Origin of the sequence: Limnohabitans sp. Rim28, from assembly GCF_000293865.2 — a bacterium.
Taxonomy (GTDB): Bacteria; Pseudomonadota; Gammaproteobacteria; order Burkholderiales; family Burkholderiaceae_C; genus Limnohabitans_A.
Genome location: NZ_ALKN02000009.1, coordinates 113,836 through 162,465, shown reverse-complemented (window position 1 = coordinate 162,465; position 48,630 = coordinate 113,836). Strand labels below are relative to the sequence as shown.

The following is a 48,630-nucleotide window of genomic DNA, read 5'->3' as shown; positions in this document are numbered from 1 at the left end:
GCTGGGCGGGTCGTTGGCGTTATTTCTATTGGTGATGTCGTCAAAGACAACATTCGACAAATGGGTCAGCAGATTGGGTTTTTAGAGACCTATATCAAGGGGCACAGCGCCGCGCTTTGATGACGGATTCTTAGCACATGGGCTGTTGTCGCCCCCGATCCCATCGTGATCGGCGCCAACAGATGTTCATCCGCATGATCAGGTCTTCTCAACCTTGGGTTGAGGCTGCGTTTGAATCTGCGATCTTGCCGTCGCCGGTAAGCTCAAGGCCATCAGCGCACCCAGCAGGTTCACGCCGGCGGCAATGCGCATGGCTTGGTCATAGCCCTGGGTCTGGTCATAAAGCCAACCCGCCAGCACCGGCAGACTGATGGCTGCGATGCACCAGGCAATGTACAACTGACTGGCCACCCGGCCAAAAGCGTTGGGATGCCAGTAGCGCGCAATGGCACCAGCCGTCAGACCCGAAATGAAGCCGTAGCCGCAGCCGATCAGCGTCATGGACAGCACCGCCATGCCCGGTCCCGGCCAGATCAAAAGCAGGGTCGAACCACTGAGTGCGATCAGGTGGGCAGCGCAGGCCACGCGGGGCACCGCGATGCGATCAATGAGCCAGCCCCCACCTATGCGTGCAGCAGCAATCGCACCGGTGATGAAAGTGGTGCCTCCCAACGCAAACAGGCTTTTGGCGCCATAGGCCTGCAAAATGCCTGCGGCCTGGCTCATCACCATCAGGCCCGCCGAGGCTGCGAGAAAGAAAACAGCAAACAGCCGGGCAAACAAGCCCCAGTGGCGGGCCTCGCTGTCGGCTGCACTCGCACCAGGATCTTGCATGCGAACCTGGGCACGCAGCCAGAGCATGGCGGCGATGGCGCAGCAAGTCAGCACCGTGAGCGCAAGACCGGCCAAGGTGGCGCGCAGGCCGAACGCCTCGATGGCCCAGCCAAAGACCGGTGCGCCCAGCATGGCCCCCATGGGATACAGGCTCACCACATAACCGTTGGCCAACCCGCTCATCGGGCTGATGGTCTGATTCAGACCCTGCTGCATCATGATGAAAGCCACCCCGCCGCCCAGTCCGAACAGAACGCCGTAGCCCAGCAGCAAATGCGCGAGGCCTTGTGCAGTGGCGCAGATCAGCAGGCCAGAGGCGCTCACTGCACCACAGACCAGCAGCAGGGGCACAGGTGCGAAGCGACGGTAAAGGGCGGGGCCGATGAGCATGCCGATCGTGAGAAAGATCGACGCCATGGAAAACACGATCGCCATCTCGGCCCGACCAATACCGAGCAGCGCCTCCATCGGTTTGAGGAAGACCGAAAACGCATAGACGGTACCAAAGGGCAGATTGACCACGGTGGCCGCAGCCAGGACGAGTGCCCCTCGGCTGATGCCGCGTGAGGTGGGTGAGTCGCTCATCGTAGGATGGGGTGGCGGATCAAGTTGACGTCGATTTCGACGGTTTTTTCTGCGTCAACGGTGATGTGCTTTGGCGGCTTTTGCGCAAAGTGGGCAAGCCCACACCCGCGGCGTCAAATCCACCATCTACCGCGATGGTTTGGCCATTGATGTAGCTGGCCTCACGGCTGCACAGAAAAGCCACAGCGTTGGCTATTTCTTCTGTGCTGCCATAGCGGTTCATGGGGATGGTGTCGTGGTAGTCCTTGATGATGGCCTTGCTGTGCACCAACTTGGCCATTTCCGTGGCCACAGGCCCAGGTGCAACACAGTTCACGCGAATGCCAACATCCCCCAATTCTGCGGCTTGCTGTTTGGTCAGGTGGATGATGGCCGCTTTGCTGGTGCCGTAGGCCACGCGCAGGGTGCTGGCTCGCAGGCCCGAGATCGAAGCGATGTTGACGACACTGCCCCCCCCGTTTTTGAGCATGACCTTGGCACAAGCTTGCGTGCACCAAAAGGCGCCGTCCAAATTGGTGTCCATGATGTAGCGCCAGTCTTGCCAAGTCACTTCCAGTATCGGTTTGAAAATCGCAACGCCCGCGTTGTTGACAAGCGCGTCGATGCGGCCGAACTTTTTCTCGATGCGATCGATGGACCGCGACACCTGGTTGGGCTTGGACACATCACAGTGAATCGCCAGGAAATCGGTGCTGCTGAAATGGGCTTGCGTTTTGCCTAGCGTTTCTTTGTCACTGTCCAGAGCCGCGACTCGGTAACCGCGCTTCAGGAAAGTGTTGCAAATCTCCAGGCCAATACCGCGAGCGCCTCCGGTGACGACCACAACAGGGTTTGAATTTTCGGGTGTTTTCATGGTCATGCGCGTTGGAATGTTTCAGAAGAAAAGCTTGCAGAACAAGCCACCTTGCCCACCGTGCGCCAGCTGGCAAGCAGGCCCTGGTGCCCAGCAGGGCCTGCACCTTGACCCCACAGCCCAGTGCGTCGATGTTCAGGGTCCTTGGGGGGCTTGATCATGGTGATGGGCTTGTACCGGTTCAGATGATGTTACTTTGAAGGATCTTCAATGGGTGTCAATTGAGTGTCTAGACCGCCAACGATGGTGGGTGGTTTAAAGGCGAGATGACCACGCCAGTTCAGAGTAAGTACTCTGCAACCCGCCTGGCCTCTGCTGAAGACTTTCGCCAGACCATCGAAACCGGCAAGGGTTCATGGCTGATGACCACTGGCAATATGGCTGTTTCATGGTGACTCCTGAGGGCTGCCGACTGCGCACAACAGGTCAAGAGCTCGGTTTGTGCCACCACCGACAAACTGTAGAAAAACGAGGGCGATTCGACCGCCGGAACTGGCGGATGGATGCCCCTTCTTAAAAAGGCTTCCATCAAACCAACTCGGGTGGTTGATTGCATGTTGGGGAGAATCCACTGCCAATGGGCCAATTCTGAAAAATCAATTTTTTTCTTTTGGGCCAAAGGGTGCTTGCTGGAAGAAACCACCGACAGAGAGGCCTGGTAAAGCAATCGCTGCGACAGGTCCTCAAAATAAGGCGCCTCCACCACATGGCTGGGTAAACGGCCCAGCAAGAGGTCAATCTCACCTTGCAACAACATTTGCAACAAGTGGTCTGCCCGACCATCCACAATGCGCGGGCGCCAAATGGTGGGACCACTGATCAATTTTTTGATGATGTCTGGCAGCACGGTGGCTGCCGTGTGCGGAAAGGCGCCGATTCGAACGATGGGTTGTACAGCGCCTTGAAGGGTCGACCCCATCGCACCAACTTCACCCAGCACAGTCTGCCACCTTGGCATCAGCGCGACACCTTCGGCGGTGAGCGCCATGCCGCGGCCTTGCCTTCTAAAGAGTTTGACATCAAACAAGGACTCGATTTCTTTGAGCATCATGCTGGCGGCCGATTGGGTCATGGACAGTTGCTCCGCCGTGTCCGACAAAGAACCCTGAGTTGCCAGCAGGCTCAAAAACCGCAGTTGTTTAACCCGCAATTGATCTAAACGAGGATGAAGCATTCGAGGCCCTGTAAGTTCAGTATTTATTGATGTTGTAGCATTGATTTTTGATATTTCCCTGATGAGCGCAATCTAAAATTACCGCGTCACCAATGAATCGGAAGACCCATGCCAATACGCAATAGACGAAATTTCAGCAACGGTCTGATGGCCATGGCACTGGGGGTTGCACTGGCGCACCCCTGCGCATTTGCCCAAGATTGGCCCAGTAAACCCATCAGCTTGGTGGTGCCATTTCCTGCTGGCGGCTCCAATGATGTGGTGGCCAGACTGGTCGGAGAAAGTGTCAGAAAGCGACTGGGACAAGCGGTTTTGGTGGACAACAAACCCGGAGCCAACGGCTCATTAGGCGTCGAAACCACTTTGCGCACGGCAAAAGACCAACACACTTTTTTGGTGGCCTCAGATTCGGTGTCGCTGTTGCCGTTGTTCAGACCCATGCCATGGGACCTGACCAAAACATTTACACCGGTGTCTGTTCTGACGTTTCAACCCATCGTGGTGGTCACGGCACCTTCAGCTGGCTTGAAAACCATTCAAGACCTGCAAGCCCGCGCCAAAGGTAAGCCAGATCAAGTGTCTTATGCCAGTTCGGGGCAGGGCTCGATTCAGCATTTGGTGGGTGAACTGTTTGCGCAAAATTTGGGCATCAATTTGCTTCACATTCCCTACAAAGGGGGTGGCCAGGCTGTGAACGATGTCATTTCCGGCCAAGTCAATGTGGCCGTTTTGGGGGCAGCAGCGGTGTTGCCACACATCAAATCGGGTAAGTTGATTGCTTTGGCAGTCAGCACCAAGCGCCGTTCTGCCATCTTGCCCGACACCCCCACACTCAGTGAGAGTGGGGCGGGCGATATCGATGTACCGCAATGGTCAGCACTGTTTGCACCGGAAGGCACACCGGCGCCGGTGATCTCACAGCTGCGCCGAGTTGTCGATGAGTCTTTGAATGAGCCTGCGCTCAAGCAACAGCTGTTGGGCCTTGCCATGGAAACGGTGGCCATGACGCCAGAAGTGTTTCAACAGCGCATGACACAAGACCGAGAGCGGTGGGCCAAACTGATCAAAGATCGCAAGATCGCCATGGAATGAAGATGTCATCCAAAGAAAAACAACCGCACATTGTGCTCGTTTTGGCCGATAACTTGGGCTGGGGCGAGCTAGGCTGCTACGGTGGCGGTGCGCTGCGTGGCGCACCCACACCGCGCATCGACGCACTGGCTGAAGAAGGCCTGAAGTGCCTGAACTTCAACGTCGAAAGCGACTGCGTTCCGACGCGGTCAGCACTGATGACAGGTCGCCACCCCATTCGCACGGGTGCGCTGCAGTCTGTACCCGCAGGCTTGCCGCAAGGTATCCACCCTTGGGAAAAAACACTGCCCCAAGTTCTGAAGCAAGCAGGTTATGAAACTGCCATGTTTGGCAAATGGCATTTGGGCGATCGCGATGGCCGATACCCCAATGATCGTGGCTTTGATGAGTGGTACGGCATTCCGCGCACCAGCAACGAAACGCTCTTTACGCAATCACCAGGTTTCGATGAAACGGTGGTTGACATACCGCAAGTGATGGAGGGCTTTGCAGGCCAGCCCGCGAAAAACGTTGCCGAATACGACCTGGTGAAACGGCGTTTGATCGACAGTGAGCTGACCGAAAAATCGATTGACTTCATGCGCCGAAAAGCAAAAGGCAGCCATCCCTTCTTTCTGTATGTTCCCCTTACCCATTTGCATTTCCCAACCTTGGCACACCCTGACTTTTCGGGGAAAAGTGGCGTGGGCGAGTTTGCAGATTCCATGATGGAAATGGACCATCGCGTCGGGCAGTTGATCGATGCCGTGAAGGACCTAGGACTAGAGAACGACACCTTGTTCATTTTTGCCAGTGACAATGGCCCCGAGTTTCGACGCCCATGGCGCGGTACCGCTGGCCCGTGGTCGGGCACTTATCACACCGCCATGGAAGGCGGACTGCGCGTACCACTGATCGTCAAATGGCCCGGACAGATTGACAAAGCGCGCGTCAGCGACGACATCATGCATGTCACCGATTTGTTCACCACCTTGATCGATGTTGCCGGTGCCGAAGTGCCCACCGACAGGCCGATTGATGGCCTCAGCCAATTGAATTGGTGGAAAGGTACCGTTGAAAAATCTGCACGTGATGGTTTTCTTTTTTACATCAAAACCGAGTTGCGCGCTGTGAAGTGGCGTCACTGGAAGCTGCACTTTGTCTTTGAAAGCGAACCGAATTCAGGCACCAAGCATCTGGAAACCCCGTGGCTGTTCAATATCAAGCGAGATCCCAAAGAAGAGACCGATGCGGCCATGGAAGATGGCTGGGTGCGCGGTCCCATGAGAAAAATGATCATGGCCTTTGAGAAAACACTGAAGGAGCATCCGCCTGTGCCCCCCGGAGCTCCTGATCATGTGAACCCTGGGTCCCCTTTAGCCAAACCCTGACTGCGAATGTGCAGTGGGTGTGGCGGAAAAATCAAAGCAAGCAACTGGGCGTATTGGAATCTCGCATGTTTTTAATGCATCCACAGCAGGTCTGTTGGCTTGAAAACGCCGTGCGTGGGTTCATGCCACACCATGGATGAGCATCAGATTTTTCATTCGCTGAACAGCCATCTCGGGGTGCTCCAGCAGATGGGCCTGATCGGCCAATCGGAACAACTCTGCTAAATGTTGAACGGAGCGGGTGCTTTGCTGACCGCCAATCATGCTGAAATGGTTTTGGTGACCGTTGAGCCAAGCCATGAAGACAACGCCCGTTTTGTAGTAACGGGTAGGCGCCTTGAAAATATGGCGTGACAGAGGGACCGTCGGCGCCAAGATGGCATGGAAGGTGTCTCGTTGGCCTTCAGCCAAGGCCGCCAGTGCCAAACTGGCGGCGGGTGCAATCGCGTCAAAAATGCCGAGCAGCGCGTCGCTGTGCCCATGGACGGCATCTTCTCCATGACCATCGCCAGCAATCAGCTCTGCATAGTTGAAGTCATCTCCTGTGTACATGCGCACGCCGGGTGGCAGGCGACGACGCATGCTGATTTCCTTGTCTTTGTCGAGCAAGGAAATCTTGATGCCATCCACCTTCTTTGAGTGCGCCTTGAGGATGCCTAAGGCGGTGTTCATGGCTTGGTCCAGATCATGACTGCCCCAGTAACCCTTCAGTGCAGGGTCAAACATGTCGCCCAGCCAATGCAGCACCACGGGTTGCCGGACCTGACTCAGGATGCGGTCGTAAACGCGCTCATAGTCTGCGGGACTTTGGGCCACGCGCGCCAAGGCCCGACTGGCCATGATGATGAGTTGGCCACCCAGGTTCTCAATCGCCTCCAACTGTTCTTCGTAGGCAGCAATGACTTCGTCCACCGTCGTGACATCGTCCAGCACCAAGTGATCTGTGCCACAGCCTGAAGCAATGCGTGCGCCTGGCACATCTTGGGCCGCATCCAGCGTTCGGCGGATCAGTTCCAAGGATGTTGGCCAGTCCAGACCCATGCCGCGCTGCGCGGTGTCCATGGCTTCGGCTACGCCCAGGCCCAACGACCACAAATGCCGTCTGTAGGCGATCGTGGCATCCCAATCCACAGCGCATTGCAGCCAAGGGTCCACATCAGCCAGTGGATCGGCCACCACATGCGCTGCCGAGTAGGCCACGCGGTTGAATGGCTGAAGCGACTTGGGTTTCAAAGGGACGCTGCCGCACAGCCTGTAGTTTTCCAGGCGCCCCGCAGCGGTTGGCAGGCTCAAGTTCAAGGGCACAGCTTGGGCTTTCAGGGTGCTGGTGAGAGCCCTGCAGCTTTGACCAGCACCGCGTTGCTTTTGATTTCGTCGCGGATGTAGGCGTCAAACTGTTCAGGCCGCATGGTCCAGGCGTCAGCGCCCAGGGTGACAAAACGCTCTTTGACTTCGGCCGTCGCCAAGGCCTTCACGACCTCTTCATTCAACCGATTGACAATGTCTTTGGGCGTTTTCCCCGGCACCATCATGCCAATCCAGAAATTGAATTCAGAGCCAGGGACACCGGCTTCTGCCGTGGTCGGCACTTGTGGCAAAGCACTGGCACGCTTGGAGGAGCCGACAGCCAAGGGGACCAACTGACCGCTTCGAATTTGACCAATGACGGGCGCTATGGGTGAAAAATAGTAATCAACACGACCTGAGATGACCTCGGTCACGGCTTCGCTGGAACCTTTGAAGGGGATGTTGGTGGCTTCGATCTTGGCGGCCAATTTGAATTTCTCAGCGTTTAAATGCGTGGCACTGCCTTGACCCGCGGACGCAAAATTCATACCTCCTGGCTTGGAACGTGCAGCAGTCAGCAACTCTTGCAGCGTCTTGATGTTCTTTGTGGGCGACATGACCAGCACGTTGGGTGTGCTGGAAATCGGTGTCACACCTGCAAAATCGTTGAGCGTATCGAACGGCAACTTGGCAAATGTCGAAGGACTTACCGTGTGCGACGACGAGTGAATCATGATGGTGTAGCCATCAGGTGCTGCAGTGGCGACGGCTTGCTGCCCGATGGTGCCACTGGCGCCGCCACGGTTATCAATCACCAGAGCTTGCCCCATGCTCTGGCTCATCTTGTCTGAGATGGCGCGGGCAATGATGTCGGTCGTGCTGCCCGCTGCGAACGGAACGATCACACGAATCGGTTTGTTGGGATAGGCCCCTTGGGCCGAGGCGCTCCACGGTGCAATCAGAGCAAGGCACGTGACAGGTATCAACGCTAAACGGTGAAATGTTTTCATGTTGTCTCCAGTGGTGGATAGCCCTGCGGGTATCGGTGCTCAGGGCGGGTTTTAAAACAAGGTGATCAGGACAGCTTGGCCGCTTTTTTGATTTGCGTCAGAACAGCCATTTGGGGCGACTTTTTGTAATGCGTGTCCAGCGGGTAGCAGCCCGAAACCAGGCCATTGCGCGGCGCGGTGGTGCAGTCGCTGAATGTGCGGCAAAGGCGTTTACGCTGCATGGCACGACCCGCGAGTACGTCGGCGGGCAAATCGGGGTAAGCCAGCACCATGCGCCCTAGGCCCACGAAGTCGGTCCAGCCTTGTTTGACTGCGGCTTGAGCCACATGCGGCAAGAACTCCTGCAGGTAGGTGTAGCCACTGCCAACAAAAGCCATGGAGGGGAACATTTTTTTGAGGTCGCGCACAATTTCCAGGTGACGCATCACGCCAACCAAGGGGTCTTCTGGGGGCTGGTAACCGTCTGACGGCGGATACAGGGCAGGTCGTGTGACATGGGGCGTGTAATACGGGCTGCCTACCGTCACGTTCACCAATGAAATGTCCAACGATTCCAGAACCTGAAGAAATTGCGCAGTCTCGTCCAAGGCGTATTGCAGGGGGTTGGATTCATTCACGCCGAAACCGTAGCGGTAAGGCATGGCATGGGTGTAATCCACCGGAATACCGGGGCCCAGGGACTCGTCATCTGAAAGGTTCGGATCGGCTTTGTAGGGCAAAAAATCAACCGCCGAAAGCCGCACGCCCAATGCCATGCCTGGCACCTCGGCACGGATGCCTTGCGCCAGTTCTCGGATAAAGCGGGTGCGGTTGTGTATGGAGCCACCAAACTCGCCTTCTCGCGTTTTGGCGGAGAGGAATTCGTGGCCCAAATAACCGTGGCAGTGTTTGAGGTCGACGAATTGAAAACCACAGTCCCAAGCACGCTTGGCGGCCACCACAAAGTCATCGATCAACTGGCGAATCTCGCCGTCAGACATGACGATGATGTTTTCCTTCGGGCCAAAACGTCCATCGAGCAGCGGGTGCTTGTACAGCACCCGGGGCTCCATGCGGCTTTCCAAGTTGGGCTTGCAAAAACGCCCAGAGTGGGTCAATTGCAAACCAATCACCAGGTCTTTGTCGCTGCCCATGCTTTCGCGGTGGGCCTGTACCAAGCCCTCTCGCAGTTGCGCGATGCCCGATTGTGTTTGCGCGCTCATGACCAATTGCTTGGGGTTGGCGCGACCATCGTGACGCACCGCGACCGCTTCGCCACCCCAGATCATCTTGGCGCCAGAACGGCCAAACAGCGACCAGCGGCGGCGCGTGTTGTCTGACGGGCTGCCATCGGCCAGTCCGTCCCACCCTTCCATGGGGTGAATGGCGTAGCGGTTGCCGAATTTGAGTCCCGAAACCGTCATGGGCTGGGCCATGGCGGCTGTGTCGCCCGATTCCAGATCTTCATCGCAAGGCATGTGCAAACCCAAGCGATCCAGGTTCTCCTTGAAGCCTTGCGGGCTGGACAAGGATTTGACCTTGACGAAATCTCCAAATTTCATGTGCGTGATTCCAGGGGTTTTGCCAAAATCATCATAACCATTTGGGTTCATGTGGCAAGGGCAGGATTACCCGTGCACCTGCACGGGCACACACCTCATGGCAGTGCCGGGGTCAGCCGCCTGTTGCATCCTTGATGCATTTCTTGGTGAAGCTGTTTTTGGCTGCGCCTGCCAGCTTCTTATCAGCGGCCTGTGCCTCACACGTGGCGGTGGCGGTGGCCAAGGCTGCTGCAGCGTCTTTTTCGCATTTCTGGACGAAGCTGTTTTTGGCCGCGCCCGCCAGTTTTTTCTCGGCAGCTTGCGCATCGCAGGTGGCTGCAAAAGACGGGGCGCTCAAAGTCAGGAGGGCAACAGACAAGAAAGCAGTTAAATTTTTCATGGGAATTCCGTGGATGAAAGCCAAATCAAAAAGTAACAAAATTAACAATGTCTGGCAAGTGGGATGACTTTGATATTTTTTAAAATGTTCTAGAGATTTTTGGCGTGAGCCTCTGGCATTTATCACTTTAGACTCTCAAGGTGTGCACCAATTTCACGCCAACCCAACGCGCCCAATGGGTCAAAGACGCCCTTGGCGTCGATCTGCCTTCAGACTTCCCTGACGAAACCTTTCCCGGCTACCTTGCGCCCTTGGTCGTCAAGAGTCGGCAGTCCGAACGCGTGGCCTGTGGTTTGGCTCGGTTTGGTTTGATACCGGCATGGGCCAAGGACGACAAGATCAGCCGTCATACCTACAACGCGCGCAGCGAGACCGCAGCAGAAAAACCCAGTTACCGTTCTGCATGGCGGCAGCGACAGTTTGGCTTGGTGCTGGTCGACAACTTCTATGAGCCCAGTTACGCATCGGGCAAGGCTGTCCGATGGAAAATTGAACGCGCGTCTGGCGAGCCATTCGGCATGGCCTGCCTTTGGGACCGTTGGACAGACCCCGCGTCAGGGGAACGGGTGGTGAGCTTTTCCATGCTGACGGTCAATGCAGATGGGCATCCGGTGATGAAGCAGTTTCACAAGCCCGGAGACGAAAAACGCACCCCTGTGATCATTGCGCCCGCGTTGCACGACGCATGGCTTTCGGCCGATACGGCCCAAGCTGCTGAGCTGATGACGTGGGCGCACATGCCGGATTTGTCGGCGATGCCCGCGCCAAGGTGAACCCCCACAAACAGATCTGAGGGTTCAGGTGCCGATCACGCCGCCATCTTTTTTGCGAATGGCCACCGTGGATGAGCGAGGCCGCCCACCGGGGGTGTAGTCGGGCCAGTTGGAGTATCTGGCGGGGTCGGCCGGGTCGCTGCGGTCGCTGGGGGTTTCGCCCGGGTGCTGGATGCTGATGAACATCGTGGTGCCGTCCGGAGTCAGGTCAACGCCGGTGACTTCGCAGTGGGTGGGACCGGTCAAAAAGCGGCGGGTTTCGCCCGTGACCGGATCGCAGGCCAGCATCTGGTTGTTGCCCACGCGGGCCAGCTCGCCTTTGTACATCTGGGTGGCATGGGTGTCGGTTTGAATCCACAGCACGCCGCGCTGGTCAAACGCGATGCCGTCGGGGCAAGCGTAAATGTCGCCCCGAATATTGCCCTTGGCCTCAGGGCGTTCGTTGGCAGGGTCGCCCGCCAGTACCAAGTGGTTCCATTCGAAGCGGCGGCCGTCAAAGTCGCCATCTTCTTTCCAGCGGATGATCTGGCCCATGACGTTATTGGCCCGCGGGTTGGCCGCATCGACCCCGGGTCTGCCTGGCTCGCCACGCTGGCTGTTGTTGGTCAAGGTGCAATAGACCCAGCCGCTGTCGGGGTCGATGGTCAGCCATTCGGGGCGGTCCATCTTGGTGCCGCCCAGCAGATCGCTGGCCTGGCGTGACTTGATGACGACTTCGCCGGCGTCGGCAAAGCCGTTGGCCGCCGTCAGAGGCCCTTGGCCCTGTACCAGTGGCAACCACTCGCCCCGACCATCGGCGTCAAAGCGGGCCACGTACAAGGTGCCGTGGTCCAACAATTCTTTGTTGGCCTGAGCTTGGGTGAGGCCCTTGCCTGCGGGTGCAATTTTGTCGCGGCTGACGAATTTGTAGATGTACTCAAAGCGGGCGTCTTCGCCCGAATAGACCACGGCGCGGCCATCTTTGGTCACGCCCACCCAGGCGCCTTCGTGCGCAGCGCGACCCAGGGCCGTGCGCTTGATGGGGGTGCTGGTGGGGTCCATCGGGTCGAGCTCGACCACCCAGCCAAAGCGGTGAAATTCGTTGGGGTTTTGCTTCAGGTCAAAGCGCGCATCGTGTTTTTCCCAGGCGTACAAGCCGTCTTTGCGTGCGCCCCAGCGGCGCTGGTCGGGCGTTGGGGTGTCGGCACCGCCAAAATAAAAAGCGAAGTTTTCTTCGCCCGACAAGTAGGTGCCCCAAGGCGTTTTGCTGCTGGCGCAGTTGTTCAAGGTGCCCAGCACGGTGCGCCCTTGCGGGTCGGCGGCCGTGCGCATCAGGGCATGGCCCGCAGCAGGGCCACTGACGCTGAAAGGCGCGCTCATGGTCAGGCGACGGGCGAAGCGCGAGGGCCGCACCATCTGCCATTGTTGGTTCTTCAGTTCGACCTCGAAGACCGACAGGCCATGCGCGTTTTGCGATTTGCGCACTTTCTCGGGGTTCATGGCGTTGAAGCCGCCCACATGCAGCAAGCCGTCGTCGGTGTATTCGTGGTTGATGGCGATCAGCCCTCGGCGCGAGCCGGCGAGCGGGAAATAGACCAGGCCATCGTGGTGCATGCCCATTTGCGCGGCTTGCTCATCCGCGGTGTTGGAGCCGTCCATTTTGAAAGCGGGCATGTTGCCCGGGATGCCGACGGGCTCGCCCCACGGTGCCAAAGGCGTGGCCACATAGCCTTCGGGCACCACCAGCTGGTCACCCATGCCCACCGGAATGCCTTTGAAGCCGAGTTTGGGCTGCGCGGGTCCCCAGCTGGCACAGCCCGCCAAAGGGGCCAGCGCCGAGGCCAGCGACAAGGTCACGCCACCTTTGAGAAAGCTGCGGCGGGACTCTGCCAGCACCTGGTGAATGCTGGGGTTGGACGAGCGGTTGCTGTCTTCCATGGTGCTGAAGTCTTTGGCCATGATGGTTTCACTCCTGGGTTTGAAAAGCTTGGATGGGTTGAGACCGTGGTGCGGGCATCAGGATGGATCTGGGCTTGCGAAACGATGGTGATTTATTTTGGGCCTGGTTGTGGTGTGTGGTGGCGCCGCAGGTGACACCTGACCGCACAAGGGCTGCCGATAATCCACGATCCAACCCCGTAGGAGAACCGCATGGCTGGTGCGTTGAATGGATTGCGTGTACTGGATTTGACCAGTGTCTTGATGGGCCCTTTTGCCACGCAGCTGATGGCGGACATGGGTGCGGACGTGGTCAAGATCGAGTCGCCCGCCGGGGACACGGTGCGCGGTATTGGTCCGATGCGCCATGCGGGCATGGGGTCGATTTTTTTGCACGTCAACCGCAACAAGCGCAGTGTGGTGTTGGACCTGAAAAAGCCTGAAGGCCTGGCTGCTTTTTTCAAGCTGGTGGAGACGGCCGATGTGGTGGTCTACAACATCCGGCCCCAGGCCATGCAACGTCTGGGCATCGATTACCAACGGCTCAAAGCCATCAATCCGCGCATCATTTATGCAGGCCTGTATGGCTACAGCGAGAAGGGGCCTTACGCGGGCAAGCCCGCTTACGACGACTTGATTCAAGGCGCTGCGGCTGTGCCCAGCCTGATGAGCCTGGCCAGTGGCGGCGAGCCACGCTATGTGCCCCTGACCCTGGCTGACCGCACGGTGGGCCTGATGGCTTCCAATGCCATCTTGGCGGCAGTGATTGCGCGCCACCAGACGGGCTTGGGTCAGGCGGTGGAAGTCCCCATGTTCGAGACCATGGCGCAATACGTCTTGGGCGAGCACATGGCCGGTGCCACCTTCGAGCCGCCTGAGGGCGAGACCGGTTACCCGCGCTTGCTGGTGCAAGAGCGCAGGCCCTATCCCACCAGCGATGGCCATTTGTGTGTGTTGATTTACACCGACCGGCATTGGCAGAAATTTTTGGAATTGATGGGTCAGGCGCAACTGTTTGAACAAGACCCGCGTTTTGCCAGCATTGGCGCGCGGACCCGGCACATCAACGACTTGTACCGCATGGTGGCGCAGGCCATGAGCACGCAGAGCACCGCGGTCTGGATGGCGCGGCTGAACGAGGCCGATATTCCCTGCATGCCGATGCACGACATCGACAGTTTGTTGCAGGACCCGCATTTGCAGGCGGTGGGCATGCTGCAAGCAGTGGATCACCCCACAGAGGGTCGGTTGCAAGAAATTGGTGTGCCCGTGAGCTTTTCTGGCACACCGGGTTTGACCGTGCAAAAACCTGCGCCGCGTTTGGGCCAGCACAGCGCCGAGGTCTTGCGCGAAGCGGGCCTGAGCGAAGAGGCAGTGCAAGCGCTGCTGGCGATGGTGCCCACAGTTTTGTAGGCGCCCAGCCTGTGGGCGATGGCCTGCAGGGGTGCAGAGCTTGGAATCGCCCACGGGGGTGGGCTCCTACAGGGGAATTTCCTGAATTTGGGTGGCCCCGAGGGTCATTCGGCTTTGGCGCCCGAGTCTTTCACGGCCTTGGCCCAGCGCGGCATTTCGGTGCGCAAGTGGGCCGCGTACTCGGCGGGTGTGCCGCCCAAAATTTCAGCGCCTTGTGCCGCCAGACGGGCGCGCAGATCGGGGTGGGCCAGCGCCTTGTTCACTTCGGTGTTGAGCTTTTGAATGATGTCGGCTGGGGTGCCGGTCGGCACCACGATGCCTTGCCATGCGGCAGCGTCAAAACCAGGCATACCCGATTCGGCCAGCGTGGGCAGGTCCGGCAAGAGGCTGGAGCGCTTGATGCTGGTCACGGCCAAACCGCGCAGGCGGTTGTCACGCACATAAGGCAAGACCGTGTTGATGGTGTCGATCATGAACTGGGTTTGGCCTGCCGCCAGATCCACCAGGCCCGGTGCACTGCCTTTGTAAGGAATGTGCTGCGTTTGTACGCCGGTTTGCGTGGACATCATGGCGCTGGCCAGGTGCGTGATGGTGCCGGTGCCTGAGGAGCTGTAGTTCAGTGCGCCTGGGCGCGACTTGGCCAAGTCCAGAAACTCTTTGACGCTGCGTGCGGGCAGCTGCGGGTTGACCACCAACACCATGGGCACGCTGGCCGTCAGCGCCACGGGGGCGAAGTCTTTCAGGGTGTCGTAGTTCACTTTGCCGTAGAGCGCTGGGCCAATCACGATGGCCGATGTGTTGTAAAAAATCGTGTAGCCATCGGGCGTGGCCCTGGCCGCAAGTTCAGCAGCCAGGTTGCCACCCGCGCCGGGTTTGTTGTCGACAATGACCTGTTGACCCAACTGCTCTGACAGCCTTTGCGCCAGGACCCGAGACACCAAGTCGGTGGGGCCGCCGGGCGGGAAAGCGATGATCATGCGCACCGGCTTGTTGGGCCAGCTTTGGGCCCAGATGCTGCTGGCCATGAGGGCCAAAAAAAGACCCGTCAAAAATCGAAGGCAAGTGGTCATGCAAATACTCCTCAGGAATTGAATTGGTCCAACACTTGGCCAGGCCCGTGGGGGTGTTCCACATAGTCCTGACCGTCATGTACTTTCACGCCATTGACCCAAACGCCATGCACGCCCGTCGCCTCGCGCACCATGCGTGTACCGCCGCCGGGCAAGTCTTGGCGTGGCAAGGGTTTGGAGATGCCCACGGTGGCTGGGTCGAACAGCAGCAGATCGGCGGGCAGGCCCACCTGCAAACGGCCACGGTCTGGGATGCGAAAGCGGTCGGCGGGCTCGCTGGTCAGGCGGCGCACACCTTCGGCCAAACTGAAGTGGCCGGTGTCCCGCACCCAGTGCGATAAAAAGTACAAGCCAAAGCCAGCGTCGCACATGTAGGTGAGGTGAGCCCCGGCGTCAGACAGCGTGATGACACTGGCTGGGTGCTTGAGCGAGGGGGCCACACCGTCGTCGTTGTTGTTGAAAAACTTGCCCACAAAATGCGTGCCCAGGTTTTCGGACAGGGCCAAATCAAAGAACACATCCACCGGGTCCAGGCCGCGTTGGTCGGCCAGCGCTTGGATGCTCACGCCTTCGAGCGCCTGGTTTTCTGGGTGCACGGTTGGTCCGACTTCGATGTGCCGCCAGTTGCCCAAAAACAAAATACCCGCCTTGGGCTGGCGCAGGTTCTGGCGAAAGGTTTCGCGGAATTCGGCCGAGCGGTACAAGCCGGGCAGGGCGTCCACCGTGGCGGTTTTGACCGCATCAAAGGCCGCATGGCTCAGCAGCACGTAGGGGTCGGTCAAGGTGAAGTCAAACGACAGCGGCTGGCAGCTGGTCAGCACATACAGCTCGTGGCCGCGTGCCAGGGCTTGGGCGCAGCGTTCGTAATAGGTGGCCCCCAGGTCCGGGTTGCCTTCGTTGTACATGGTCAGAACGGTGGAGATGTAGCCGGGCCGGCCCGTGTCTTGAACGATGGACTCCATCACATCGGGGCTGGCGCGGGTGCCGGTGGCCATCATGAAGACGCCCTTGTTTTTCTCGCCCAACACCCCGGCCAAAGCCCGCAACTCGCTTTCGGAGGCAATGGTCGAGGGCATGGGAATCCCGCCGAAACCGCTGTGGTTGGGTGAGAACGAAGACGCAAAGCCAATGGCACCGTGTGCCATGGCGTCGCGCACCAGGGCTTGCATGGTCTGCAGTTGCTCGGGCGTGGGATCGACTTTTGCGGAGCCGTCCGCACCCATCACGGCGGTGCGGATGACCGAGTGGCCAGCGAAAACGGCGGTATTCACGTACGGGCCAATTCGGCGCAATTGGTCCATGTATTGGCCAAAAGATTCAAATTGCCAGTCCACACCGGTGAGCAAGGATTGCAGGTCCATGCCTTCGACCACCGACAGGTTTTTCAGCATGGTCTCGCGCAGTGGCGCAGGGCAGGGTGCGATGCCAAAACCACAATTGCCAATGACTGCCGTGGTCACGCCCAAAGCGGGTGAGGGTGACATGGTGCGGTCCCAAGTGACTTGCGCGTCGTAGTGCGTGTGCAGGTCCACGATGCCGGGCATCAAGGCCAGGCCTTGGGCGTCGATGTTCTCGCGGGAGGGGCCATCGACCTGGCCGATGTGGGTGATGACGCCTTGCGAAACGGCCACGTCGGCCGTCTGGCCTGGGCCGCCCAAACCGTCGTAAACCTGCGCATTGCGGATGATCAAGTCATGCATCTGTCAAATACCTTGCTGCAGTGAAAGTTGCACGCGGGGAATATGCCCAACATTTTTTTGAACTATAGGCAGTTGCCTGCTGAAACCTGTCGCGCGTTTGATACGAGGGTTTTCCAGACTTATCAAGTGACCTGGTCCCTTACCGTGCATGACCCACAAGTGGCCCATGGTCGGTGGCCTTTGTTCCCCGATCGCTGTCACGCAAAGCAATGCCAACAATGGACGGAAACGCCAAGCACCGAAATAATGTGCTGCACAAGCTGTGCCGTTTGTGCGGCAGGCCAAAGAGGGGCCTCAACGGGTGAATACATGAAGACTTTGTTTGAAAAAGGGGCGTTGGCATGAGTCAGCTCGATTCGCTGAACCCGTCGGCCATTCCTGCGCAAGACGAGGCGCTGCGCCTGGAGGTGCGGGCATTTTTGTCCGAAGCCATGCGCGGAGTACCTGCCCATGTGCGCGCACGTTCTTGGATGGGTTACGACCCCGAATTCAGCCGAGCCTTGGCCCGCCGGGGTTGGCTGGGCATCACGTTCCCGCCCGCTTATGGTGGCGCAGGGCGAAGCGCGTTTGCGCGTTATGTGCTGGTGGAAGAGTTTTTGAACTTTGGCGCGCCTGTCGGCTCGCATTGGATCGCCGACCGCCAAAGCGGCCCCTTGCTGCTCAAGTACGGCACCGAAGCGCAAAAACAGCGCTACCTGCCGGCCATTTGCCGGGGCGAGGCTTTTTACTGCATTGGCATGAGCGAACCCGGCGCGGGTTCGGACTTGGCGAGTGTGCGAACCCGTGCGGTGCAAGGCGATGCGGGCTGGTTGTTGAACGGCCAGAAAATCTGGACCACGAACGCCCACAACTGCCACTTCATGATCGCGCTGGTGCGCACCAGTGGCGAGACGACCGATCGCCACAAGGGCTTGTCGCAGGTGATCGTGGACTTGTCTTTGCCGGGTGTGACGGTGCGGCCCATCGTGGACCAATCGGGCGACAGCCATTTTTGTGAAGTCTTTTTTGAAAATGTGCGCTTGGGGCATGACGCATTGGTGGGCGAAGAAGGCGGAGGCTGGGAGCAGGTCACGGCCGAGCTGGCGTTTGAGCGCAGTGGGCCCGAGCGGCTGTACTCCAGCATTGCATTGTTCGATGAATGGCTGGCTTATGTGCGCACGCCGCAGGGCCGAACACCGCAGGCGCAGCGCTTGGCGGGCAAGATCCTGAGCCAGCTGGCACCGCTGCGCGCCATGTCGGTCGCCATCACCGAAAAGCTCACCCGGGGTGAAAGTCCTGTGGTTGAGGCGGCGCTGGTCAAAGACCTGGGCACAGGCGTTGAGCAGTTGATTCCGGCCGCGATTGCCGACGACTTGTTTTCGCGCGACGCGGCCGATGTGCCTGCCGAGCTGCTCAACACGCTCAACTACATCACGCAGGTGGCGCCCAGCTACTCGCTGCGCGGCGGCACGCGCGATATTCTGCGCGGCATGATCGCCCGTGGCCTGGGTTTGCGCTGAAAGGAAACAACATGGACGCTCTTTTGACCGACGCCGTCAAGGCGCTGCTGACGGACCAATGCACACCTGCCGTGGTGCGCGCCATTGAAGCGGGTCAATCGCGCGCAGCCCTTTGGAAAGCGCTGGAGGCTTCGGGTTTTGCCGATGCGCTGGTGCCCGAATCTGAAGGGGGTGCGGGTCTGGCTTTGGCCGACGTTTACCCGGTGCTGGAGTTGTGTGGCAGCTTTGCTGTGCCCCTGCCTTTGGGCGAGACCCTGTTGGCGCGCGGCTTACTGGCCCATGCGGGCGTGTCCGCACCCAAGGGCTCGGTGGTGTTCGGCACGGGCCAACTGAGCAGCGATGGCCGTCTGAAATGCGCGCAAGTGCGTTGTGGCACGCAAGCCGATTGGGTGCTGGTGTCGTGTGGTGGCCTTTGCCGTCTCTTGTCTGCGGCCGAAGCCCATTTGGAAATGGCCGGTTTTTGTTTGGATGCACAGATGAGCTGGCCCCAAACGGTTTGGGACGTTGCACAAGCTGTGCCCGGCGCGCACGATTTGGTCAGCTTGCAAGCGGCCCTTTATGCAGCCCAGTTGGCCGGGGCCTTGATGACCGTGTTCAGCCGCACGCTGCAGTACGCCAACGACCGCCAGCAGTTCGGCAAGCCGATTGGCAAGTTCCAGGCGATCCAGCACCAGCTGAGTGTCATGTCCGAGCACGCCTTTGCCGCCCGCATGGCCGCACAGTTGGGGCTGTCGGCCGCGGGCCAAGTGCCCGACCGTTTGCGCGTGGCCATGGCCAAGGCCCGCACCAGCGAGGCAGCGCTCGAAGTGGCCGGGCTGAGCCACGCCATCCACGGGGCGATCGGCTTCACACGCGAGTTTGACCTGCAGTTGTTCACCCGCAGGCTGCATGCGTGGCGCCAGGCGGCTGGCTCAGAGTCTTACTGGCACGATGTTTTAGGCCAGGCCTTGCTGGACAGCACTGACCCCCTGAGCCTGGACCAGATTCGCACACTCACCGATACGGTGGTTTGTTTTTTAATCAAGAAACCCCATGAGCGCTTTTCTCCAGATCACCCGTGAGGGCAGCATCGCCATCCTCACCATGAGCCAGCCCGAGACCCGCAACGCCCTGACGGGTAACACCGCGGTCGAAGAGTTTGTGCAGGCCTGTGCCGACATCGGCAAGGACACCAGCATTCGGGTGGTCATTCTCACCGCCGAAGGCCCGGTCTTCAGTTCCGGCGGCAATGTGAAGGACATGCTGCGCTACCAAACCCAACAGCTCATGCCCGATGTGATCCGGGAGGAATACCGCAACGGCATCCAGCGCCTGCCCAAGGCGCTGTACAACCTGGATGTGCCCGTGATCGCCGCCATCAATGGCCCTGCGATTGGCGCGGGGCTGGACTTGACCTGCATGTGCGACATACGCATCGCGTCGGACAAGGCCACCTTTGCCGAGAGTTTTGTGAAAGTGGGCATCGTGCCGGGCGACGGTGGGGCCTGGCTTTTGCCGCGCGCGGTGGGCGCATCCAAGGCGGCTGAGATGGCCTTCACGGGCGAGGCCCTGAGTGCCCCGCAGGCGCTGGAATGCGGACTGGTCTCTCGGGTGGTGGCGCCGGATCAATTGATGCCCGAGGCGTTGGCGCTGGCCCGCAAGATCGCGGCCAATCCTGGGGGGGTGTTGCGCATGACCAAGCGTTTACTGCGTGAGGGCGAGCGCAGCTCACTGGAATCCTTGCTCGAGCTCTCTGCGGGCTACCAAGCCATAGCCCACATGACCACCGACCACCATGAAGCGGTCAACGCCTTCATTGAGAAACGCCCACCCCAATTCAAAGATTGAGATCGGCCATGTTTTGGAATCCGCCCGATCAGTCCACGCCAGTGATGGATGAACAGGGCAGCCATGTGTTGTCCTGCGTCAGGATGGCTCAATGGCGCTCATGGGTATTTTGTGCTTCTTCGACTTTCACCCAGATGTCTTGACGCTTTGACTTTGACCGGGACACTGCGCACCAGCTTCTCTGCCGAGTCGGTCAGTGCAAGCAACGCCGCATCAAAAATTCTTAATTGATCGGGGCTTAAAACATTCACGACGGATTGATTCAACGCAGCGATTTGCGGAAAAATCTCCCTGTAAAGCTGCAAACCTTGTTCGGTCAAATCAATTTGGGCGCGCCGAGCATCGTTGGGGGCAGTTTTTCTGACCAGTAATCCCTTGGCGACCAATTCCGTGATGGCTTTTGAGACATGCGCACGTTCGAGGTGTGCGATTTGAGCCAGTTTTGACGGGGACATTTTGCCGTTTTCAGCGATCAGACCCACGAGGCTCCATTCACGGCGAGATACCCCATAGCCGCCTTCAAATAGACGAATACCTGGCGCGCTGCTGAGCGCTAACAGGCGTGACAACCGGTAGTTCAAAAGATCTTCTAGCCGTTGAGGATTGTCGAGAGACATAAACCGTCTTGATGGGTTTCAGAAGTCGAATTGGGGTAAACACCAGCGATTGTTATTTTCAACAATCAGTCTAACTCAACATAGACTGAAATCGATTCTTTACATCAGCTGAGGCTAACCCTTGGAGCCCTAGAACATGATTGAACGAGATTGGCGCAGTGAAGTGTCTCAACCAGAGTTCGGTATGGTGGTGCGACGAGGCATTTTCATCACCAGCCGTGATGGCACAAAGCTGGCCTGCGACGTCTATTTGCCAGATCGTCCAGGAAAATACCCAGCTTTGCTCAGCTATTCCCATTACGGTAAGGACCTGCAACGTGTGACAGCCACACGAGCACCCTTGAGTCCCTTGATCGGCAATGGGGGTTTGGAAGCAGGTGACTCTGAGTATTTTGTCAGCCGTGGCTATGTTCATGTGATCGCTGATGCACGCGGTTCTGGCGATTCAGAGGGTGAATATTGCTACCAAGGACCCAAGGAGCAACAAGACGGTTACGACATCATTGAGTGGATGGCCGAACAAGATTGGTGCGATGGGCAGTGCGGCATGCTGGGTATGTCTTACTTTGCAGTGATGCAGTACATGGTGGCAGCTCAGCAACCCCCCCATTTGAAAGCCATTGTTCCGTATGAAGCGTTGACGGATCGGTACCGCCAGAGTGTTTATCACGGTGGCTTGCTCAATGAAGGTTTTTGGCATCAGTGGTGGGGCCATGTGAGCGTGGATGGCATGAGGCCGCTGAGTTATGACCGCCTTCCTGTTGAAGAGATCGATCGCAGAGTGGCCAGCTTGATGGAAAGTCCTGAAGTTTTGCGATCTCCCTATTTGCACATTCAGTTGAAATATCCCCGCAAAAACCCTTTGCTTTTTGACTGGATGTTGGAGCCCTTTGACGGCCCTTTTTACTGGGAACGATCACCGTACAAGATGTTCGACAAGATCAAGATTCCGACATTCTTGGTCACCCGATGGACAAGTTGGGCGGTGCATCTGGCGGGTGCATTTGAGGCTTACCAAGGCATTGACGCACCCAAGAAGCTGCTGGTGATGGAAACGCCTTCGCGCCTAGGACCGCTGAGACCTTGGTCTGATCATCATGATTTGATTCTGCGCTGGTATGACCATTGGCTGAAAGGCAAGGACACCGGCTTTATGGATGAGCCGCCCATCGAGTTGCTGATCAAAGGGCGGGACGCCTACCGTTTTGAACATGAATGGCCTCTTGCCAGGACGACATGGACACCATTTTTTCTTGGCCCCGACGGTTCGCTGAGAACTGCATCAAGTTCCAGCGGTGGAGAGGCTGTATTTTTCAATGAACCCAACTTGCCACCAGGTCAGTTGCCACCAGCAGTCAGTTTTCAGAGTCAACCGTTTGAAGTCGACACGGAAGTGACGGGTCCGGTAGCTTTCTACTTCAACGCCACGCTGGACCAGCCAGATGCCACGTGGATCGCTACGCTTCGAGATGTGGCACCCGATGGCAGCTCACGCGTGCTGACCAAAGGTTGGCTGCGCGCATCACAGCGGGCGCTGGACACTGAAAAATCAACCCACTACCGGCCTCGTCAGTTGCACTTGAATCAAGAAAAATTGGAGCCCGGTCAAAGTTATTTTTATGCCATGGAAATCCGAGAGGTGTCCAATTTGTTCAAGGCGGGTCATTGTTTGGTCCTGGACGTCCGGGGCCAGGACTCGACGGCCGAAGACCCCATTTGGGTGCACACCTGCAACGCCGTTCCAACCAAGCATGTTGTCCAATTTGGCGGCACTCATCCATCTCACCTTTTGCTTCCCATCATTCCTTCATCCGGAGACTGAGTATGTTCAAAATATTGCGCAAGACCCTTCTGTTTGGACTGTTGATCAGCGCGGCCTTGGCCCAAGCGCAAAACTATCCGACCAAGCCCATTCGATTTGTCGTGCCATTTCCCCCAGGTGGATCAGCTGATGCATTGGCTCGACTCATCGGGGTGCGCCTGTCGGCGTCCCTTGGGCAACCCGTGATTGTCGACAACAAACCAGGTGCTGGTGGCATTTTGGGGGCGGATTCTGTTGCCAAAGCCACGGCCGATGGCCATACACTGCTCTTTGCAAACACCAATATCGCCATCAACCCAAGCTTGTACAAGACATTGCCTTATGACACGGCAACAGCATTTGCGCCAGTGATACACATGGTCAATGTGCCCAACCTGTTATTGGTCGCCGAGGATGTCAAGGCGAGCAAGGTGAGCGAACTGATTGCGCTGGCCAAAGCCGATCCAAAAGGCCTGAACTATGCTTCGGCTGGCAGTGGCACCTTTCCGCATTTGGCCGTGGAGTTGTTTAAATTGCATGCGGGCGTTTCCATCACGCATATTCCTTATAAAGGCGCAGCGCCAGCCCTCAACGCGCTCTTATCCAAAGAGGTTCAGGTCTTGTCCAATGATCTTGTTAGCGCAACTCAACACGTCAAGTCTGGAAAAATAAAAGTTCTTGCAATTACCTCTGCGACCCGTTCGAATGTTTTTCCCGAAGTCCCAACCATGGCTGAAGCCGGGCTGAAAGACTTTGTGGCTGTGGGGTGGCAAGGTGTCATGGTGCCGGCAGGCACCCCGGCAGGAACAATCAGCCGACTCAACACCGAAATCAACAAGGTATTGAACGACCCTGAGGTCCGCAATGGATTGACGGGGCAGGGACTGGATGTGGTGGGTGGGTCAGTGCAGCAGTTTGCAGACTTCGTGCGCCGTGATACAGAACGTTGGCGACCTGCGGTCGAAGCATCTGGTGCCAAAGTGGATTGACTTCATGGACGGGTCTCTGCGCGCCGCAGTGTAGAGACTGCAAATCAATTTAATTTGCGCAAGATGACCTTGTGATGTTTTTGCCCACCTGCTCATCAGGCGCACTCGTGAATCAACTGGAGACCATTGAATGAACAAGAATTTTGCAAGACGGTCCATACAGGCCGTCTTGGCGCTGGCATCGGCCTTCTCGCCGGTGTTTTTGGCGGCTCAGTCTTTGGAGGCTTGGCCCGACAAGCCTGTCAAGTTGATCGTACCCTTTCCACCAGGCGGGCCAACCGATACCGTAGCGCGCATCATTTCAACGGGATTGCAGTCGTTGTGGAAGCAGCCCGTCGTGGTCGACTACAAACCGGGTGCTGGAACCACGCTGGGCACCAGCATCGTCGCCAAGTCGCCAGCAGATGGTTATACATTGGGTATGGCCATTACAGCGCTGACGATCAATCCCAGCCTGCAGCCAAGCTTGCCGTACGACACCAAAAAAGATCTGGTGGGTGTGTCTCAAGTGGCGCAAGCACATTTTGGATTGTTTGCGCACCCTTCGCAGCCCTTCAACACCATGCCTGAACTGATCGCCTATGCCAAGAAAAATCCTGGCAGCTTGAGCTTTGCAACGCCTGGTGCCGGCACCGGGACGCATCTGGCCGGTGAGATGTTGAGCCATATGGCCGGTATTTCCTTGTTGCATGTCCCTTACAAAGGCAGCGCACCGGCTCAGCAAGACATGATTGGTGGGCGAGTGCCCTTGCTGTTTGATGTGCTGTTCTCCTCGATGCCTTATGTCAAAGACAACCGCATGAAGGTCATCGCACTGTCCAGTCCTAAACGTGCTGTCTCCAACCCGGAAATACCATTGATCGCTGAGACCGTCCCCGGTTTCAGTGCAGTCAGTGCTATCGGCATCATCGGACCTGCAGGCATGTCACCGACATTGTTGAAGAAAATCAGCGCGGATATTGGTCAGGTTGTTCGCAGTACCGATGTCGTCGCTCGCATGCAGCAATTGGGCATGGAGCCTGTGGGGTCTACAGCGGATCAATATACGGCGCAGATTCGACAAGACATCGACAAATGGGCTGCCATCGTCAAGACAGCAGGCATTAAATTGGAATGATGGAGCGCGCTATGAGTACCCTTCAGCTTAAACCGCTTCAACCCTTCGCAGCTGAGGCCACAGGCATCGACTTGCGCGAGCCACTGACGCTGCATCAGCGCAAGGCGGTTGAAGATGCCATGGACCAACATGCTGTTTTAATCTTCCGCAATCAACCGTTAACGCAAAGTCAGCAAATTGCATTTGCCAAGTCGCTTGGACCTCTGGACATGGGTTTGCGAAAACTCAAAGGCGGCCCGCACAGGTTAGAGTTCGCTGAGTTGGCTGACATCTCGAACGTCAAAGTTGACGGAGAGGTGGCGGATCGTCAGCACGCCAAAATTGTGGGAAATGTGGCCAATCAACTTTGGCACAGTGACAGTTCTTTTCAAAAGCCGCGAGCGAAGTACTCCATGTTGTCAGCGGTCACTGTGCCGGACTTTGGCGGCGAGACCGAATTCGCAGATTTACGAATGGCTTGGGATGAACTGCCCCACTGGCGTCAACTGCAAGTTCAAGATTTGAACGCCATTCACTATGCACTGCACTCGCGCTTTCTATTGGGTGATACCCAGTACACAGAAGAGCAGCGCAACGCTATTCCTCCGGCAATATGGCCATTGGTGCAAACGGATCCTCGCTCTGGCCGCAAGATTCTTTTCGTTGGGATTCACGCTTGCGAGATCGAGGGTATGACGCTCGCTGAGGGCCGTATGCTGCTACTCGACTTGATGGAGCACGCGACCCAGCGTGAATTTGTCTATCAGCATCGCTGGCAAGAAGGCGATCTTGTCATGTGGGACAACACCGCGACGCTTCACCGCGGGCGTTGGTTTGATTTTGGGGTTCGCCGTGAGTTGCGGCGCGCCACCACGGAGGAGGTTGTGGTCTGAAGGTCATACAAGCGTTGTACCTGAGGTGCTATCGACACGAATTTGACCTGATGCACCGAAGCAAGATGATGCGCCAAGTGGCCGAATGCTCAAGTTTTCGAGCAAATTCAGGGTCATCCATGACCAGCCCAAGTCGGTGCTCGGAGTCAATGGGGCTTCGACGGCAGCATCCAACGTGAATCCCGGAGCCATTTTTGCCACTGAATAAAAACCATTGAATGAGGCCGCCAGATGAAACTCACACACACCGAACAGAAAACCCTGTCCCACAAACTTTACACCGCATTGGTGCTTCCACTGAAGGATGATGAAATTGATGAACAAGGTTTACGTCAAATCGTCAGGTACTACGCAGAACATCGTTTTTCTCGAGTCGGTGGTCTCATCGCCAATCCAGAAGCGGGTGAGGTGGCCTACCTGAGCCGGGCAGAGAAGCGTCGTGTTTTAAAAATCGTGATGGAAGAGGCTGGAGGCCGTATGCCTGTTTTGGCTGGCACCTTTGGGTGGACCACCAAGGATGCGGTGGAAGCGGCTCAAGACGCCAAAGAATTTGGCGTCGATGGCCTGTTCGTCATCCCACCCGCAGGCTCTATGGATGTATCGGTTGCCTGGGATGCGGCCAAATATCCAGAGGTTTGGATCGACCAAATCTTATTGCAACAAGCAGCGGCTGATCTGCCGATGTTTGCACACCCGATTTCGAATTCCACGCCGCAGTGGGGGCTGGGATTGCCACTGGAGGCCACGCTTGCGGTGTGCCGTGCGGTACCCAACATGATCGGTTGGAAAATGACGTATTCACCACAAGGTGCGCGCTTGATCGCCAGGGCTTTGCGTGAACATTGTCCCAACGTGGCCGTCATGCCATCAAGCGCGCACCTTTTTCACGACTACCTGGCCTCAGGTTGGCAATTCGACGGTGCCATCAGCGGTTCGTTTAACTATGCCATGGAGCCAATGCTGGAACACATAGAAGCCTTTGATCGACTGGATCTGGAAGGGGCCAGAAAAATTTGGAATGGGGGAATGGCTCGGTTACACGAATACGTCTATGCTGAGCCAGGACGATTGCATGTCCGGTACAAGATTGCGACGTGGCTTCGCGGTTTGATCGACTCGCCCTTGATGCGAGCACCAATGCCTCGTCCCCGGGCTGAAGAAATCCTTGTCATTTCTAAGCTGATGACTGCAGCTGGCCTGAATGTCACCAGAAGTCAGTCTGAACAAGTCTTTTAAGAGGAGCTGTACATGATGAATCCAAGCCGTCGTCTTGTGTTGGGTGCTGCTGCTGGTTTTTTAACCACATCATCAATTCCGTCTTTTGCGCAATCGACATTTCCCACCCGATCAATTCGCCTTGTTGTGCCATTTCCACCTGGCGGGTCCACGGATGTTGCTGCCCGAACAATGGCCGAACGGCTTTCGAATGAATTTGGACAGCCTGTCATTGTCGAGAATCGTCCGGGTGCCGGCACCACCATCGCTGCAGCCAACGTCGCCGCATCCGCTGCAGATGGTCATACACTTTTAATCACAGGCACCATCAGCCATGCCTCCGCTGCAGCTTTGTATGCCAACTTGCAATATGACCCCATCAAGTCGTTCGAGGCCGTAGGCTTTGTCACTGAGTCGCCTTTTCTTTTGGTTGTGAACAGCACTTCGCCCTATCGTTCTGTTCAAGATTTGATTCAAGCGGCCAGAGCACAGCAAGGTGCCATCACCTATTCATCGAGTGGTAACGGGGCGGCCCCTCACTTGATTACTGAGCTGATGGGACGTTCGGCAGGCGTACGGTTTCTTCATATTCCTTACAAGGGTGTCGGTCCAGCATTGAATGCATTGTTGGCCAATGAAGTGCAGTTCACCGTGGCCGATACGGGCGCAGTCCCGCACATTGCCGGCGGTCGGTTGCGGGCCTTGTCAGTGCTGAGTGCAAATCCGTCATCGATGGTTGCCAACGTCGCCGGGCTTTCGGCATCGGGCATACGAGATGTGGACATTTCAAGCAATCTCGGAATTCTTGCGCCAGCGGGGACGCCTGCCGCCATCCTTGATCGGCTCAATTCAAGTCTGAATCGAGCACTGGCCCAAGATGAGATCAAAGCCAAATTGTCTGGCCTGGGTCAAATGGCGGTTCCTCGCCCAAGGGCTGACTTTCAGAACACGCTGACGAATGATGTTCGACGCTACGCAGCTGTGGTGAAAGAGGCTGGCATCCGAATAGACTAATTGAGGGGCGAACCTATCTTTTGATAAAAGTGACTGATCTGTAAGTTGAAAATGTCTTCTTGCTCAATGTTGCTGATGTGACCGGCATTCGGAATGATGAATAATTCGGATCCCTTGATTTGTTGATGCATTTGGAGTGACATCTCGGGAGGGGTTCCGTGATCGTGCTCTCCGACGAGGATCAAAGTTGGACAATGGATTTCATGGAGTCTGTCTAGCAAATCAATTTTTGAAATGGCCTCACAACAACCAATAAAGCCGTCGGTTGAGGTATTCAAAATCCCTTGTCCAATTTTCGATATGACTTTTGGATAATTATTCCTAAACTCTTCGGTGAACCAACGTTTGAGCGTGCTTTCCAAAAGCCCTTGCATCCCCAGTGAACGAGCGACCTTCATCCGCTCTCCCCACATGCTGATGGCATCAGGGGGTCTTCTGCTGGTCGAGTCTGCCAGTATCAATGAAAGAAAAACACCAGGATTTTTAAGCGCATAAGTTTGGCCAATCATGCCGCCCATTGAAATGCCCACCCAATGCGCTTTCTCTATTTTTAAATGAAGAAAAAGCCCTTCTACATCATTGGCCATATCGTCCAGTGTGTAGGGCCCAGGCGGCGCACTGGATTGCCCATGCCCACGTGTGTCGAATCTGAGCACACGAAAATTCTTTTTCAAAAGATCCGCTTGAGAATCCCAAGCACTCAAATCACAAGCCAGGGAGTGCGACAAACAAATCCAAGGACCTTGTGTCCCATCAATCGTGTAGTGAAGATCGATGCCATTGACGTGAACGAATGCCATGGTTCAATCTGCCTTGATGCCCGCATCGCTTGCTAATTTCTTGAACAATTGGATTTCATCTCTCACCAGTTGATCAAAAGCTTCGGGTGAATTGGTGATGGGCTCAATCCCTAAGCTGCTAAAGCGCTGAGTTACCAACGGTTGTTTCAGTGCAGAGACAACTTCCGCTTGGACTTTTTGAATGATATCTTTGGGTGTGTTGGCAGGGGCCATCAGTCCATACCAAAATATCCACTTGTAACCAGGAAGCCCCGACTCTGCAACGGTCGGCATATTCGGCAAATCCGGCATACGACTTGTGCTTGTCACGGCAATGGCTTTTGCTTTGCCTTCCCTGACTAAATTAATGGCGCTGGCGTACGGTGATATGAAAATATGTGTTCGTCCGGCCATGGTATCCGTCAGCGCTTCGGGTATACCTTTGAATGGAATATGGGTCAATTGAATGCCAGCTTGTGATTTCAGCAATTCAGCCGCAAATTGTGAGCCACTGCCCACGCCCGCAGAAGAATAATTGAATTGGCCTGGCTTGCTTTTGGCCAGAGCGATCAACTCGCGCATATTATTGACATTCAACTCCGGCGAGACGATGACCAAGGCCGGCCCTGTGGCTGTGAGTGTGATGCCTGCAAAATCTTTTGAAGCATCGTAGGGTAACTTCTGGTAAATCGCAGGCGAAATCGCATGCGCAGAAGAAACCGATAATAAAGTATAGCCATCAGCTGCGGAGCTGGCCAGCGCTTGAGCCGCGATATTGCTACCTGCACCAACCCTGTTTTCGACGACGACGGGTTGCTTCCAAGTTTCGGTGAATTTGGGTGCTAAAACTCGGCCAATGATATCTGGCACGCCACCCGGTGAAAATCCGACTAAAATTTTTATTGGTTTTTGTGGATAATTTGTGGCATTTTGAGCATTGGCAATAAACGGGGAAAATAATGCAAGGGCTAATGAAATAACCGCTAAGTTGATTTTGGGGGAATCTCTAAATATTTTGACGATTATCATAAAATTCCTTCTTGATGGATTAACTGTAAGCTGCCTGTTTGAATTTGATATTGGTGTTAACTCTATGCATGAGCCGCAAGCGTTGCGTCTGATCCACCTCAAGGGTGTGGAGCCTCTGCAAAATCCGGGGCGATTCAGGGCAGGTCTTGGAGAGCGGCATGAAGAGTTCGCCATAAGGCGGTTGCTGACAACCGCCTCAAATGATTTTCCCCATCCTGACAAAGCTTCGCGCTACGCTGGCCAAGACAAGCAGCAGACCCAAAATTGACACATAGGCGGTGACCTCGCTCATGGCGCGTTTTTCAAACCGAAGCCGATGGCCTAACTGGTTGTAAATGCGCTTCAAGGCTTGGGCACTGTCGGCTTTGAAATATTCGCCTTGTGTGATGGCGGAAACTTTTTGGAGTGCCTCATCCTCTAACTTGACGCGCATGCTGCGGCCCTGCATTTGAACCACATCGCCTTCTGTGGTGCCGATGCCAACGGTGTAAATTTTGACTTGGTGCGTGGCGGCCAAATCGGCCATTTGCTTCAGCTCTGGCCCCATGTTGCTTTGTCCATCGCTCATCAAAACGATGGCCATTTGTCGCCCTTGGCCTGTCGATGGGTTGGCCGTGTTGGGGGCTGTTTTTCTATCGTCCAAGGATTGGCCTGAGTTGGCTTGGTTTTTGGCGCCACCTGCCTCAGCAGATTCGTTGATGATCTTTTGCGCATCAATGCCGGCACCAGGCAGCAAAGCCTCAAGCGACACCAAGATCCCGGTACCCAAGGCAGAGCCATATTGCAGGGGCAGGTAATCGATCGCTTTCAACAAAACATCACGATCTTCGGTTGGGGCTTGTGCCAGGGCCGCAGTGCCCGCCACGGTCACCAAACCGACGCGCAATCTGCGGGGCTTGTCTTCAATGAATTGTTGGGCAGCTTTTTGCGCCACTTCAATGCGTGATGGTTGCAGATCTTTGGCGCGCATGCTGCCAGATGTGTCCAGCACCAGCATCACCACGGCATCACGCACGGGGGTCATCAACACCGTTTGTGGCCTTGCCAATGCGATGCACAGCAGCAATAACCCCAAGCCAAGAACGACGGGAGGTCTCTTGCGGGTCTTCAGCGCGTAAACAAGCGCAAGGGCAGGAACCAGCGCACATGCCCACAGCAGCATGGGCCACAAAAAATAGATGGAGTTGAAATCAGGCACGCCAAACTCTCCGTTTTCTCAATTCAGAGAAACGAATCAACGCACTTGCCAAATCTTCATCTGTTGACAGTTCCAAGGCATCAACGCCTGCGTGTGCAAACGCGTCAGCCAGCTGCTGCTCTCTCTTTTCAACCGTTTGGGCATACCGGGCCCTGAATTTTGGGTTGGCGGTGTCCAGCAGCAATTGCTCCGAGGTTTCTGAATCTTGCAGCAACACCAGGCCTGCGTTGGGCAGGCTGATTTCTGCGGGGTCAGCCAAACGCACCGCAACCGTGTCGTGTCGTTGGCTCAGTGCGCTCAGTTCTGTGGCCCAGTCAAAAGCACCCATGAAGTCAGACACCACAAACACGCTGGACCTGCGTTTCAACAAGCCATTGGCTTTTCTCAGCCAATCGGTCAATCGGGTTTGATGGGATTGCTGGGTGACGGGTGATGTCTCTAAGACATGCAGCAAGTGCAACAGGTGCCGTCTGTGCATGCGTGCAGGAATGTACTTGTAGCCTTCAGGCTCCGCAGGGTTCAAGACTAAGGCACCGATTCGATTTCCGCGCTTCATGAGCAGTTTGGCCATCACGCCCACGAAGCGCAGCATCACATCACGCTTGCTCACATCGGTGCTGCCAAAGTCCATGGAGCCGCTCAAGTCCAATAAAAACCAGGCATGGATTTCCCGGTCTTCTTGATGCTCTCGCACAAAAGGTGTTTGCATCCGAGCCGTCACATTCCAGTCGATGTGTCTCACATCGTCTTGGGCTTGGTATTCGCGCAGGTCTGCCAATTCCAAACCCGATCCTCTGAACAGTGTTCTGTGATCGCCTTGGAGCAAGCCGTCCAGACGTCGGATGACTGTCCACTCCAAATGTTGGAGCAAGGCCTCAGCGGACATGCGCTTCCAGCGGCTGGTCAGGCATCGGCACAGCACGCATCACCTCTTGGATCAACGTGTCTGCATTTTTGCCTTCGGCCAATGCGGCATAGGACAACACCAAGCGATGCCTCAGGACATCGGGAACCAAATCGGCCACATCTTGGGGCAAAGCGTAATCACGTCCGCGAAGCAATGCCAATGCGCGTGCACCTTCGATGAGGCCAATGCTGGCTCGGGGGCTGGCGCCGAAGCTGATCCATCCCTGGATGGATGCCAGGCCATATTTTTCCGGGAAACGGGTCGCTGATACCAGTTTGACCGCATAGTGAACCAAGCTGGGGTCCACGTAGCAGTGCCGGCACTGTACTTGCAGCGATTGGAGTTCCTCAAGGCTCACAACGCCCGTTGCTTGAGCGCCTCCGGCGATGACCCTTTGAACGATGACGAATTCTTCGTCCTCGGTTGGATAGTCAATCAGAACCTTCATCATGAAGCGGTCAACCTGGGCTTCAGGCAGTGGATAGGTTCCTTCTGTCTCGATCGGATTTTGTGTCGCCATGACCAAAAAAGGCGAAGGAACACGGTGCGTTTGTCCTGCGATGGTGACTTGACGCTCTTGCATCACTTCAAGCAAAGCGCTTTGAACTTTGGCGGGCGCTCGGTTGATTTCATCGGCCAGCAAAAGATTGGCAAAGACGGGACCCAGCACGGTGCTGAATTCACTGGTCTGTTGGTTGAAGATGCGTGTGCCAATCAAATCAGCGGGCAGCAAATCCGGCGTGAATTGGATGCGACTGAAACTGCCGTTGAGCGATTTCGCCAATGTGTTGACGGTCAGTGTTTTGGCGAGGCCGGGAACACCTTCAATGAGCAGATGCCCCTGTGCCAGCAAAGCAATCAGGACGCGCTCTAAAAACACGTCTTGTCCGACCACCACCCTTTTGACTTCGTACAACAAACGCTGCATCAGGGCTGCAGCTTTTTCGGGTTCGGTGTTGTGCGTGGACCGATGGGCACCGCGCCAAGCCTCAGTTGCATTCGCCATATGTGTTCCTTTGAATTTTAAAAAGGTGGCAGACCCACAGCGCTGCCGGCACTTTCAATGGTGGTGGCAAAGCCAATGCCGATGAAAGTACGCGCTGAAGTGGGGTTCAAGATGGCCGTGACAATGCCAACCACTTCGCCTGAGGTGTTGACCAAGGGCCCGCCTGAGTTGCCGGGATTGGCTGCTGCGTCAAATTGGATCAAGCCTGTGAGCATTTGTTGACCGTCGGGTGATTTGAAGTGTCGATTCAAGCCGGACACCACACCCGATGACACCGACGGGCCAATTCCATAAGGAAAGCCGACGGCCACCACCAGATCGCCCGGCACCAGTTGTTGGCTGGAGCCCAAAATGGCCGCCTCCAAATCGTCCGGAATTTTTTGAGGCTTCAAAACGGCCAAATCTTTGTCGGCCTGGACACTGACCACAAACGCATCGGTTTCTGTGCCATCGAAAAAAGTGACGCGCAGTTTTTTAGCGCCGGCCACCACATGAAAATTGGTCAGTATCGTGCCATCGTCCTTGATGACGACTCCGGTGCCTACGCCGCTCTCAATGTCGGTATTTTTGTTTTTAGGATCTGCGGCAAAAGCCAGAACACGGACCACTGCGCCTTGGACCGCAGCGGCTGCTTTGCTGCTTGGGGAAGGCAATTCTTTGGATTGAAGCGTGTGCAAAACTGCTGCATCAATGTCTTTTTGCGTGAGGGTTTGTTGTTTTTCAAATGCGTTGGAGAAAACCCCCACACACAACAAGCTGACGAGGACGCCGAACAAAAAAACGGCCAATAAATCTGATCGAGTTTTGATTTTCTTTAAATCAAGGTATCGGTTTTTGGGTGTTTTCGAGGTAGATGTGGACAAAGATGCGTCAGGTATTTGAGGATTCAACTCAGACGCAAGTGCACCCGTGCCCCTTGGACGGTGACTTTTGCTGAAAACGGCATCTCGTTTCATAAATGACCCACAGCATAAGCGTCAATGGTAAATTGGCGAAACTGGCTTAAACCCTGATAAAGATGCAATTCCTACAGCCCTTGATGCTTTGGTCTTTTGTGCTGCTGCCCCTGCTGGCAGGCGTGTATGTTTGGCTGTTGAGGCGCAAACGTCAACAGGTGGTTTCTTTTTCAGCGGTCTCATGGATTGTGCAAAACATCGAGACCCCTTCTGCATGGCGACGCCATGTTCCGCCAGCGATCTTGTTCGTGGCCATGGGGCTGTTGTTGTTTGCCTCTGCCAGGCCCGTGGCGCGGGTCACCTTGCCAGCCGATTACATGACCCTGGTCATGGCCATGGATGTCTCTCGCAGCATGCTTGCCGAAGATGTGGATCCCAGTCGCATCAAAGCGGCGCAAAAAGCGGCCAAAGATTTTTTGCAAGATTTGCCCCCCAACATCCGAGTGGGCATCGTGTCCTTTGCCGCCAACGCGCAAGTTGTGCAGCACGTGACCCCGCAGCGGGATGAATTGGTCGAAGCCATTGACCGTTTTCAATTGCAAAGAGGCACCGCGACGGGCAGTGGTTTGTTGATGGCTTTGGCCACGCTGCGGCCTGAGGCCAAGCTTGATTTGGAAAAGCTGCTCTTTCCTCCCAGCCCCGCGGGCTTCGGTGGTGCCGCTGGGGGTGGCCTGAACAATGGGGGGCGCAGCTTGGATGCCAAGCCGCCCGAAAAAGAGCGCGCGCCTGAGCCCCCAGGTTCCTTCAAAGGGGGTGCCATTGTCTTGTTGACCGACGGCCGCAGAACGTCAGGTCCCGACCCTTTGTGGGCGGCTCAAAAAGCAGCCGACTTGGGTGTTCGTGTTTACACCGTGGGGTTTGGAACCCCTAACGGTTTCATCCCAGGCTTTGAGGGCAGTTCGTTTTTTACCCAGGTCGATGAAGAATCACTCAAAGCAGTCGCCAAGATCACAGAGGCTGAATATTTCAAAGCAGGATCTGCGGACGACCTGAAAAAAGTTTATCAGCACTTGTCGAACCAATTCACCTTGGAAAAAAGAGACACAGAAATCACGGCTCTGCTTTCTGGCGCTGCTTTGCTCATGGTGATGCTGGCCCTTGTTTTGTCGGCCCTTTGGTTTCGCCTGGGGGATCCTGGTCCGATGCGAACTTTTCGCCATGCTCAGCCATGAGCAAGGCGAGATCAGTACGGGTGTTTGACATGAAAAATGTCGAGAATCAATTCATTCAAGTGGGTCACTTGAAGTTTGCATACCTTGAGCAAGGCACCGGACCCACAGTGATTCTGTTGCATGGTTTTCCTGACCATGCTTTGACTTGGCGTCACCAGATCGAAGCGCTGAGTGGGCAGGGGTATCGGGTGATAGCGCCTTACCTCAAGGGCTATCCCCCCACAGAGGTTCCATTGGACGGTTTTTATGACAAGGCCACACTGGTTCATGAGCTTGCGCAGTTCACGCAAAAGCTTTGCGGGCACGAAACCTGTCATTTGGTGGGACAAGATTGGGGCGCAATCATTGGCTATGGCCTTTTGGCGGCGTATCCAGAATTGTTCAAGCGCGCTGTTCTGATGGCTGTCCCTCATCCCGAAAAGGTCGGGCAAAGTATTCTGGAGGCCAAGCACATTCATCGGTCATTCCATTGGTGGTTTTTTCAACTGAAAGACTTGCCTGAAAAAGCGATATTGCAAAATGACATGGCCTTCATTGATTACCTGTGGGCCTACTGGACAGTTGAGGGATTCCAAGACGAAGATCACATTCGCAGCATCAAGCACATGTTGTCTCAACCCGGGGTTTTAACGGCCACCTTGGGCTATTACCGTGCGATGTTTGACCAGGAAAAATCCAATCCTGAGCACGCAGATTTAAGGAACAAAATGGCGCGTCCCATTGGTGTGCCCACGCTTGCACTGTGCGGTGCAGAGGACCTGCGTGCTGAGCTGATGCTGGATCAATCTCAGTACTTCACTTCGGAATACGAGTTTCAACTGATCAACAATGCAGGCCATTTTCTGCACCGAGAACAGCCGCAGGCGGTTACCGATCAAATCTTGGCTTGGCTTGAAAAATAAATCGCGTTCTGGATGTTCGTTTTAAAAATGCGTATCTCGAGAAGAAAAATTTCTGGATTTCTTGGATGGATCCTGTTGTTGTCGACGGGCTTTTCGCAAGCGCAAGAACAACAGTTGATTGAGAGATTGCAGCAAGGCGGTTTGAATATCTTTTTCAGGCACGCCATCACGCCTGGCAAGGACCCTGTCAAGTTCAATCCGCCCACGGAACGGCCCTATGACTGTTCGTCTGGTTCGCGCCAGCTCAACGATGAGGGCAGGGCGCAAAGTCGGCGGATAGGCCAACGGATCAAAGAACTCCATATTCCAATTGGCGAGGTGTACACCAGCAGTTTTTGTCGTTGTGAAGAAACCGCCAAGCTGGCTTTTGGCAGAGGGACATCGACAGACGTGTTGGTGGTTCGGCCTGGTGTGTTCAAGCCAGACTTAGACAGAGCTTTGCGATCGATCCCGACCACGGGGTTTTTCAACAAAGCACCATCGGGCAAAAACAATGTGTACGTTGGGCACGGTGTCACCTTTACCCAAGGCGTGCTCAGCAGTGACTTTGGACTTTCTGAAGCCAGAATTTTCTTAGAGGAAGGGGAGGCAGCGGTCTTCGAACCCGGTGTAAAACCCAGGTTGCTGGGAAAAATAAAATTTTATGGAGACCAATAACTGCCTGCCCCTTCAACATTGCAGGGTTCAGTCTGCCTTGGCACCAGAGGCTCTGACAATCGGACCCCAACGTTGCACTTCGGCCCTGCTCATGTCGGACATGACCTCAGGGCTTGTGCCCATGATGTTGTAACCCAGCTCGGTCATTCGCTTCACGAATTCGGGTGATCTTGTGCCTTTGATGGCTTCAGCGTTCAGTTTCATGATCACGTCGCGAGGTGTGTTGGCGGGCACAGCCAAACCAAACCACACGCCAGACTCATAGCCCGATATGCCGGCTTCTGCCAAGGTTGGCAATTCGGGCAGCAAGGGATCACGCTTGGCCCCCGTTGTGGCGAGTGCCTTGAGCTTGCCTGATTTGATGTGAGGAATGGCAGACGGGATGTTGTCAAACATCATCATGACTTGCCCACCCAGAAGGTCGGTCATGGCGGGGGCGCTGCCTTTGTAAGGGATGTGCGTGATGTTGACGCCAGTCAGAGATTTGAACATTTCACCTGACATGTGAATGCTGGTGCCGCTTCCGCTGGAAGCGTAATTCATGGTTCCGGGCTGCGATCTGGCCATCGCGATGACTTCAGGCACCGAGTTCGCTTTGATGGAAGGGTGTAAAACCAAGACATTGTTCAAAGAAACCAAAGCAGAGACGGGGACCAAGTCTTTGCTGGGGTCGAAGGGCATCTTGGCGTACAGCACCGGGTTGATGGCTTGGATGCCACTGGTGGTCATGAAAATGGTGTAACCGTCAGGGTTGGCTCGGGCCGCTTCGGCGCCACCAATGTTCCCGCCTGCACCAGGCCTGTTTTCGACGGTCACAGGCTGGCCTAAATTTTTGGACAGTTCTTGCGCAATGGCCCGCGAAGCGATATCCACAGCACCGCCAGGGGGGAAGGGGCAAATCAGTCGCAGGGGTTTATTGGGAAAAGCCTGTGCCAAGGCGGCTGGCGATGACAGCAATGCGCCAGCCATGCCCACTGAAACCGCCAAAGATGTGACCCAAGAAAATGAGGGTTTTAATTTGATGAATGCCATGTGATGTCTCCTAGTTATTGAAATCGAACTCCCAAATGCATGACTTTAAGAGTTAGGAGCTCAGATTATTGGAAATGTTTGTGAAGTGCAAGACCTTCTTGGACTGTTGGGTATTCGAGAGCTGACTTCAAGTCACCAGAGTTGCACGGTTTAGGGTTGCAGCGCTTGAATTTTGACCCACATCGCGTAGTCTTAAGCCATCCACATCACCGCTTTGATCTCTAAATGTCTGTTTACCCACTCCCAACCGTTGGCGCGCAAGATGCGGCTGTTCAAGAAATCAAAATTCATTTGGCTGCAGCTTTGCGCATGGCTGTCCTGGATGGCTTTGAAGAAGGCATTGACAACCATTTCACAGCATGTGTGCCCGGCCGTCCCAACCAGTACTTTGTTTTGCCGTTCGGCTTGCATTGGTCAGAAGCCAGGGCCAGCGACATGATGATTTTTAACGAGCAAGGGCAGACCCTGGAAGGGCGGGGCGTTGTAGAGCTTTCGGCCCAAAGCATTCACGCCCCCCTGCACCGTTTAACCGGTGCAAAAGTTGTTTTGCATACCCATCAACCGTGGGCGACCGCGCTGAACATGTTGCAAGACAATCGCTTGTTGCCCGCGACCCAAACGGCTGCTTTTTTCCATGGACGCATTGCTTATGACGATACCTATACAGGTCTGGCATCGTCTTTGGAAGAGGGTGAACGTCTGGCTGCCTTGATGGGTGACAAGACCGTTTTGTTCATGAAAAACCATGGTGTTGTGACCATTGGCGATACGGTGGCTCAGGCTTATCGCCGCTTGTATAAACTTGAAAAAGCTTGCCAAACACAAGTCTTGGCCATGAGCACGGGCAAGTCCTTGAACATCTTGGCTGACGATGTCATTCAACGTGTCCTTCAGCCTTCTGGCAATGACCGCCACCCCCGAGGCGACCGCGAGAGGCTTTATTTTGAAGCCAATATGCGCATCCTGGATCGCGTCAATCCAGGCTATGCGGATTGAGCCATCAAGGCGGAAGGTCAATTTGACGTCGGCGGCAACCTCGGCGCCGCGGCTCAGGGGTTCGCAGCGACTGTCTGCCGTTTGCGCTTGGCCAGTATCCTGGCTGAGTTGAGACCCGTGAGGACCATGATGGGCCACAAGAAAGTGCAGACCATGGCCCACAACACGCGACCGCCCAAAGTGGAGCCACCTTCTGGCGTATCCACCTTGTGCGGCCCCTCGCTGAAGAGGTGCATGTAAGAGAACGTTGAGAGGCCGAAAACAAGGCCAAACAAGAGGAACAGATAGATGTAAATGTTCAAGCGAATCTCCTGGATGAGGACCACCTGGATTGGTGGTTGACCTGATCTCAGCGCCATATTAGATCAATGTAACAAAAATCTGACAATTTATTTTGTAAATAAACTGTTACGCATGGGGTTTATTTGTTCGCTGGCCATGCGCGCATCTCATGGAGAGTCGCCAGAGTGAACGTCAAATGGGCCACAAGCCATGATGATGGGTCTGAGCATCGTTCTTCGTCTGCATCATCAGCGGGCCAACCATTGTCGATTGTCACCATGAACCATTCCCTAGACGAGACCATCGCCTTCATCCAATCTTGTGAAACATCTTGGTCGCGAGACACTTCGCCGCCTTGGGGCATCCACGACATGGACCCCCCGCCCTACAACCGCTTATACGGTCCTGTCCATGGGCGTGGTCCTGTTTCTGGCGTTTTGTTTCACAAAAACCAGATGTTGGCCGAGTGGGGGGAGCCTCACAAGGCTGACCTGACGTTCAGCGTTGCCAAAACTTACTTGGCCCTTCTGGCAGGTCTGGCATTTGACCAAGGGCTTTTGAAAGATGTTCATACCCCGGTTGTTCAACAATGTCCGGGTATTGGTTTTGAGGGCGATCGTTTGTCGCGCATCACTTGGCACCATTTATTACAGCAAACCAGCGAATGGGAGGGGACTTGCCTAGGGATCCCGGAACAAGTTGACCGTTACCGTTGGCTGGCCTACCAAACCGGACAAGCAGAAGGAACCAAGGGCGACGCCAGACCCCTGGGCGAACCGGGCACTCGGTTTGAATACAACGACGTTCGCATCAATCAATTGTCTTTGGCCTTGCTCCATTTGTTCAAGAGACCCTTGCCTGAGGTGTTTGAAGAATTTTTCAGAAAACCTCTGGGGTGTTCAGATGCGTTTCAATGGCTGGGTTACGAGCAAGGTTTAACCCAAGTCAATGGCCAACGCATGATGTCGGTGCCGGGTGGCAGTCATTGGGGGGGTGGGATTTCCATCTCGGCCATGGACCAGGCGCGCATTGGCCTGATGCTGATGGGACAAGGGCAGTTCAATGGACAACAAGTGTTATCAAAGCAATGGCTACAAATGATGCAGCAGCCTTGCGATGTCGCGCCCTATTATGGCTACCTGATTTGGTTGAACAAAGATGGGGCATTGTTCAAGGATGCGCCACGCAGTTCATGGTTTGCCATTGGTGCGGGTTCGTCCATCACATGGGTTGATCCCGTGCTGGAATTGGTGTGCATCATGAGGTGGATTGACGCTGCCAAAACCAACGACTGCATAGCCAAGGTGATGCAATCTTTGGGTGCCCGGTAACTGCCTGCTGACAGGTTCAGTGTGTATGGCTGGTGGCTCATTTTTGCGGATGAAATCCGCGTTACACGCGCTCATGGCTGGGTTTGACTTGTTTGATTGAAAAAATTCAACAAGGATGCAAGCACTTCGGTTGGCTTTTCGCGCTGCGGAAAGTGTCCGGCATCGGCAATCAAAACGCGCTCGTACACACCGCGAAAAAACTTTTCTTTGCCCAAACTGCTGCTGGGATGATTGACACCATCTGCATCGCCGTGCAGTAGCAAAGTGGGAACGTCCAAAACAGGCGCTGGATTGAGTAACAACTCTTCGCTTGCATAGCGTGGATCTGCTGGCGCATGCCCCCATCGGTGGCAGTAGGAGTGCAGGGTGATGTCGGCCCAATCGGCGTTGTCAAAGGCCTGCGCGGTGGCCAAAAATTCTTCTTGCGCATACCAACCCGGTGGAGACCATGTGTCCCACATGGTTTGGGCAAAATGGCGTCCATCTTCACGCACAGTTTGCTGGCCCCGAGGCGTCGCCATGAACCAGTGGTACCAATAATTGCGGGCCTGCAAAATGCTCAATGCCTGCTGAGGATCGTTGGTGCCGTAGGCGACCGACAACATGACCAAATGGCTGGCAACACCAGGCCTCAGGCCACAGGCAATGGCCACTGCGCGTGCGCCCCAATCATGGCCGACGAGTGCGGGTTTTTTGAGGTCAAGTGCGTCCATAAACTCAAGCAAGTCGCAGCCCAGCGAGGCCAGTTGACCGGTGCGTGGCGCATCGTCACTTAAAAACCGAGTTGGCAAAAAACCGCGCAGTGCAGGCACCAGCACGCGCCAACCAGCCTCGGCCAGGCCCGGTGCAATGGCTGCCCAAGTGCGTGTGCTGTCTGGCCAGCCGTGCAGCAACACCACGGTTCGGGATGCATTTGGATTCCACTCCTCATAGCCGATGCGCAGCAAGGATGTGTCCACGAATTGAAGGGCTGGCACCATTTTTTCTTTCAATGTGTTTTATCAAGATCACAGGCTTCTTGCGCCAGAAGCCAGAAAACCACCATCGACCGGCAAGACAACCCCTGAGGTGTAAGCAGCAGCTTCAGACACAAGGTACATGACCGCAGCGGCAATTTCTGCGGTGGCGCCGTAACGGTTCATGGGGATGGCTTTGGTGTACTCCTCGCGGAAGCGATCGTTGTGCAATGTGCGGGTCATGGGGGTGTCTACTGGCCCTGGGGCGACGGCGTTGGCGGTGATGCCATGCTCGGCCAATTCAACAGCCATCTGTCGCGTTAAAGCGATGACGGCTGCTTTGGACGTGCCGTAGGCTGTTCGCCCGGAACCCACCGCTCTCATGCCTGCCACGGACGCGATGTTGACGATCCGGCCCCATTGCTTGGGCAGCATGAGCCGTGCTGCGGCTTGTGAGCACAGCAGTGTGCCCGTGACATTGACATTCATCGTGGCGACAAAGTTATCAAGGGGGAAGTCTACAAAAGGAAAAACCTTGGCAATGCCGGCACAGTTAACCAAGATGTCGCAGCGGCCTAGGTCATTGCCAATCATCGAGAAGGTTTGGGCAATGGACTCTGAAGATCCCACATCAAGACTCACCGCCATGGCTTTGCCGCCAAGCCCTGACAACCGCTGTGCAGTTGCGTTGGCCTCTTGCCTATTTTGATCGGCCACCAAAACAAAATGTCCAGCTGCAGCGAGGTGCGCGCAAACCTCCGCACCGATGCCCATGGCACCACCGGTCACCACGGCAACGCGTTGTTGAGGACTGGTTTTTTGATTCATGACGGGCCTCTCATCCAGCAAAAAAATGCAAATCCCAATCGGGTGATTGGGCCATCATATGAATTTTCGAAAGGCTGATCAACCACGTCCTTTCTGACTGGTTTTATTGGAGTGGCCGCTTGTCGCCAGGGGCTAACACGCATCAATGTTTGTCAATCACAAGACAAGCTTCCTGGTGCGTTCTGGTACGCTGTCCAGCTTCAAAATTCTTCAATCAGGACTCACCGTGAATTCATTGACCTCTGAACAAGCACTCAAAATATGTCAAGGCGCACTCAGCGCTGCCAGGTCGGCCCAGTTCAAACCTATGGGTGTTGTGGTTCTTGACGCATCAGGACAGTTGATGGCTTTTGTCCGAGAAGACGGCGCCAGCATGTTCCGCTTTGACATCGCAAGAGGCAAGGCTTGGGGTGCTGTGGGCATGGGCGCATCAAGCCGTGCTTTGGCTGAACGCGCCAAAGACAACCCTAACTTTTTTGTTGCATTGGCCGCTACGGCTGAAGGCAAGTTTTTAGCGCAACCTGGCGCAGTTCTGATCAAGGATGCCAGCGGCCAAATTCTGGGTGCAGCCGGGGCCAGTGGCGGCACAGGCGATGAAGACGAGCAAATTTGCGTCGCCGGAATCCAAGCTGTTGGCTTGCTTGCAGGGTGAACATTTCACCTGCTGCGAACTGCCCTTGGTTTCAGGCCAAGCCTGACATCAGGGCCTGAGCGCTGTCAGGCGTAGCGCTCAGACTCTGGGATTGGGGTCACTTGGATGTTGAAGACGACATTCTCGACAAGACGTTGAAAACCGACGCTGTGTCGTGTTCCCCGTGTCCCAAAGCCATGGCCGCGTTGTAGACCGGAACAGTCGCTGCAAATACCGGTGCTGGCACTTGCGCTTGGGCCAATGCTGCCGCAATCAGGGCCATGTCTTTTTGCCAAATGGCCACTTTCATGGTGGGGTGGGTCCAGCCAGCATCTTCCATCAGGGGGCCTCTGATTTGCAGCATCCTAGAGCCACCAGCGCCGTCGGCCAGAACTTTGACGGCCCGTGATGGTGCAATCCCCCAACGTTGCCCCAACAAGAGGGCTTCAGCCGTGGCAACGTTGTGGATGGCCACCAGCAAATTGGCCATCAGCTTCATCTTCATGCCGTTGCCAAAAGGCCCCAGATCGAAGCAGTTTTTGGCAAAGCCTTCAAAAACCGGCGCCAGGCGTCTTATGGCCGACCGTGGTCCGCTGGCATATACCGTGAGGTCTTTGACCGCAGCCTGAGCCCCTGTGCCGGATAAAGGGCAATCGAGCATCGGTATCGAGCGGGACTTCAAGACATCACGCGCCGCTTTTTTGTCTTGAATATCCAGTGTGCTGGTTTCCATCACGACCAGTTGTCGGTTGCCACTGGCAGCGATCTGTTGGACGGCATCGTGCAATGCCTGCGGTCCGGGTAAAGCGCAAATGATCACGTCCACTTCGGCTGCCATCGCAGCGGTATTGGGCTGTGGTTGGCCGCCTGCAGCCTTTAGACGCTTGAGCGCTTTGGGATTGGGGTCATAGCCGGACACTTGAAAGCCGGCTTTGACCAAGTTGCTGGCCATGGCCAAGCCCATGATGCCCACGCCCAAGACGCCAATGCGTCTGATGGGCTGACTGGGTTGTTTTTTCCGTGGTTTGGCCGCAAGTTGGGTCATGAGCCCAGACCTGCAGTCAAATAGACCTTTGAAGAAAAGGCGGTTGAACGCAAAACAATCACTTGAGGCCTTCAATCCACTTTGATGTTCAGGTCGTTGACCACTTTGTTCCAAAAGGCGTAGTCGGAGTTGGCCACAGCGTCCAAAGCGGCTGAGGTCGTGCCGGTGGGGGTGAGGCCCAAGTCCAACATGCGCCCTTGAATTTCGGGCGTTTTGACAATCTTTACGATTTCAGCATTGAGCTTGGCGATCACATCGTTGGGCGTACCCGTCGGGGCAAAAATGCCGTGCCAAGAGCTTCCGATGACGCCGTTGACATCGAGGTTGGCATCAAATTCGGTCATGGTGGGCACGTCTGGCAAATTCGGAATACGCTGTGCACCCGAAATACCCAGTGCCTTGACTTTGCCTGTTTTGATCAGTGGAATGGCGGTTGTCGAAGCTTCTACAGACAGGCTGATCACACCGCTCATCACATCGGGCGAAGGGTTGGTTTTATAAGGTACGTGGTTGAGTTTGATACCCAGTCTTTGCGACCAAGCTTCCAAAGCCACATGGGGTTGTGAGCCAACACCCAGAGAAGCGAAGTCGATTTTTCCGGGATTCTTTTTGGCGTAATCGACCAGCTCGCGCATGTTGTTGTAAGGCGCTTTGAGGGTGGCGGTCAACACATGCGGAACCAGCAGCAGTTGGCTGACGGCTTTGAAGTCACGTGGTGGGTTGTACTTGGGATCCCGGTAGACATTGGGTGCAATCGCGTGGGATGCTTTGACACTGTAAAACAAGGTATAGCCGTCAGCAGGCGTGGCGGCTGCAGCCAAAGCGCCAATCATGCCGCCGGCACCGGGGCGATTGTCGATGAGCACGGGCTGGCCCATGGCGGCACTCAGCTTATCGCCGATCAGCCGTGCCACCACATCTGGAGACACGCCTGCTGGGAATGGCACGATCAAACGAATCGGACGGTTGGGGTAAGCCGCTGTTTGGGCAAAAGCATGGGGGAGTGCCAGGCCGGTGGCCGCAACCGCTGCTTGGGTGAGTAATTCACGACGTTTCATAGGACAGGTCTCCAGTTTTATGGGCAAATCAAAACAAAAAATCGGGGATGTCATCCCCTCTGCGCAACGGACGAACAGACGGGTTGCATTGACAACTTTGAAAAACCTTCAATGCGCCAACCAGCTTGTATGTCTGAACCGTGTTTTTACACAGTGTCATCCCTGAAACAAGACGCGCAGGTTACAGGTTCAAGGTGCAGACTCTCAAAAAGCAACGGACATCTACCAAAGTGCTGCTGCCCGGGTGGCAGGTCACATGGAGGTTGATGGCGTTCAATACCGGTCCACTGTTCAATTCATTTGGCGTATTTGGGCAGGGGGTATTGCAACGCATGCATGATCAATGGGTTTTAAAACTCATTTCAAAGCCATCATGAAAAGACGTCACTGCTTGCAAGCGGCTTTTTTAACGGGCCTGTCTACGGCCATGTTGCAAACTTCCGTGTTCGCGCAGGCGACCACGGTCGATGTTTGGAAAGATCCTCATTGTGGTTGCTGCCAACTTTGGGTTGAACATTTGCAAGCCAATGGGTTCAAGGTCAATGTGCGCGACGTGGGCAATACCGCTGCGCGTCAACGATTGGGCATGCCTGAAAAATTAGGCTCATGCCACACCGCGACTGTGCTTGGCTACGTCATCGAGGGCCATGTCCCAGCTGCTGACATTCGCCGTCTGCTCAAAGAGCGACCCACGGCTCTGGGCCTGGCTGTGCCTGGGATGCCCATCGGCAGTCCGGGTATGGACGGCCCCGAATACAAAGGCAAAAAAGATGCCTTTGATGTGCTTCTGGTGCAAAAAGATGGCAGTGTCAAAAGCTTCCAGCGTTACCCCGCGTCAGGGCGCATGGTTTAAGCCAGTGTTTTCAAATGGTGGGCTCCCACTTCGGTCTTTTCAATGAAACTGTCTCCTTATTTAGAGCGTGAATTGCGCTCGGACCATGCCGGCGAAACCGGTGCTGTGAGCATTTACCAAGGGATCGCGGCGGTCGCCAAGTGGCGCGGCGATGAGGCCATGTTGGCTTTTGCGCACATGCACGGCACCACCGAGGCAGAGCACTTGGCATGTGTCGAGATGTGGTTGCCAGTGAACTTGCGAAGCGCGTTTTTAGGACCATGGCGTTGGGCGGGTTGGTTGACAGGCGCTTTACCCGCATTGTTTGGATCGCATGCTGTCTACGCCACGATCGAAGCGGTTGAAACCTTTGTTGACCGGCATTACCAACAGCAGATCGATCACCTTCATCAACAGGGTGGCCCTGAAGGCTTGTTGGAACTCTTGGTCAAGTGCCAAGCGGACGAACAGCACCACCGGGATGAGGCAGCTGCCTTGGCAGGTCCTTCGCGCCATGGGCTGTTAAAGGCTTGGTGTTGGATCGTGGGTTGGGGCTCGGAAGTGGCCGTGGTTTTCGCACGACGTGTTTAATGGTTCTGAATCTTCAAAACATTATGAAAAGGCCTCATGAATCACACCCCTAGCTCGCCACACGACGAGGGCTCTGCGGGGCGTTCGCTTTACAACCTCATTTATTGCAGCTTGGCGGCGCCAGCGATGCATCCCGGTGAAGTTGCCAAGATCATTGCCACGGCAAAGCATTACAACCCTCGCCATGGCATCACGGGTTTGTTGGTGTACGGCAGTGGCATTTTTTTCCAATGGCTCGAAGGTCCCCGTGACAAGGTGTCTACCCTGATGAAGATCATTGCCGATGACCCTCGCCATTTGAATGTGGTTGTGCTGAGTGAAGAGGACGAAATCCGTGACCGATTGTTCCCGGATTGGGACATGGAGCTGGTGGAGGCGTCTGAGATCAGCGACGTGCTGGAGGGCGCCTTGAAAGAAGCCTCTGACGACAAACAAAAGCAGATGCTGTCTTTGCTGCTGAGGGAACTCAAAAGTCGGCCGCCTGCGGCTTGAAGCAACTGATTTTTGTCGATGCACCTGGTTTTCAAGCGCGCTCATTGCCGGCTGATGGGGCGCCTAAGCTGAACACCCCGTGCCGCATCAAGCGTGAAACTTCGGATTCAACCAGCTCTTGGATCAGTGTCAGTTCTCGACTGATTTCTGTATTCATTCGGGTGGCCAGCACCAAGATGCGGTTGAGTTGAATGCCAGAGATTTCTGACATGGTGATGTGGGTGTCGTTAGACAGGTCTTTGAAAACCGACACGGGCATGACCGTTGCCCACGGTCCACGCGAAATCAATTCACGAATGGAGTCGACGGAATCAATTTCGGAGTGGACATTCAGTGGCATGCCCAAAGGCTGCATTTGTTTCTCAACCAAGTTCCGGTGCAAACTGGTCATCAGCAGCGGAATGCGTGTCAAGTGATTGACCGAGACGACCGATCCCAAGCGCATGGATTTGTTCGAGACCAATGCGAAAGGTTCACCCAATAGCGGCAGATAAGACAAGTGCCGTCCGGGGCCCGGGTTGGTCATGATGGCCATATCGATCACGCCTTTTTCGAGCCAATCCATCAAGGCGGGTGTGAACGCCTCACGCGTCCTCAATTCGACGTTGTCCAAAATATTGAAGCAGTTTTCGAGCAGTCCTGGCAGCAAAACCCTGGCCAAAGTGGGCGACACCCCCAAAACTATTCGGGCGTTTTGCTTGTCTTTTTGATGCGACAAACGTTGGCGAAGCATGGATGCTTCGTTCAGGATCCTCTGCGCAGACTCGTAAAAAGTCACACCAGCGGGGGTCAACAGGACGCCTCTTGGCATGCGTTGCAAAAGTTGGACACCCATGTCCTTTTCAAGATCACGCATTTGACGCGTGAGAGCCGGCTGTGCCAAAGGGATGGCTGCCGCCGCTGCGGTGAAGCTGCCAGCGTCAGCAATGGCTAAAAAGTATTGAATAGTTCGTAAATGCATGCGTTCATGGCTTTTTGGTATTTCAATATGCTATGGCAAAAAATGAAAAGAGTATTGGACAGCTTTGGATTCCACTTTTAATCTTTGAGAGAGTTGTTGGAATCAACCCTGTTTGGAGACAAAAAATGAATCAACTGATTAAAAAAATCCGTACGCTTGCATGGCTGGCTGGTTTGGGCATGGGCGCCATTTGCAGCGCGCAGACGGCCTATCCGCAAAAACCCATCAAGATGATCATTCCGTTGGCTGCTGGCAGTGCTGTTGACAATGCCGCTCGTGTCTTGACGCTGAAGATGGCTGAAAACATGGGGCAAGGCTTTGTGATCGAAAACATCGCGGGCTCCTCTGGTTTGATTGGCGCCGAGCGAGTGGCCCGAGCGGCCCCTGACGGGTACACCATTGGTGGCTACAACGACAGCATTTTGACCATGGTGCCGCATCTGATTCCCAAGATGCCTTGGAACGCATTGACCGACTTTGAGCCCATTTCTTTGGTGGGCACCATTGAATGGGGTTTGGTCGTCAAGGCCGATGGCCCCTACAAAACTTTGACAGATTTCTTGAGTGCTGCCAAAGCCAGCCCCAACAAGCTCAATTACAGTTCCGGTGGAAACGGCAGCCCACAGCACATTGGTATGGCGTTGGTGGCCAACCGGGCCAATGTCGATTTGACGCATGTGCCTTACAAAGGGGCAACACCTGCTGCTGTTGCTGTGGCGGCAGGCGAGGTCGATGCGGCCATGCAAGGTCTCGGCACGGTGACTGCTTTGATTCAGTCGGGCAAGCTCAGGCTGTTGGCTGTTTCAACACCCGCTCGTTTGGCCCAATACCCTCAGACGCCTACATTCACCGAAGCAGGTCTGAAAGACTTTACTTTCAATTCGTGGTTTGCCATGGTCGCACCGGCTGGAACACCCAAGTCCATTGTGGACAGACTCAGCGAGGAGTCGCGCAAAGCCATGAACGATCCAGCGACTCGCGAAAAACTCATTGGTTTGGGCGTTACGCCACGTGGCACCACACCCGCTGAGTTCGGTGCG

47 protein-coding genes (1 of these 47 only partly in view) are annotated in these 48,630 nt (G+C 55.6%); 23 read left to right on the top strand and 24 right to left on the bottom strand.

Annotated elements, in window-relative coordinates; genetic code table 11:
* Positions 1 to 198 precede the first annotated feature (198 nt).
* From B472_RS11900 to B472_RS11890, 3 genes are all read right to left on the bottom strand, one after another.
* On the bottom strand, positions 199 to 1,419 hold the full coding sequence (locus B472_RS11900) for a nitrate/nitrite transporter (protein WP_019427157.1): 1,221 nt from the start codon (positions 1,417 to 1,419) through the stop codon (positions 199 to 201).
* 19 nt (positions 1,420 to 1,438) lie between these two features.
* Positions 1,439 to 2,278 (bottom strand): SDR family NAD(P)-dependent oxidoreductase, encoded by an 840-nt coding sequence (locus B472_RS11895; protein WP_019427156.1) that lies wholly within the window; start codon positions 2,276 to 2,278, stop codon positions 1,439 to 1,441.
* Positions 2,279 to 2,552: 274 nt separating this feature from the next.
* A complete protein-coding gene (locus tag B472_RS11890; protein ID WP_081504966.1) occupies positions 2,553 to 3,446 on the bottom strand; it encodes a LysR family transcriptional regulator in 894 nt (297 codons plus the stop codon).
* A gap of 108 nt (positions 3,447 to 3,554) precedes the next feature.
* On the opposite strand from B472_RS11890, the gene B472_RS11885 reads away from it, so the two are divergent.
* The gene (locus tag B472_RS11885; protein WP_081504965.1) at positions 3,555 to 4,538 is read left to right on the top strand and encodes a tripartite tricarboxylate transporter substrate binding protein; all 984 of its coding nucleotides are present in this window, start codon (positions 3,555 to 3,557) and stop codon (positions 4,536 to 4,538) included.
* A gap of 2 nt (positions 4,539 to 4,540) precedes the next feature.
* Entirely contained in the window at positions 4,541 to 5,908 is a 1,368-nt protein-coding gene (locus tag B472_RS11880) for an arylsulfatase (protein WP_050995458.1), read from the top strand.
* Between the two features lie 120 nt (positions 5,909 to 6,028).
* Here B472_RS11880 and B472_RS11875 read toward each other — a convergent pair whose 3' ends face one another.
* From B472_RS11875 to B472_RS11860, 4 genes are all read right to left on the bottom strand, one after another.
* Positions 6,029 to 7,213 carry a dihydrodipicolinate synthase family protein gene (locus B472_RS11875; protein WP_026039579.1) on the bottom strand — a complete coding sequence of 395 codons (1,185 nt, stop codon included), beginning with the start codon at positions 7,211 to 7,213 and terminating at the stop codon, positions 6,029 to 6,031.
* Positions 7,214 to 7,224: 11 nt separating this feature from the next.
* Positions 7,225 to 8,205 (bottom strand): tripartite tricarboxylate transporter substrate binding protein, encoded by a 981-nt coding sequence (locus B472_RS11870; protein WP_026039578.1) that lies wholly within the window; start codon positions 8,203 to 8,205, stop codon positions 7,225 to 7,227.
* 65 nt (positions 8,206 to 8,270) lie between these two features.
* A complete protein-coding gene (locus B472_RS11865; RefSeq protein WP_026039577.1) occupies positions 8,271 to 9,746 on the bottom strand; it encodes an NADH:flavin oxidoreductase in 1,476 nt (491 codons plus the stop codon).
* A gap of 112 nt (positions 9,747 to 9,858) precedes the next feature.
* On the bottom strand, positions 9,859 to 10,251 hold the full coding sequence (locus B472_RS11860; RefSeq protein WP_238147439.1) for a hypothetical protein: 393 nt from the start codon (positions 10,249 to 10,251) through the stop codon (positions 9,859 to 9,861).
* 14 nt (positions 10,252 to 10,265) lie between these two features.
* On the opposite strand from B472_RS11860, the gene B472_RS11855 reads away from it, so the two are divergent.
* On the top strand, positions 10,266 to 10,898 hold the full coding sequence (locus B472_RS11855) for an SOS response-associated peptidase (RefSeq protein ID WP_019427147.1): 633 nt from the start codon (positions 10,266 to 10,268) through the stop codon (positions 10,896 to 10,898).
* A 24-nt stretch (positions 10,899 to 10,922) separates the two neighbouring features.
* Here the strand turns inward: B472_RS11855 and B472_RS11850 are convergent, their stop codons facing one another.
* The gene (locus B472_RS11850; RefSeq protein ID WP_019427146.1) at positions 10,923 to 12,836 is read right to left on the bottom strand and encodes a PhoX family phosphatase; all 1,914 of its coding nucleotides are present in this window, start codon (positions 12,834 to 12,836) and stop codon (positions 10,923 to 10,925) included.
* Between the two features lie 192 nt (positions 12,837 to 13,028).
* Between B472_RS11850 and B472_RS11845 the strand changes: the two genes are divergently transcribed.
* The gene (locus B472_RS11845; RefSeq protein ID WP_040505947.1) at positions 13,029 to 14,228 is read left to right on the top strand and encodes a CaiB/BaiF CoA-transferase family protein; all 1,200 of its coding nucleotides are present in this window, start codon (positions 13,029 to 13,031) and stop codon (positions 14,226 to 14,228) included.
* A gap of 104 nt (positions 14,229 to 14,332) precedes the next feature.
* Here B472_RS11845 and B472_RS11840 read toward each other — a convergent pair whose 3' ends face one another.
* Entirely contained in the window at positions 14,333 to 15,298 is a 966-nt protein-coding gene (locus B472_RS11840; protein ID WP_019427144.1) for a tripartite tricarboxylate transporter substrate binding protein, read from the bottom strand.
* 11 nt (positions 15,299 to 15,309) lie between these two features.
* Entirely contained in the window at positions 15,310 to 16,998 is a 1,689-nt protein-coding gene (locus B472_RS11835) for an amidohydrolase family protein (RefSeq protein WP_019427143.1), read from the bottom strand.
* 341 nt (positions 16,999 to 17,339) lie between these two features.
* Between B472_RS11835 and B472_RS11830 the strand changes: the two genes are divergently transcribed.
* Genes B472_RS11830 through B472_RS11820 form a run of 3 tightly spaced genes read left to right on the top strand, consistent with a single transcriptional unit; the run spans position 17,340 to position 20,324 of the window.
* Entirely contained in the window at positions 17,340 to 18,497 is a 1,158-nt protein-coding gene (locus B472_RS11830; protein ID WP_019427142.1) for an acyl-CoA dehydrogenase family protein, read from the top strand.
* A gap of 11 nt (positions 18,498 to 18,508) precedes the next feature.
* On the top strand, positions 18,509 to 19,558 hold the full coding sequence (locus B472_RS11825) for an acyl-CoA dehydrogenase family protein (protein WP_019427141.1): 1,050 nt from the start codon (positions 18,509 to 18,511) through the stop codon (positions 19,556 to 19,558).
* Entirely contained in the window at positions 19,530 to 20,324 is a 795-nt protein-coding gene (locus tag B472_RS11820; protein ID WP_019427140.1) for a crotonase/enoyl-CoA hydratase family protein, read from the top strand. Before B472_RS11825 ends, B472_RS11820 begins: the two co-directional genes overlap by 29 nt.
* A gap of 98 nt (positions 20,325 to 20,422) precedes the next feature.
* On the opposite strand, the gene B472_RS11815 is transcribed toward B472_RS11820, so the two are convergent.
* On the bottom strand, positions 20,423 to 20,941 hold the full coding sequence (locus tag B472_RS11815; protein ID WP_019427139.1) for a MarR family winged helix-turn-helix transcriptional regulator: 519 nt from the start codon (positions 20,939 to 20,941) through the stop codon (positions 20,423 to 20,425).
* A gap of 136 nt (positions 20,942 to 21,077) precedes the next feature.
* On the opposite strand from B472_RS11815, the gene B472_RS11810 reads away from it, so the two are divergent.
* The 6 genes from B472_RS11810 to B472_RS11785 all read left to right on the top strand — a co-directional run bounded on the left by B472_RS11810 (position 21,078) and on the right by B472_RS11785 (position 27,949).
* Positions 21,078 to 22,763, top strand: a complete 1,686-nt coding sequence (locus tag B472_RS11810) for a CocE/NonD family hydrolase (protein WP_019427138.1) — start codon at positions 21,078 to 21,080, stop codon at positions 22,761 to 22,763.
* A gap of 2 nt (positions 22,764 to 22,765) precedes the next feature.
* On the top strand, positions 22,766 to 23,731 hold the full coding sequence (locus tag B472_RS11805) for a tripartite tricarboxylate transporter substrate binding protein (protein WP_019427137.1): 966 nt from the start codon (positions 22,766 to 22,768) through the stop codon (positions 23,729 to 23,731).
* A 130-nt stretch (positions 23,732 to 23,861) separates the two neighbouring features.
* On the top strand, positions 23,862 to 24,848 hold the full coding sequence (locus B472_RS11800) for a tripartite tricarboxylate transporter substrate binding protein (RefSeq protein WP_040505946.1): 987 nt from the start codon (positions 23,862 to 23,864) through the stop codon (positions 24,846 to 24,848).
* Between the two features lie 11 nt (positions 24,849 to 24,859).
* Positions 24,860 to 25,720, top strand: coding sequence for a TauD/TfdA family dioxygenase (locus tag B472_RS11795; RefSeq protein ID WP_026039574.1), 861 nt, complete (start codon positions 24,860 to 24,862; stop codon positions 25,718 to 25,720).
* Between the two features lie 231 nt (positions 25,721 to 25,951).
* Positions 25,952 to 26,956: a dihydrodipicolinate synthase family protein gene (locus B472_RS11790; RefSeq protein ID WP_019427134.1), complete on the top strand. Its 1,005-nt coding sequence runs from the start codon at positions 25,952 to 25,954 to the stop codon at positions 26,954 to 26,956.
* Between the two features lie 12 nt (positions 26,957 to 26,968).
* Complete coding sequence (locus B472_RS11785) at positions 26,969 to 27,949, top strand: tripartite tricarboxylate transporter substrate binding protein (protein ID WP_026039573.1); 981 nt, start codon at positions 26,969 to 26,971, stop codon at positions 27,947 to 27,949.
* On the opposite strand, the gene B472_RS11780 is transcribed toward B472_RS11785, so the two are convergent.
* The 6 genes from B472_RS11780 to B472_RS11755 form a co-directional block, all read right to left on the bottom strand.
* Positions 27,946 to 28,749: an alpha/beta fold hydrolase gene (locus tag B472_RS11780; RefSeq protein ID WP_019427132.1), complete on the bottom strand. Its 804-nt coding sequence runs from the start codon at positions 28,747 to 28,749 to the stop codon at positions 27,946 to 27,948. The genes B472_RS11785 and B472_RS11780 overlap by 4 nt on opposite strands.
* A 3-nt stretch (positions 28,750 to 28,752) precedes the next feature.
* Complete coding sequence (locus B472_RS11775; protein ID WP_019427131.1) at positions 28,753 to 29,757, bottom strand: tripartite tricarboxylate transporter substrate binding protein; 1,005 nt, start codon at positions 29,755 to 29,757, stop codon at positions 28,753 to 28,755.
* A gap of 196 nt (positions 29,758 to 29,953) precedes the next feature.
* Positions 29,954 to 30,955, bottom strand: a complete 1,002-nt coding sequence (locus tag B472_RS11770) for a VWA domain-containing protein (protein ID WP_019427130.1) — start codon at positions 30,953 to 30,955, stop codon at positions 29,954 to 29,956.
* Entirely contained in the window at positions 30,948 to 31,841 is an 894-nt protein-coding gene (locus B472_RS11765; protein WP_019427129.1) for a DUF58 domain-containing protein, read from the bottom strand. Before B472_RS11765 ends, B472_RS11770 begins: the two co-directional genes overlap by 8 nt.
* On the bottom strand, positions 31,831 to 32,868 hold the full coding sequence (locus tag B472_RS11760) for a MoxR family ATPase (protein ID WP_019427128.1): 1,038 nt from the start codon (positions 32,866 to 32,868) through the stop codon (positions 31,831 to 31,833). The genes B472_RS11765 and B472_RS11760 overlap by 11 nt, the downstream gene beginning before the upstream one ends.
* A 17-nt stretch (positions 32,869 to 32,885) precedes the next feature.
* Entirely contained in the window at positions 32,886 to 33,656 is a 771-nt protein-coding gene (locus tag B472_RS11755; RefSeq protein WP_019427127.1) for a serine protease, read from the bottom strand.
* A 230-nt stretch (positions 33,657 to 33,886) separates the two neighbouring features.
* On the opposite strand from B472_RS11755, the gene B472_RS11750 reads away from it, so the two are divergent.
* Genes B472_RS11750 through B472_RS11740 form a run of 3 tightly spaced genes read left to right on the top strand, consistent with a single transcriptional unit; the run spans position 33,887 to position 36,555 of the window.
* Entirely contained in the window at positions 33,887 to 34,996 is a 1,110-nt protein-coding gene (locus B472_RS11750) for a VWA domain-containing protein (protein WP_019427126.1), read from the top strand.
* Complete coding sequence (locus B472_RS11745; RefSeq protein ID WP_369908295.1) at positions 34,993 to 35,898, top strand: alpha/beta fold hydrolase; 906 nt, start codon at positions 34,993 to 34,995, stop codon at positions 35,896 to 35,898. Before B472_RS11750 ends, B472_RS11745 begins: the two co-directional genes overlap by 4 nt.
* A 12-nt stretch (positions 35,899 to 35,910) precedes the next feature.
* Complete coding sequence (locus tag B472_RS11740; protein WP_026039571.1) at positions 35,911 to 36,555, top strand: histidine phosphatase family protein; 645 nt, start codon at positions 35,911 to 35,913, stop codon at positions 36,553 to 36,555.
* Positions 36,556 to 36,582: 27 nt separating this feature from the next.
* Here B472_RS11740 and B472_RS11735 read toward each other — a convergent pair whose 3' ends face one another.
* The gene (locus B472_RS11735) at positions 36,583 to 37,587 is read right to left on the bottom strand and encodes a tripartite tricarboxylate transporter substrate binding protein (RefSeq protein ID WP_019427123.1); all 1,005 of its coding nucleotides are present in this window, start codon (positions 37,585 to 37,587) and stop codon (positions 36,583 to 36,585) included.
* Positions 37,588 to 37,812: 225 nt separating this feature from the next.
* On the opposite strand from B472_RS11735, the gene B472_RS11730 reads away from it, so the two are divergent.
* Positions 37,813 to 38,583, top strand: coding sequence for a class II aldolase/adducin family protein (locus tag B472_RS11730; RefSeq protein ID WP_019427122.1), 771 nt, complete (start codon positions 37,813 to 37,815; stop codon positions 38,581 to 38,583).
* A gap of 53 nt (positions 38,584 to 38,636) precedes the next feature.
* On the opposite strand, the gene B472_RS11725 is transcribed toward B472_RS11730, so the two are convergent.
* Positions 38,637 to 38,885: a hypothetical protein gene (locus B472_RS11725; RefSeq protein WP_133176089.1), complete on the bottom strand. Its 249-nt coding sequence runs from the start codon at positions 38,883 to 38,885 to the stop codon at positions 38,637 to 38,639.
* A 258-nt stretch (positions 38,886 to 39,143) separates the two neighbouring features.
* Here B472_RS11725 and B472_RS11720 point away from each other — a divergent pair, with 258 nt between their 5' ends.
* On the top strand, positions 39,144 to 40,196 hold the full coding sequence (locus B472_RS11720) for a serine hydrolase (RefSeq protein WP_019427120.1): 1,053 nt from the start codon (positions 39,144 to 39,146) through the stop codon (positions 40,194 to 40,196).
* A gap of 71 nt (positions 40,197 to 40,267) precedes the next feature.
* Here the strand turns inward: B472_RS11720 and B472_RS11715 are convergent, their stop codons facing one another.
* Both B472_RS11715 and B472_RS11710 read right to left on the bottom strand, forming a co-directional pair.
* The gene (locus tag B472_RS11715) at positions 40,268 to 41,176 is read right to left on the bottom strand and encodes an alpha/beta fold hydrolase (RefSeq protein ID WP_040505962.1); all 909 of its coding nucleotides are present in this window, start codon (positions 41,174 to 41,176) and stop codon (positions 40,268 to 40,270) included.
* A gap of 27 nt (positions 41,177 to 41,203) precedes the next feature.
* Positions 41,204 to 41,980, bottom strand: coding sequence for an SDR family NAD(P)-dependent oxidoreductase (locus B472_RS11710; protein WP_019427118.1), 777 nt, complete (start codon positions 41,978 to 41,980; stop codon positions 41,204 to 41,206).
* A 226-nt stretch (positions 41,981 to 42,206) separates the two neighbouring features.
* On the opposite strand from B472_RS11710, the gene B472_RS11705 reads away from it, so the two are divergent.
* Entirely contained in the window at positions 42,207 to 42,632 is a 426-nt protein-coding gene (locus B472_RS11705) for a heme-binding protein (protein ID WP_026039568.1), read from the top strand.
* A gap of 97 nt (positions 42,633 to 42,729) precedes the next feature.
* Here B472_RS11705 and B472_RS11700 read toward each other — a convergent pair whose 3' ends face one another.
* Both B472_RS11700 and B472_RS11695 read right to left on the bottom strand, forming a co-directional pair.
* Positions 42,730 to 43,656: an NAD(P)-dependent oxidoreductase gene (locus tag B472_RS11700; RefSeq protein ID WP_019427116.1), complete on the bottom strand. Its 927-nt coding sequence runs from the start codon at positions 43,654 to 43,656 to the stop codon at positions 42,730 to 42,732.
* A gap of 71 nt (positions 43,657 to 43,727) precedes the next feature.
* Entirely contained in the window at positions 43,728 to 44,714 is a 987-nt protein-coding gene (locus B472_RS11695) for a tripartite tricarboxylate transporter substrate binding protein (protein ID WP_019427115.1), read from the bottom strand.
* 373 nt (positions 44,715 to 45,087) lie between these two features.
* Here B472_RS11695 and B472_RS11690 point away from each other — a divergent pair, with 373 nt between their 5' ends.
* From B472_RS11690 to B472_RS11680, 3 genes are read left to right on the top strand one after another with little or no spacing between them, the layout of a single operon-like run.
* On the top strand, positions 45,088 to 45,567 hold the full coding sequence (locus tag B472_RS11690; protein WP_050995457.1) for a DUF411 domain-containing protein: 480 nt from the start codon (positions 45,088 to 45,090) through the stop codon (positions 45,565 to 45,567).
* A 42-nt stretch (positions 45,568 to 45,609) separates the two neighbouring features.
* A complete protein-coding gene (locus B472_RS11685) occupies positions 45,610 to 46,137 on the top strand; it encodes a demethoxyubiquinone hydroxylase family protein (protein ID WP_019427113.1) in 528 nt (175 codons plus the stop codon).
* 36 nt (positions 46,138 to 46,173) lie between these two features.
* Complete coding sequence (locus B472_RS11680; protein WP_040505945.1) at positions 46,174 to 46,629, top strand: BLUF domain-containing protein; 456 nt, start codon at positions 46,174 to 46,176, stop codon at positions 46,627 to 46,629.
* Between the two features lie 31 nt (positions 46,630 to 46,660).
* On the opposite strand, the gene B472_RS11675 is transcribed toward B472_RS11680, so the two are convergent.
* Positions 46,661 to 47,590, bottom strand: coding sequence for a LysR family transcriptional regulator (locus B472_RS11675; protein WP_019427111.1), 930 nt, complete (start codon positions 47,588 to 47,590; stop codon positions 46,661 to 46,663).
* 125 nt (positions 47,591 to 47,715) lie between these two features.
* On the opposite strand from B472_RS11675, the gene B472_RS11670 reads away from it, so the two are divergent.
* Positions 47,716 to 48,630, top strand: partial view of a tripartite tricarboxylate transporter substrate binding protein gene (locus tag B472_RS11670; protein WP_019427110.1) — the 5' portion only. It continues 66 nt past the right edge of the window; 915 of the gene's 981 nt are visible here — the first part of the coding sequence; the start codon lies at positions 47,716 to 47,718; the stop codon falls past the right edge of the window.

What these genes read in the sequence shown, in the direction of transcription:
- B472_RS11900 (WP_019427157.1), bottom strand. Translation starts at nt 1,419, where the DNA reads ATGAGCGACTCACCCACCTCACGCGGCATCAGCCGAGGGGCACTCGTC.
- B472_RS11895 (WP_019427156.1), bottom strand. Translation starts at nt 2,278, where the DNA reads ATGACCATGAAAACACCCGAAAATTCAAACCCTGTTGTGGTCGTCACC.
- B472_RS11890 (WP_081504966.1), bottom strand. Translation starts at nt 3,446, where the DNA reads ATGCTTCATCCTCGTTTAGATCAATTGCGGGTTAAACAACTGCGGTTT.
- B472_RS11885 (WP_081504965.1), top strand. Translation starts at nt 3,555, where the DNA reads ATGCCAATACGCAATAGACGAAATTTCAGCAACGGTCTGATGGCCATG.
- B472_RS11880 (WP_050995458.1), top strand. Translation starts at nt 4,541, where the DNA reads ATGTCATCCAAAGAAAAACAACCGCACATTGTGCTCGTTTTGGCCGAT.
- B472_RS11870 (WP_026039578.1), bottom strand. Translation starts at nt 8,205, where the DNA reads ATGAAAACATTTCACCGTTTAGCGTTGATACCTGTCACGTGCCTTGCT.
- B472_RS11865 (WP_026039577.1), bottom strand. Translation starts at nt 9,746, where the DNA reads ATGAAATTTGGAGATTTCGTCAAGGTCAAATCCTTGTCCAGCCCGCAA.
- B472_RS11850 (WP_019427146.1), bottom strand. Translation starts at nt 12,836, where the DNA reads ATGGCCAAAGACTTCAGCACCATGGAAGACAGCAACCGCTCGTCCAAC.
- B472_RS11845 (WP_040505947.1), top strand. Translation starts at nt 13,029, where the DNA reads ATGGCTGGTGCGTTGAATGGATTGCGTGTACTGGATTTGACCAGTGTC.
- B472_RS11840 (WP_019427144.1), bottom strand. Translation starts at nt 15,298, where the DNA reads ATGACCACTTGCCTTCGATTTTTGACGGGTCTTTTTTTGGCCCTCATG.
- B472_RS11835 (WP_019427143.1), bottom strand. Translation starts at nt 16,998, where the DNA reads ATGCATGACTTGATCATCCGCAATGCGCAGGTTTACGACGGTTTGGGC.
- B472_RS11830 (WP_019427142.1), top strand. Translation starts at nt 17,340, where the DNA reads ATGAGTCAGCTCGATTCGCTGAACCCGTCGGCCATTCCTGCGCAAGAC.
- B472_RS11825 (WP_019427141.1), top strand. Translation starts at nt 18,509, where the DNA reads ATGGACGCTCTTTTGACCGACGCCGTCAAGGCGCTGCTGACGGACCAA.
- B472_RS11820 (WP_019427140.1), top strand. Translation starts at nt 19,530, where the DNA reads ATGAGCGCTTTTCTCCAGATCACCCGTGAGGGCAGCATCGCCATCCTC.
- B472_RS11815 (WP_019427139.1), bottom strand. Translation starts at nt 20,941, where the DNA reads ATGTCTCTCGACAATCCTCAACGGCTAGAAGATCTTTTGAACTACCGG.
- B472_RS11810 (WP_019427138.1), top strand. Translation starts at nt 21,078, where the DNA reads ATGATTGAACGAGATTGGCGCAGTGAAGTGTCTCAACCAGAGTTCGGT.
- B472_RS11805 (WP_019427137.1), top strand. Translation starts at nt 22,766, where the DNA reads ATGTTCAAAATATTGCGCAAGACCCTTCTGTTTGGACTGTTGATCAGC.
- B472_RS11800 (WP_040505946.1), top strand. Translation starts at nt 23,862, where the DNA reads ATGAACAAGAATTTTGCAAGACGGTCCATACAGGCCGTCTTGGCGCTG.
- B472_RS11795 (WP_026039574.1), top strand. Translation starts at nt 24,860, where the DNA reads ATGAGTACCCTTCAGCTTAAACCGCTTCAACCCTTCGCAGCTGAGGCC.
- B472_RS11790 (WP_019427134.1), top strand. Translation starts at nt 25,952, where the DNA reads ATGAAACTCACACACACCGAACAGAAAACCCTGTCCCACAAACTTTAC.
- B472_RS11785 (WP_026039573.1), top strand. Translation starts at nt 26,969, where the DNA reads ATGATGAATCCAAGCCGTCGTCTTGTGTTGGGTGCTGCTGCTGGTTTT.
- B472_RS11780 (WP_019427132.1), bottom strand. Translation starts at nt 28,749, where the DNA reads ATGGCATTCGTTCACGTCAATGGCATCGATCTTCACTACACGATTGAT.
- B472_RS11775 (WP_019427131.1), bottom strand. Translation starts at nt 29,757, where the DNA reads ATGATAATCGTCAAAATATTTAGAGATTCCCCCAAAATCAACTTAGCG.
- B472_RS11765 (WP_019427129.1), bottom strand. Translation starts at nt 31,841, where the DNA reads ATGTCCGCTGAGGCCTTGCTCCAACATTTGGAGTGGACAGTCATCCGA.
- B472_RS11760 (WP_019427128.1), bottom strand. Translation starts at nt 32,868, where the DNA reads ATGGCGAATGCAACTGAGGCTTGGCGCGGTGCCCATCGGTCCACGCAC.
- B472_RS11750 (WP_019427126.1), top strand. Translation starts at nt 33,887, where the DNA reads ATGCAATTCCTACAGCCCTTGATGCTTTGGTCTTTTGTGCTGCTGCCC.
- B472_RS11745 (WP_369908295.1), top strand. Translation starts at nt 34,993, where the DNA reads ATGAGCAAGGCGAGATCAGTACGGGTGTTTGACATGAAAAATGTCGAG.
- B472_RS11740 (WP_026039571.1), top strand. Translation starts at nt 35,911, where the DNA reads ATGTTCGTTTTAAAAATGCGTATCTCGAGAAGAAAAATTTCTGGATTT.
- B472_RS11735 (WP_019427123.1), bottom strand. Translation starts at nt 37,587, where the DNA reads ATGGCATTCATCAAATTAAAACCCTCATTTTCTTGGGTCACATCTTTG.
- B472_RS11730 (WP_019427122.1), top strand. Translation starts at nt 37,813, where the DNA reads ATGTCTGTTTACCCACTCCCAACCGTTGGCGCGCAAGATGCGGCTGTT.
- B472_RS11720 (WP_019427120.1), top strand. Translation starts at nt 39,144, where the DNA reads ATGAACCATTCCCTAGACGAGACCATCGCCTTCATCCAATCTTGTGAA.
- B472_RS11715 (WP_040505962.1), bottom strand. Translation starts at nt 41,176, where the DNA reads ATGGTGCCAGCCCTTCAATTCGTGGACACATCCTTGCTGCGCATCGGC.
- B472_RS11710 (WP_019427118.1), bottom strand. Translation starts at nt 41,980, where the DNA reads ATGAATCAAAAAACCAGTCCTCAACAACGCGTTGCCGTGGTGACCGGT.
- B472_RS11700 (WP_019427116.1), bottom strand. Translation starts at nt 43,656, where the DNA reads ATGACCCAACTTGCGGCCAAACCACGGAAAAAACAACCCAGTCAGCCC.
- B472_RS11695 (WP_019427115.1), bottom strand. Translation starts at nt 44,714, where the DNA reads ATGAAACGTCGTGAATTACTCACCCAAGCAGCGGTTGCGGCCACCGGC.
- B472_RS11690 (WP_050995457.1), top strand. Translation starts at nt 45,088, where the DNA reads ATGAAAAGACGTCACTGCTTGCAAGCGGCTTTTTTAACGGGCCTGTCT.
- B472_RS11685 (WP_019427113.1), top strand. Translation starts at nt 45,610, where the DNA reads ATGAAACTGTCTCCTTATTTAGAGCGTGAATTGCGCTCGGACCATGCC.
- B472_RS11680 (WP_040505945.1), top strand. Translation starts at nt 46,174, where the DNA reads ATGAATCACACCCCTAGCTCGCCACACGACGAGGGCTCTGCGGGGCGT.
- B472_RS11675 (WP_019427111.1), bottom strand. Translation starts at nt 47,590, where the DNA reads ATGCATTTACGAACTATTCAATACTTTTTAGCCATTGCTGACGCTGGC.